The sequence below is a fragment of the Colwellia sp. MT41 genome (assembly GCF_001444365.1).
GTDB classification, from domain to species: Bacteria; Pseudomonadota; Gammaproteobacteria; order Enterobacterales; family Alteromonadaceae; genus Colwellia; species Colwellia marinimaniae.
In genome coordinates, this window is the sequence record NZ_CP013145.1 from 1,153,430 (window position 1) to 1,211,100 (window position 57,671).

43 protein-coding genes, 1 other RNA gene and 4 pseudogenes (2 of these 48 running past the window's edge) are annotated in these 57,671 nt (G+C 38.7%); 25 read left to right on the forward strand and 23 right to left on the reverse strand.

Annotated features, from left to right (window positions below):
* The 6 genes from CMT41_RS04905 to CMT41_RS04930 all read right to left on the reverse strand — a co-directional run.
* On the reverse strand, positions 1-1,025 hold the start of the coding sequence (locus CMT41_RS04905) for a penicillin acylase family protein (protein ID WP_058026514.1). The gene continues 1,420 nt to the left of window position 1, outside the view; 1,025 of the gene's 2,445 nt are visible here — the first part of the coding sequence; its start codon is at positions 1,023-1,025; its stop codon lies off the left edge, out of view.
* A 327-nt stretch (positions 1,026-1,352) separates the two neighbouring features.
* The gene (locus CMT41_RS04910) at positions 1,353-1,793 is read right to left on the reverse strand and encodes a hypothetical protein (protein ID WP_057180068.1); all 441 of its coding nucleotides are present in this window, start codon (positions 1,791-1,793) and stop codon (positions 1,353-1,355) included.
* A gap of 473 nt (positions 1,794-2,266) precedes the next feature.
* Entirely contained in the window at positions 2,267-4,435 is a 2,169-nt protein-coding gene (locus CMT41_RS04915) for a malate synthase G (RefSeq protein ID WP_058026515.1), read from the reverse strand.
* A 348-nt stretch (positions 4,436-4,783) separates the two neighbouring features.
* A complete protein-coding gene (locus CMT41_RS04920; protein ID WP_058026516.1) occupies positions 4,784-5,506 on the reverse strand; it encodes an LrgB family protein in 723 nt (240 codons plus the stop codon).
* Positions 5,499-5,885 (reverse strand): CidA/LrgA family protein, encoded by a 387-nt coding sequence (locus tag CMT41_RS04925; RefSeq protein WP_057180071.1) that lies wholly within the window; start codon positions 5,883-5,885, stop codon positions 5,499-5,501. The genes CMT41_RS04920 and CMT41_RS04925 overlap by 8 nt, the downstream gene beginning before the upstream one ends.
* Before the next feature lie 6 nt (positions 5,886-5,891).
* A complete protein-coding gene (locus CMT41_RS04930) occupies positions 5,892-6,839 on the reverse strand; it encodes a LysR family transcriptional regulator (protein ID WP_058026517.1) in 948 nt (315 codons plus the stop codon).
* Positions 6,840-7,172: 333 nt separating this feature from the next.
* Here CMT41_RS04930 and CMT41_RS04935 point away from each other — a divergent pair, with 333 nt between their 5' ends.
* Complete coding sequence (locus tag CMT41_RS04935; RefSeq protein WP_057180073.1) at positions 7,173-8,759, forward strand: isocitrate lyase; 1,587 nt, start codon at positions 7,173-7,175, stop codon at positions 8,757-8,759.
* A 203-nt stretch (positions 8,760-8,962) separates the two neighbouring features.
* Here the strand turns inward: CMT41_RS04935 and CMT41_RS04940 are convergent, their stop codons facing one another.
* The 3 genes from CMT41_RS04940 to CMT41_RS04950 form a co-directional block, all read right to left on the reverse strand.
* A complete protein-coding gene (locus tag CMT41_RS04940; protein WP_058026518.1) occupies positions 8,963-9,769 on the reverse strand; it encodes a DUF481 domain-containing protein in 807 nt (268 codons plus the stop codon).
* A 910-nt stretch (positions 9,770-10,679) separates the two neighbouring features.
* A complete protein-coding gene (gene lysA, locus CMT41_RS04945; protein ID WP_058026519.1) occupies positions 10,680-11,942 on the reverse strand; it encodes a diaminopimelate decarboxylase in 1,263 nt (420 codons plus the stop codon).
* Between the two features lie 279 nt (positions 11,943-12,221).
* Positions 12,222-12,746: an NADPH-dependent FMN reductase gene (locus CMT41_RS04950; protein ID WP_058026520.1), complete on the reverse strand. Its 525-nt coding sequence runs from the start codon at positions 12,744-12,746 to the stop codon at positions 12,222-12,224.
* 167 nt (positions 12,747-12,913) lie between these two features.
* Between CMT41_RS04950 and CMT41_RS04955 the strand changes: the two genes are divergently transcribed.
* Complete coding sequence (locus CMT41_RS04955; protein WP_058026521.1) at positions 12,914-13,831, forward strand: LysR family transcriptional regulator; 918 nt, start codon at positions 12,914-12,916, stop codon at positions 13,829-13,831.
* Between the two features lie 26 nt (positions 13,832-13,857).
* Here CMT41_RS04955 and CMT41_RS04960 read toward each other — a convergent pair whose 3' ends face one another.
* Together CMT41_RS04960 and CMT41_RS04965 are read right to left on the reverse strand one after the other, a co-directional pair.
* Positions 13,858-14,535 (reverse strand): DUF2982 domain-containing protein, encoded by a 678-nt coding sequence (locus CMT41_RS04960; RefSeq protein WP_058026522.1) that lies wholly within the window; start codon positions 14,533-14,535, stop codon positions 13,858-13,860.
* Between the two features lie 50 nt (positions 14,536-14,585).
* Positions 14,586-15,023 (reverse strand): DUF4124 domain-containing protein, encoded by a 438-nt coding sequence (locus tag CMT41_RS04965; protein WP_058026523.1) that lies wholly within the window; start codon positions 15,021-15,023, stop codon positions 14,586-14,588.
* Between the two features lie 146 nt (positions 15,024-15,169).
* Between CMT41_RS04965 and CMT41_RS04970 the strand changes: the two genes are divergently transcribed.
* Entirely contained in the window at positions 15,170-16,063 is an 894-nt protein-coding gene (locus CMT41_RS04970) for a peptidoglycan DD-metalloendopeptidase family protein (RefSeq protein WP_058026524.1), read from the forward strand.
* 14 nt (positions 16,064-16,077) lie between these two features.
* On the opposite strand, the gene ruvX is transcribed toward CMT41_RS04970, so the two are convergent.
* The 5 genes from ruvX to murI all read right to left on the reverse strand — a co-directional run bounded on the left by ruvX (position 16,078) and on the right by murI (position 21,310).
* Entirely contained in the window at positions 16,078-16,527 is a 450-nt protein-coding gene (gene ruvX / locus CMT41_RS04975) for a Holliday junction resolvase RuvX (RefSeq protein ID WP_057180081.1), read from the reverse strand.
* Positions 16,528-16,593: 66 nt separating this feature from the next.
* On the reverse strand, positions 16,594-17,214 hold the full coding sequence (locus CMT41_RS04980; RefSeq protein WP_057180346.1) for a YqgE/AlgH family protein: 621 nt from the start codon (positions 17,212-17,214) through the stop codon (positions 16,594-16,596).
* Positions 17,215-17,298: 84 nt separating this feature from the next.
* The gene (gene gshB / locus CMT41_RS04985) at positions 17,299-18,273 is read right to left on the reverse strand and encodes a glutathione synthase (RefSeq protein ID WP_057180082.1); all 975 of its coding nucleotides are present in this window, start codon (positions 18,271-18,273) and stop codon (positions 17,299-17,301) included.
* Positions 18,274-19,131: 858 nt separating this feature from the next.
* On the reverse strand, positions 19,132-20,319 hold the full coding sequence (gene metK / locus CMT41_RS04990; protein WP_058026525.1) for a methionine adenosyltransferase: 1,188 nt from the start codon (positions 20,317-20,319) through the stop codon (positions 19,132-19,134).
* A gap of 181 nt (positions 20,320-20,500) precedes the next feature.
* Positions 20,501-21,310: a glutamate racemase gene (gene murI / locus CMT41_RS04995; RefSeq protein ID WP_232300017.1), complete on the reverse strand. Its 810-nt coding sequence runs from the start codon at positions 21,308-21,310 to the stop codon at positions 20,501-20,503.
* A 243-nt stretch (positions 21,311-21,553) separates the two neighbouring features.
* On the opposite strand from murI, the pseudogene CMT41_RS05000 reads away from it, so the two are divergent.
* Positions 21,554-21,808, forward strand: a pseudogene (locus CMT41_RS05000) (MFS transporter); the annotation flags it as partial.
* A 112-nt stretch (positions 21,809-21,920) separates the two neighbouring features.
* On the opposite strand, the gene CMT41_RS05005 reads toward CMT41_RS05000, so the two are convergent.
* The 4 genes from CMT41_RS05005 to CMT41_RS05015 all read right to left on the reverse strand — a co-directional run bounded on the left by CMT41_RS05005 (position 21,921) and on the right by CMT41_RS05015 (position 25,529).
* The gene (locus tag CMT41_RS05005; RefSeq protein ID WP_058026527.1) at positions 21,921-23,516 is read right to left on the reverse strand and encodes a sensor domain-containing diguanylate cyclase; all 1,596 of its coding nucleotides are present in this window, start codon (positions 23,514-23,516) and stop codon (positions 21,921-21,923) included.
* A gap of 167 nt (positions 23,517-23,683) precedes the next feature.
* Positions 23,684-24,055, reverse strand: a complete 372-nt coding sequence (locus CMT41_RS05010; protein WP_058026528.1) for a thiol-disulfide oxidoreductase DCC family protein — start codon at positions 24,053-24,055, stop codon at positions 23,684-23,686.
* An 813-nt stretch (positions 24,056-24,868) separates the two neighbouring features.
* A non-coding RNA gene (ssrS, locus tag CMT41_RS18515) (6S RNA) lies at positions 24,869-25,050 on the reverse strand.
* A gap of 170 nt (positions 25,051-25,220) precedes the next feature.
* Complete coding sequence (locus CMT41_RS05015) at positions 25,221-25,529, reverse strand: cell division protein ZapA (RefSeq protein WP_058026529.1); 309 nt, start codon at positions 25,527-25,529, stop codon at positions 25,221-25,223.
* Positions 25,530-25,731: 202 nt separating this feature from the next.
* Between CMT41_RS05015 and CMT41_RS05020 the strand changes: the two genes are divergently transcribed.
* The 20 genes and pseudogenes from CMT41_RS05020 (at position 25,732) to CMT41_RS05100 (ending at position 52,177) form a co-directional block, all read left to right on the forward strand.
* On the forward strand, positions 25,732-26,334 hold the full coding sequence (locus CMT41_RS05020) for a UPF0149 family protein (RefSeq protein ID WP_058026530.1): 603 nt from the start codon (positions 25,732-25,734) through the stop codon (positions 26,332-26,334).
* 46 nt (positions 26,335-26,380) lie between these two features.
* Positions 26,381-27,739, forward strand: a complete 1,359-nt coding sequence (pepP, locus tag CMT41_RS05025) for a Xaa-Pro aminopeptidase (protein ID WP_058026531.1) — start codon at positions 26,381-26,383, stop codon at positions 27,737-27,739.
* Between the two features lie 260 nt (positions 27,740-27,999).
* Positions 28,000-29,307: a 2-octaprenyl-6-methoxyphenyl hydroxylase gene (gene ubiH / locus CMT41_RS05030; protein ID WP_058026532.1), complete on the forward strand. Its 1,308-nt coding sequence runs from the start codon at positions 28,000-28,002 to the stop codon at positions 29,305-29,307.
* 275 nt (positions 29,308-29,582) lie between these two features.
* The gene (locus CMT41_RS05035; protein ID WP_057180091.1) at positions 29,583-30,878 is read left to right on the forward strand and encodes a UbiH/UbiF/VisC/COQ6 family ubiquinone biosynthesis hydroxylase; all 1,296 of its coding nucleotides are present in this window, start codon (positions 29,583-29,585) and stop codon (positions 30,876-30,878) included.
* Positions 30,879-31,154: 276 nt separating this feature from the next.
* On the forward strand, positions 31,155-32,243 hold the full coding sequence (gcvT, locus tag CMT41_RS05040; protein WP_058026533.1) for a glycine cleavage system aminomethyltransferase GcvT: 1,089 nt from the start codon (positions 31,155-31,157) through the stop codon (positions 32,241-32,243).
* 257 nt (positions 32,244-32,500) lie between these two features.
* Positions 32,501-32,890, forward strand: a complete 390-nt coding sequence (gene gcvH / locus CMT41_RS05045) for a glycine cleavage system protein GcvH (protein ID WP_058026534.1) — start codon at positions 32,501-32,503, stop codon at positions 32,888-32,890.
* Between the two features lie 501 nt (positions 32,891-33,391).
* Positions 33,392-36,286, forward strand: a complete 2,895-nt coding sequence (gene gcvP / locus CMT41_RS05050; protein ID WP_058026535.1) for an aminomethyl-transferring glycine dehydrogenase — start codon at positions 33,392-33,394, stop codon at positions 36,284-36,286.
* Between the two features lie 115 nt (positions 36,287-36,401).
* Positions 36,402-37,640, forward strand: a complete 1,239-nt coding sequence (locus CMT41_RS05055) for a DUF3644 domain-containing protein (RefSeq protein ID WP_058026536.1) — start codon at positions 36,402-36,404, stop codon at positions 37,638-37,640.
* A 370-nt stretch (positions 37,641-38,010) separates the two neighbouring features.
* Positions 38,011-38,106 (forward strand): annotated as a pseudogene (locus CMT41_RS19880) (Mobile element protein); the annotation flags it as partial.
* Between the two features lie 84 nt (positions 38,107-38,190).
* Positions 38,191-38,331 (forward strand): annotated as a pseudogene (locus CMT41_RS19460) (transposase); the annotation flags it as partial.
* Positions 38,325-38,453 carry a helix-turn-helix domain-containing protein gene (locus CMT41_RS19885; protein WP_083494213.1) on the forward strand — a complete coding sequence of 43 codons (129 nt, stop codon included), beginning with the start codon at positions 38,325-38,327 and terminating at the stop codon, positions 38,451-38,453. The pseudogene CMT41_RS19460 and the gene CMT41_RS19885, both read left to right, overlap by 7 nt.
* A gap of 665 nt (positions 38,454-39,118) precedes the next feature.
* Positions 39,119-39,370, forward strand: coding sequence for a GIY-YIG nuclease family protein (locus CMT41_RS05060; protein WP_058028140.1), 252 nt, complete (start codon positions 39,119-39,121; stop codon positions 39,368-39,370).
* 292 nt (positions 39,371-39,662) lie between these two features.
* Entirely contained in the window at positions 39,663-40,643 is a 981-nt protein-coding gene (locus tag CMT41_RS05065; RefSeq protein ID WP_058026537.1) for a hypothetical protein, read from the forward strand.
* A gap of 500 nt (positions 40,644-41,143) precedes the next feature.
* On the forward strand, positions 41,144-44,062 hold the full coding sequence (locus CMT41_RS05070; RefSeq protein WP_058026538.1) for an insulinase family protein: 2,919 nt from the start codon (positions 41,144-41,146) through the stop codon (positions 44,060-44,062).
* Between the two features lie 423 nt (positions 44,063-44,485).
* The gene (locus CMT41_RS05075; protein WP_058026539.1) at positions 44,486-44,767 is read left to right on the forward strand and encodes a hypothetical protein; all 282 of its coding nucleotides are present in this window, start codon (positions 44,486-44,488) and stop codon (positions 44,765-44,767) included.
* A gap of 655 nt (positions 44,768-45,422) precedes the next feature.
* Positions 45,423-47,093: a methyl-accepting chemotaxis protein gene (locus tag CMT41_RS05080; RefSeq protein WP_058026540.1), complete on the forward strand. Its 1,671-nt coding sequence runs from the start codon at positions 45,423-45,425 to the stop codon at positions 47,091-47,093.
* Positions 47,094-47,618: 525 nt separating this feature from the next.
* Entirely contained in the window at positions 47,619-48,797 is a 1,179-nt protein-coding gene (locus tag CMT41_RS05085; protein ID WP_058026541.1) for a hypothetical protein, read from the forward strand.
* A gap of 13 nt (positions 48,798-48,810) precedes the next feature.
* Positions 48,811-49,227, forward strand: a complete 417-nt coding sequence (locus CMT41_RS05090; protein ID WP_157466278.1) for a phosphate ABC transporter substrate-binding protein — start codon at positions 48,811-48,813, stop codon at positions 49,225-49,227.
* Between the two features lie 112 nt (positions 49,228-49,339).
* Entirely contained in the window at positions 49,340-50,956 is a 1,617-nt protein-coding gene (locus CMT41_RS05095; protein ID WP_058026543.1) for a methyl-accepting chemotaxis protein, read from the forward strand.
* A 235-nt stretch (positions 50,957-51,191) separates the two neighbouring features.
* Positions 51,192-52,177, forward strand: a pseudogene (locus CMT41_RS05100) (transposase).
* 302 nt (positions 52,178-52,479) lie between these two features.
* Here the strand turns inward: CMT41_RS05100 and CMT41_RS05105 are convergent.
* Both CMT41_RS05105 and CMT41_RS18995 read right to left on the reverse strand, forming a co-directional pair.
* Positions 52,480-53,763, reverse strand: a complete 1,284-nt coding sequence (locus CMT41_RS05105) for a lytic murein transglycosylase (protein WP_058026544.1) — start codon at positions 53,761-53,763, stop codon at positions 52,480-52,482.
* Positions 53,764-54,154: 391 nt separating this feature from the next.
* On the reverse strand, positions 54,155-54,295 hold the full coding sequence (locus CMT41_RS18995) for a hypothetical protein (protein ID WP_157466280.1): 141 nt from the start codon (positions 54,293-54,295) through the stop codon (positions 54,155-54,157).
* A 405-nt stretch (positions 54,296-54,700) separates the two neighbouring features.
* On the opposite strand from CMT41_RS18995, the gene CMT41_RS05110 reads away from it, so the two are divergent.
* Positions 54,701-55,183 (forward strand): FKBP-type peptidyl-prolyl cis-trans isomerase, encoded by a 483-nt coding sequence (locus tag CMT41_RS05110; protein WP_198149789.1) that lies wholly within the window; start codon positions 54,701-54,703, stop codon positions 55,181-55,183.
* Positions 55,184-55,421: 238 nt separating this feature from the next.
* Here the strand turns inward: CMT41_RS05110 and CMT41_RS05115 are convergent, their stop codons facing one another.
* Positions 55,422-57,671: the 3' portion of a TonB-dependent receptor plug domain-containing protein gene (locus tag CMT41_RS05115; RefSeq protein WP_058028141.1), read on the reverse strand. Its footprint extends 402 nt past the window's final position; only the last 2,250 of its 2,652 coding nucleotides appear in the window; its start codon lies off the right edge, out of view; its stop codon occupies positions 55,422-55,424.

Here is a 57,671-nt window from a genome sequence, read left to right on the forward strand (position 1 = left end):
CCAATAACCATATTTGGAGTACCTGGCAAGGTGGCGCCAGTGACTTTAATTTGTTCAGTAACGGACTTTAAGCCAGAAATTGTGATATGTGGATATTCAAAAGAAGCGCGAAACCAAGTATTAGGTACACGAATGCCAAGGTGCATATCATTGGCTAAAATGGCGCTTCCGGTCGAGGTTAACGCGCCTGAAATTGCCCAGCTGTTAGAACCAGGGAAATGATCACCTTGATATCTATGGGCAATATTATTAGCTAGTTGTGTGTTATTAGCCCATGCAATGTCATTTTTACCGTCAAGGTTAACACTTGTAGCAGAAGGCCACGCCTCTTTAGGCATAGGCGCTGGAGATAATTGACTACCATCAATTGCCGCATCCCAGATACTGCCTTTAGGATCTAAAAATGCATACACATCACCCGATAACACTGCTTTCATTAAACCCAGGGTACGCTCACGTTTACCATCGTGGTATTGAAGATCTATATACATACTAAAAATAGTGAGGATTGAGTCTTCTTCACTCCATTGCACCGGCTCTTGTTGCAGCAGAAGGTATTCAAAAGGCGAAGAGGATAAATATTTTAACCCTTGGTTGACACCTCGAGTATAGGCTTTAACTAAATCAAGTTGCTCTTGGGGCAGCTGAGCGACTATTGCTCTGGCCCGATCGCGAAAGCGATGTTTACGGATCGATTTATCATAATCAAGAGCGACAACACCAAAAAGGCTGGCCAACTCACCTGCGGAGTTTCGTCTTAATAAGTCCATCTGAAAAAATCGCTCTTGTGCATGGACAAACCCTAAAGCAACAGCAATATCGGCTCTACTTTCGGCCTTTATCGTGGCAATACCCTGCTGGTCTCGCTCAATTATGGCAGTTTTTTTTAAGCCAAAAACGGTTTTTTTCCCGTCTAGTAGTGGTAGGGCGCTATCAACTTTACTGTAAAGCCAAGTTAATGCCGTTGCTAACACTAATAAACTGATAAGTAAGAAGCCAGTGAGTATTTTTTTTATTTTGTTCATGGATAAGGCAAGCTAGATAAATTGATATAGCAGAGTAACGCAAAATGCCCTGAGTGAATATTCTTAGTTACTTTTATTTAAACAATGGTATTAGCATACTTATGGCTATTAACTCAATAGACCTCAGAGTATTACTGTTTATTCTTGGCCTAGTAAATACTGGGCTGAACAATACTGAGTTGTTGGACGAGAGAGCTTGGCGATTTGCCCATATTTAGTTAACTAAGCTGAACCCTGGATCATGGGGGGGGATAATATCTAAGTTAAATTAATGGCACAATTTATTCAATTATGAAGGTAAAACGTTTATCAATAGCGGGTCATTAACTATACTTTGCTGTTACATTTTGCCTTTATCACTTTGCTCTTAGGTGTTGGCTCTAGCTGCTCAGTAATATTTCCTTTAACCGGGCTGGTAAAGTATGAAATAAATTGGTTTAGCTTGTCGCTAAAAGCCATGGCGCTGTTAAAAAACTCATTGGAATTATTGACAACATTCATTGTTAAGGGTGAATTTTCTAGCGTTAACATAGTCGGGTTTGACAAAATTAAGCCCGTGGAAAAATTATTACGGTATTGACTGGCTAGTGTGCTAGGTGTTTTTGCCACTACCTTGATAAAATTGTAGTTATTATAGCTCGAGCTATAGGCATTGCTCACATTTAAATACTGTATTTTAATAGCAGACTTGGCAAGTGCCGGGGATATATTGCTCAATATTACGAAGGTGATAGTAAAACTAACTAATAGTAATTTAACTGATTTCATTGCCTATATCCTTTAGCTTTGCCCATATACTGGTTAAGTGTGGTGTTGTTCGCAACCACTATGTCTTTTATTGCTTGAGTTGCAGCTATTATTTAAGATTACTCAATTGTAACAGTTGTTACTTTACTGGTTGTTTACTCATTATGCTAGCGAGTTGAGATAAGTTGCTTCTTTCACACGGTAGATGGTAAAAGTTGGTTAAAGAACATTGTTAAAGTAAAATGGCTAATAATTACCTATAAGCTGTCTATTTATTAGCACCATTTAAGGGCATAAATATTACCAAGTATTTCAAAAAAATCACATGAGTCACAAAAAACTCGAAGTAGTTGTTGAACCTAGCTTAACGCTTTGACTTCGCTTAGTTGAGCATGACAAGCAACACAGGCGCTATTATGCAATAGCGCCTGTGTTGGTTACTTTTTCCGTTTAGCGCTTGAGCGACTAAGTTTAAGTTTAACTTTAACTATTAGTTAGCGCTGTTGACGCTTCTTTGCTAAGCGATATTGATGCAGTAATGGCTCGGTATAACCATTTGGTTGTTCAGCACCGGAAAATATTAATGCGCAAGCGGCTTTAAAGGCAATGTTATTGCTAAAGTCATCACTCATTGCTTGATAGTTAACATCAGTCGCGTTTTGTTGATCAACAATACGGGCCATTTTCTCTAAACTTGCCTGTACTTGCGCGGTTGTACAAATGTTATGTGTTAGCCAGTTGGCAATGTGTTGACTGGAAATTCTTAAGGTCGCTTTATCTTCCATTAAGCCGACATCATTGATATCCGGTACCTTAGAACATCCGACACCTTGATCTATCCAGCGTACTACATAGCCTAGAATTCCTTGGCAATTATTGTCTAGCTCTTGGCTTATTTCTGTTGCACTCCAATCGGTATTTTTTGCCAGTGGAATGGTTAATATATCATCAATATCAGCGGCTTTACGTTGACTAAGCTGTGTTTGTACAGCAAATACGTTCACTTTATGGTAATGCAGGGCGTGCAATGTCGCTGCCGTAGGTGAAGGTACCCAAGCCGTATTTGCCCCAGCTTCCACATGATTTATCTTGGTTGCTAACATGTTTGACATTTGATCTGGAATTGGCCACATACCTTTACCAATTTGCGCCTTTTGGCTAAAACCGCAAGCCAGGCCGACATCAACATTGTTATCTTCATAAGCGCTAATCCAAGTCGTTAACTTGATATCGGCTTTTCTTGCCATAGCACCAGCCATCATAGAGGTATGAATTTCATCGCCTGTTCTGTCTAAAAATCCGGTGTTGATAAATACCACACGATCTTTGGCAGCAAAAATACAGTTCTTCAAATTGACACTGGTACGTCTTTCTTCATCCATAATACCCATTTTTATGGTGTTGCTTGGTAATGACAATGCCTTTTCTACCCGAGAGAATAAGGTATCGGCAAAAGCTACTTCTTCAGGGCCGTGCATTTTTGGCTTAACAATGTAAATTGAACCTTCACTACTGTTACGGTATTCACCATTACCTTTTAAGTCATGCAAGGCAACTAAAGAGGTGATCATTGCATCGAGAATGCCTTCAGGTACTTCGTTACCTTGGCTATCGATAATGGCATTATTTGTCATCAAGTGACCGACATTACGGACGAACATTAAACTTCGCCCCTTCAGGGTAACTGTGTCGCCATTCAGTGTCTGTACGCTAAAATCAGGGTTCATGGTACGAGTGATGGTTTGACCATTTTTATTTACCGTGGCAGATAACTTACCTGTCATTAACCCCAACCAATTTCGATAAGCTAATACCTTATCTTCGGCATCAACCGCTGCGACTGAGTCTTCAAAATCCATAATAGTGGTTAAAGCAGATTCAAGCATGATGTCACTTAACCCAGTAACATCTTGCTGACCACTATTACTTTCATCATTAAATAATAAATTTAAATGTAAGCCATGGTGAGAAAACATTAACGATTGTGGTTTATTGATACTGCCAGTAAAACCAATAAAAGCTGAGGGTACCTTTAAGGCGGTTTGTTGACCATTAGTCAAAGTTACCATCAATTGCTGCTCAGTTAAGTGGTAACTAATCGCTTGCTTATGGCTGCCAGACACAAGTGGCAGGGCTTGATCTAAACTATCCTTGGCAAAGGCGATAACCTTTTTACCCCGTACTGGGTTATAGGCTTTACTTGGCTTGGCACCATTTTCATCACTGATGACATCGCTACCATAAAGTGCATCATATAGACTTCCCCAGCGTGCATTTACCGCGTTTAAGGCAAAGCGAGCATTCATTATTGGTACCACAAGTTGCGGTCCTGCCATAAGCGCTAATTCACTATCAACATTACAGGTGTTAATACTAAAGTCTGCTACTTGCGGGACAAGGTAATTAATAGTCATTAAAAACTGCTTGTAGTGAGCAAAATCAAAGGGCTTATTGTCTTGATGGTATTTATCTATGCTTGCTTGTAAGGCCTCACGTTTTAATAACAGTTGTTGGTTTTTGGGGCTAAGTTCATTAATTATATTGGAAAATTGCTGCCAAAAGTGCTTTGAACTAATGGCCGTGCCAGGTAATGCTTCATATTCAATAAAGTCAAAAAGACATTGGCTAACTGTTAAGTTTTCTATGGTTACTGTTGCTGGCATTATAACTTGACCTTTTTTTCAAAAAAATTATATTAAAAGTGTTAAGAATGTTGGTGTGAAAGTTTCTCTACTAACGTCACTGCTAGTGCAGTTACGCTGAAATAGCGTTGTAAATAAATATTAATGATAATCCTATGGCTTATTATCACTGCTGGCAATAGTGCTTTAAGTTTATAAATTTATACTAGGCCAGACTATTATGGCTACGACTCCATTTAAGTTATTGTTAATTAATGTTATTTTGTTATTATTGTTATAGATTGTTTAGCTAGCATGATATTATTGTACTTTATGATAAACAGCATTCATATGGTGAATGATTCTTGCTGCTGAGTGCTGGTAGCCCTTTTAGTTAAATAATTGCTGCAGTAACGGTACTAACCAAGGGCTGATCAGTGCGGTAAGTAAGGCGGATAAAATCAAGGCAACTGAACTGTATGCGCCATGTTCAGCACTAACCCTAACTAACACCGCGGTACCAATAGCATGACTGGCACTACCTATGGCCAAACCCTGAGCTTTTGCGGAGTTTACCCCAATAAAGCTAAGCCAAGCAGGACCGAGTAAACCGCCAAATAGCCCGGCAAGCAAAATAGCAAAAGTGGTAATGGAGCTATCACCAGATAATTGCTCGGTTAACGTAATACCAATAGGTGTGGTTACTGATTTAAGTGCTAATGCTATGGCTATTTCAGGGGCTTTAATAAAGATCATCGCCATAATAAAGCTGACTGATATCACCACTATAATACCTAAGGCTAAGATAGACATGATCTCCCGCCAATGAAATTTTATCTGTCTGAGCTGTTGATAAAGTGGGAAACCTAGGGCAACAATCGCTGGTTCTAACATAAGATTAAGAAAGTAAGTTGCTTGGCTATATTGCTGATACGTTATATCAAGAAAAAGCAGTAGGGGTACTAATAAAATGATGGTAAGCAACATCGGGTTTAACCAAATTGATTGCCATTTTTGTTGAAGTTTTGCGGATAATTGATAGGTGGCAATCGTAGTCAAGGTGATGGCGATACTTGCTAAAATAGGCGTGTTAATTAGCACACTATCAAGCATTATTTTCACCTGCGGATGTACTGTCATCATCGGGTACAGGTGTAATAAGAAAGCGTTCACTGAGACAACCTATGACCGTCAGTAAAAGAAAAGTCGAGCTAAAGATAATGGTAATCAAGGCTATGCCGTGTTGTTGTATTAATTGAAAATGATTAATAACACCAACGCCGGCAGGAACAAAACAAACCCCCATATTTCTAATAAGCCACTGATTAGTAACGCTAACCTTATGCGGGCTAAACCAGTTTAGTTGTAAAAAAACAGCATAAATAACCATACCGTATAAGCTTGCTGGTAGGCCTGACAATAAATAGTTAACAAGCTTTCCTAGCAGTAAACTAATACTGATGGCAAAAAGGGTATAAAGCACATTTTTCATCGTCAGTTATTTATTATTCTCACAAGTTTGTGCCGCAGCAATGACTAATTTTCTAAACCAAATATGGCTGGCATCGTGATGTAATAAGGGACTCCAGATCATTTTTAACTCTATGTCGGGGATATCAAAGGGCGGTTTTAGAATAGTATAGTTACTGTCATTCTTGTGTAACATCGCCGCTTTGGTCGGTAAAGTAGCAATTAAATTATCTTCATAAGCAAATTGCATAGCAACATGGTAATTACGGGTAAAAACTTTAATGTCACGCTTCTTACCTAAGCGGGCTAGCGCTTCATCAACCCAACCGAGCTTTTGCACATCTTTAGGATCCATACCCACGCCAACACCAAAGCCAGTTTTTGAAACCCACACGTGTTTTGCGCTAAGGTAAGCGTTTAAATTAAATTTATTGACTAATGGGTTGTCAGCGCTTAATAAACAGGAAAAAGAGTCACGCCAAATTGTTTTTTGATGGAAAGATTGTGGCAATTCATCAAAACGGTTAATCGCCATATCAATTTTACCTGCCTCTACATCATGAAAGGTAACATCACTTGGCGTCATAATGTCTAAGGTGACATTAGGGGCTACTTCATTTAAAGACCTTAGTAGCGTAGAGAGCAGCGTTGAAGCAGCATAATCACTGGCCATGATCCTAAAAACACGTTGACTGTTAAATTCGTTAAATTCTTCTTCGCCTTGCAAAGCTTCTTCTAAATCAAGCAATATTTTACGAATACTTGGACCTAAAACGCGAGCACGTTCTGTCGGGACCATGCCATTAGAAGTACGTACTAAAATGGGATCGTTAAATAAAGTCCTGAGCCGTTTTAAGCCATTACTCATCGCCGGTTGGGTAATATTAAGCTGGCTTGCTGCCCGAGTAACATTCTTTTCTCGCAATAATACGTCTAAATAAATAAGTAGGTTTAAATCGATTTTAGAAATATTCATGTCGTTAATGGCTCTCTCGATAAATATAAGTCAGGTAGATATAAGCTAAATTAAGAGCTAATTCAATGTGTTTTTAGCAATATAGTGATAAAAAAGTGGTTGATAAGTGGCATAACGGCAAGTTTTATTCATTGTGTGAATGATGGTAATAGTAAATATATATTTTAAAAATACCCTAAACATAGGTTATTGTTTTTGTAGTCCGGTTTGAAAACTTACTTTTTAATATTCACCTTAAGGTTTGACCCTTTGATTTAAGGTCTCAATTAGCAAGTTAATCAGCCAATACTAATAACACCTATTTAATCTACAACAAGACTTTTGGAGAATGATATGTCTAACTATCAAAGTGCAATTGAAGCAGTTAAAGCCATTAAGGCACAAGCGGGTAGTTCATGGGCCGCTATTAGCCCTGAGTCTGCTGCTCGCATGCGTACCCAGAACAGATTCAAAACGGGTCTAGACATCGCTAAATATACCGCAGACATTATGCGCAGTGATATGGACGCTTATGATGCTGATAGCTCTAAGTACACTCAGTCTTTAGGTTGTTGGCACGGTTTTGTTGGTCAACAAAAAATGATTTCTATCAAGAAACATTTTGATGGTAAAACAGACCGTCGTTATTTATACCTTTCTGGTTGGATGGTGGCGGCACTTCGCAGTGAATTTGGACCTCTTCCTGATCAATCTATGCACGAAAAAACGTCGGTAGCCGCTCTGGTTAAAGAGCTTTATACCTTCCTACGTCAAGCTGATGCCCGAGAATTAGGTGGTCTTTTCCGCGAACTAGATGCGGCAAGCGATAGCGACAAAGCTGCCATCCAAGACAAAATCGATAATCACGTTACTCACGTAGTGCCAATTATTGCCGATATCGATGCGGGTTTTGGTAACGCGGAAGCCACTTATATCATGGCAAAACAAATGATCGAAGCCGGTGCTTGTGCCCTGCAAATTGAAAACCAAGTTGCAGATGAAAAGCAATGTGGTCATCAAGACGGTAAAGTAACGGTTCCTCACACTGATTTTCATTCCAAGATCCGCGCCTTGCGTTATGCTTTCCTAGAGCTAGGTGTCGACAACGGTATTATCGTTGCACGTACTGACTCTGAAGGTGCTGGCCTGACCAAAGAAATTGCGGTGGTTAAAGAGCCGGGCGATCAAGGTGATATATATAACTCATTCCTAGACGTTGAAGAAATTGACGTAGCTGATATGGCACAAGGCGATGTCTGCTTTAACCGTAACGGCAAGCTTGTTCGTCCTAAACGTTTGCCTTCTGGTTTATACCAATTCCGTCAAGGAACCGGTGAAGAGCGTTGCGTATTTGACAGCATCGAAGCAATTAAAGCGGGTGCTGACTTGCTTTGGATAGAAACAGCCACACCAAACGTTGCCGATATCACGGCAATGATGAACGAAGTTCGTAAAGAAATTCCGAATGCTAAACTGGTTTACAATAACAGCCCATCATTTAACTGGACGTTAAACTTCCGTCAACAAGCATATGACGCTATGATCGAGGCGGGTGAAGATACATCGGCTTATGTTCGTGCTGATTTAATGAATGTTGACTATGACGAAACTGAATTATCTAAACGTGCGGATGACAAGATTCGTAGTTTCCAAGCGGATACTGCACGTGAAGCCGGTATATTCCATCACTTGATCACTTTGCCTACTTACCATACCACAGCATTGTCTGTTGATAACTTGGCGAAAGAGTACTTTGGTGATGAGGCTATGCTGGGTTATGTTAAAGGTGTACAGCGTAAAGAAATTCGTCAAGGTATCGCCTGTGTTAAGCATCAAAATATGTCAGGCTCTGACATGGGTGATGATCACAAAGAATACTTTGCTGGTGAGAATGCCCTTAAAGCTGGCGGCGCGAACAATACGTCTAACCAGTTTAGCTAGATTCCTTACTAACTAGTTAACTAATAAAAAACCAGTCTTAACGACTGGTTTTTTATGTTTAATGAGCAGTGGTTTAAGTTTTCATAAGCAAGAAATAGACAATAAAAAAGGCTGCTTTCTAAAAGAAATAACAGCCTTTTTGACTATTAACTTAGCGATAAAACAACTAAGTTCTCAAGCTGTTCACCGTATACTGGTTGGTATTAGAAGCTATAAACTAAGGTCACTGATGTTTCAGTGTTAGTATTTTCAAAACCTTGTTCTACTTCAGTATCGTAATCAACACGAAAAGAAAACTTGAATTGTAAAGATTCCATTAGCTTGGTAGTCAATGAAGTCTCTGATTTATAGACACTGTTTTTACCAGACTCGAATGCTTGTTTGGCAACAAAGTATTGTTTGAATTCAACAAAGTCATTGATTTGTTTAGTGTATAACGCTTGGGCTTGCACAATGGCAGCAGTTTCACTGTATTCTTCCATCGCCTGCTTAGTATCAGTCGCATCAGAAGCGCGAATTACATCGTATTTTACACCCGGACCAATATCTGCAAAAAATGAACTAGTTTCAGTTTCCCACCAGTGACGACCCCAACCAAAAGAAGCTGACGTTTGGTATTGAAAACTACTGAACTTATTTTGTTCATAATAAGCGCTGCCGTAAAGGTAGTTTTTACCACCTTCTTCTAGCGAGTAGTTAGTCTGCCCTAGGATGTCCCATTTATTATCTGTGCTTTCAAAAGACTTTTCTTTTGTTATTTCATCTTCTGTTTCAAGCTTCTTAGCAAGGGCATTAAAAGACAATGAATTTAACCATTGTCCTGCTTCATGTTTAAGATTTATACCCGCTTTGATATCACCAGTTTTGGTATTACCCGTGGTAAATAAAAACCCTAATTCTGCCGAAATAGTTAATGATGATTTTTCTTCATCAACCGCTTCTTCAGCCAAGGCATATTGGCCAGTAAAAGGTAATAACAGCAGAGCTGCAGCAGCTATTTTAGATTTCATGTTCATCCTTAAAAAATGATAATTGATCAGTTAAAATGTTGGAGGGATTAATTTTTCGCGATCCTATCAAATTTTTAGATGACAGCCAACTTGTAAACTTATGTAAATGAAAAAATCGTAATAAGTTTTACCTTATTGCGATAACTCAGTTAATTAAACAATAAATATCATCATGTTAATTTATGGCTCTGTTGTTGTTGTTGTTGTTGTTGTTGTTGTTGTTGTTTAGTGTCGGCGAGTAAATAAGCGAGACGCATAAACCCATCCATGGGGCTCTGCACAAGCATCAGGACAGTGTGCTCAGGATAATAGCTCCTGCATTATCTCATAAGTCACATCCATGTGACGTCTGCACTGTCTAGTAAGGGTATATCCATATACCGTCATGCTTGTGACGCTCGCTTTTATCACACCACCAACACTCACTATAAAATCAATAACTTACTATATTACCAACACCTAACTACAACACAGCTTAATTTATTAATAGCATATAGCTGAGAAATATTTTACCGACTAACTAGGCTCAGCAATTAGTGTTTTAAACTCTGAGTGGTAACAAACTTAATTGATTTGGTATAATTAAATGAAAAATTAGCCAATAAAATTGAGCTAGGTTACCACTAGCTTGATGTTTTGGTGATGGCAGTAATAAAATTCCACAACCATGGGCTGAGCGCGGCGGCTATGCTGGTTCGAAAAACATGTTATCTACTCTGTAAGTGCTCTATGGCCATGTTGATTATCGCCTGCTGTTGGCAAATATTGCCCAGCCTTTAAAGCCGGCTAATGGCAGAAGCAAGGTGCTATTAAATTTTTCGGCCTGCGCTAGATAAGGTTGCTTGGGCCGCAGTGTTAAGGTGCAACGCTTGATAAAAAGATGAACATAAGCCTGTCCTTGGCACCTTTGCTAAAGCCAGCTTGGTATAATATCTTGATTGATGATTTCTTCATAACTAGGGCGCTTTTTCACTATTGCAAATTTACTGCCTTTAACCATTACTTCTGGCGCCAGCATACGGGTATTATAATTTGATGACATAACCGCGCCATAGGCCCCACAGCTCATAATGGCAATCAAATCGCCGGCATTTGACTCATGCACTTGCCGCGCTTTGGCAAAGGTATCGCCAGTTTCACAAACAGGCCCAACGACATCATAGGTTTTTAGTGATTTTTTAGCCTTATTGACGGCAAAAATTTGATGATATGCATCATACATACTGGGTCTGATTAAATCGTTCATACCAGCATCGAGCAGTAAAAATTGCCGTTCTTCACCCTCTTTTACAAAAACAACACTGGCTACCAGAATCCCCGCATTGCCCAATAGCGAGCGACCCGGCTCGATAATTATTTTGCAATTAAGTTGGTCAAGTTGGGCGTTGACTATATCGGCATAGGCTTGCTTGCTGGGAATAACTTCATCACGGTAGGTAATGCCTAAGCCACCACCAACATCAATTACACTAATGTCATGACCATCGGCTCGAAGCGCAGTAACCAGTTCGGCAATACGTTGGTAAGCTTCGGCAAAAGGAGCCAAACTGGTTAATTGCGAGCCAATGTGTACATCCACACCTTGAACTTTTATGCCGGGTAACGCTGCGGCTTTTTTATAGGCCAATTGTGCCTTGGAAATAGGAATACCAAACTTGTTTTCTGCCTTTCCGGTGGAAATTTTTTCATGAGTTTGCGCACAAACATCAGGGTTAATGCGAAAAGCAATCGCTGCTGTGGTATTAAGTGAGCTGGCAACTTTCGATATCAACTCTAGCTCAGGCTCCGACTCAACATTAAATTGTAAAATACCTAAGGATAACGCGTAGTGGATTTCATCTTGGGTTTTAGCCACCCCAGAATAAACAATTTTATTTGGGGGGATGCCAGCAGCAATGGCGCGACGAATTTCTCCCATAGATACCACATCAGCGCCTGAGCCCAATTTTGCTAAAGTGGCAAGTACCGCTTGGTTGCTATTCGCTTTTACTGCATAACAAATCAGAGTGTCTTGAGCGCTAAATGCCTGTTGATAATCTTGAAAACTTGCTTCAATGGCCGCGCTTGAATAGCAATAAAAAGGTGTTTTTACCTGCTTGGCAATATCACTAATAGCAATATCATCAACATACATTTCATCATTTTTGTGTGGGAAGTAGCTAACTGGTGTCATAGGGTAATCATGGGTCTTGAGCAAAGATAATGTAGCTCAATTTATGCTAACTGGTGGCACTATTCAAGGGCTAAGTGTAATAAGGTCTGGGTAAAAAGTTATAGCTCATAACTGGTATCGAATGGGCTAGGTGTTTACTTAACTGCATTTAATCGATTCAGCCGGGACTTAGACGGTTAACGTGGAGGTAAATATTATCTCTATTGCCACTTGAGGGCGTTACTTGAGCTAGCTAATTTAACTAAGCTCAAGTTGATTTTAGTGAATTTCCGCGGTTCTTTAGCTTAGCTGTGCCAGAGCCGACTGTAATTCATCAAGTAGGTCCGGATTAGTAATTTCTTGTTTGTCACTATCAAAATTATCAAAGAAACTTGGAATGGATAAACTCGCTTTTACATCCGCGGCAAAATAAGGCGCTGAGGCTGTTGCTGCGGTTAATACTGTTTTAGCGCCACCGGGGCCTGGAGAGGTAGCCAATAAAACCATAGGTTTATTTTGAAATAACTTCATGTCGATGCGTGAGGTCCAGTCAAATAAGTTTTTATAAGCTGCGGTATAAGAGCCATTGTGCTCAGCAAAAGAAATGATAATAGCATCGGCTTGGCCTAATTTAGCGTAAAAAGCTTTGGCAGCATCGGGTTGACCTAATTCATCTTCTTTATCTTGACTGAATAAAGGCATTTCATAATCGTTAATATCTAATATTTCTACCGTGGCATCAGGTACCAGAGAAGCGGCATACGTTGCTAATTGTTTGTTGATTGACTTTGAGCTACTGCTGGCTGCGAAGGCTAATAATTTCATAATGATGCGTCCTGTAATTATCTAAATAATTTAGATATATGATTAATTCAATGCTTAGTTCAATGGTAAATAAGTGACTAACCCTTTGGTTTAGTCTTAAGATGTGAGTAGTATACAGCTATAACCAAACGTAATTAATACCTTTAAATGATAAAAACTATTTCCATATGACTCATAATCACGATTCCAAGCTATTTGACGGCATGGTTATCTTTACCCAAGTCGTTGACTGTGGCAGTTTTTCTGGCGCAGCGATAGCGACCGGGCACTCAAACTCCTACATTAGTAAAACACTCAATAAACTTGAAACACGTGTGGGTGTACGGTTATTAAATCGCACTACTCGCTCTATCAGTTTGACCCCAGAAGGACAAGTTTACTATGAGCAATGTCAGCAGTTGGTCTTTGATGCTCATGATGCGGTGTCTTTATTAAAGCAAAGTCATATTGAACCTAAAGGTGTACTTAAAGTGAGTTGTCCAACTTCCTTTGCCCAAAGCCATTTACAAGAGGTGGTGTCAGCGTTTATGCACCAATACCCGCAAGTAAATCTGGAATTAGACTTAAATGATCGACATGTTGATCTAGTTCAAGATGGCTTTGACTTAGTCATTAGAGCAACAGAGCAGTTGGCTGAATCAAGTTTAGTTTGCCGTAAAATATATAGCTGTAAAGGCTATACCGTGGCATCACACGATTACCTTAAACGCTTTGGTGTGCCTACAACAGTAGCGCAACTCAGTGAACACCAGTGCATTTGTTATAGTAATTTAAAACAGGCTAATAAATGGAGCTATAGCCATAACAATGGCACACATAGCCAAGTTGAAGTGAAAGCTAAGTTATTATGCAACAGCGCTAGTATGGAGTTGGCCATGGTACTTGCAGGTCATGGTATTTGCCGCTTACCTGAATTTGTTATGGAAAAAGCCCTGCAACAGCAACAATTAGTTATCTTACTTAACGATTATATTCCTCCAACTATTGATGTTTATGCTATTTACCCCAGTAGAAAACACTTATCACCTAAAGTACGTTGTTTTATTGATTTACTGGTTGAAAAAATGCCTAAGGTTGCGCTTTAATTGATTAGCCATAAGTAAAGTATTGCTCAGCTATATTCAACTGATGATTGCATGCACTGTTTTAGTAAAGTACAAAACTCATTAAGCTCACGGTCAAGGGCTGTTTCAGGCAGAAATAAATGGTAACCAAAGGCCTGATGTAACACGGCACTGTGGTGAAGAAATGCGGCTAAGGGGCCGATCAGTGACTCTCCTGAAGATAATTGAAAAGGCTCGAAATTAAGCTGACTTTGCTCCAGGCTAATTAACTGTTGTTGAATAGCAAAGGCTAATAAGGGCCTTTGTTCATGAATCAGGCGATTGGCTAAGCGCGGCGAAATTTGCTTGGCCAGAGTCGATAAATGTTTTAGACGAATACCAATATAGGGTAATTGTACTTGTATAAAACCTAAGCTTTCATTCATTAAAGCAATGCGCTGTATCTGTTGCCAGTTAACTTGCCAGTGGCCATAGCTATGTTGATATCTTATGCCTTGAGGATTAAGGCATAAACTATATTTTGGTTGCAGGTACTTAGCTAATCCCGTGATAAAAATGACCAATGAGGTAAGGTAGATAAAAATCAATACCAGCTGATATTGTCGCCAATAGCCTTGGCTAAATACTAAGATCATAATAAATAGCATGAGCGCTGTTAACATTAAAAACATGGCATGGTGATTACTTTGCGCTTTAATCTTTATAACAGGTAATTTACTTGTCATTAGCCACACCTCTCACACCTAGGGGCTTACCTGAGAAAAATTATTTTAAGTTACCGACAGGTTTTCTTAATGGTCTTATTGAGTTTTTTCTTTTGAGCTGTTAGTTGCGCTTCACTTTTAAAGCTACGCTGACCATCAGGTGACATCATATAGATTCGACCGCCTTGATTAATGATTGCTAGCTGGCTTTTTAGTTGCTTGCAATAGCCTTTATTTTTTTTAGCTAACGTGGCCTCTTTTTGTGCTCGTTCAGCTTTCGCTTGCTTAGTCTTATTATAGTCTTGTTGCCACTGACTGTCTTTGCTGACTACATCAGCAATATTATGATTTTCTTTGGGCGTTACAGTGGTGACTTTTTCACCATCTATGGGCTTATCACTGAAGTGAACTTTGCCGTATTTATCGGTCCAAGTATAAATTTCAGCGCTTAAATTAAATGATAAAGTGCTGGCTGCTAGTAGTAAAATCGTGCCTAATAGTTTCAACATATTGATAAAATCCTTTTTAATGCTCTTTAAATCGTTATGTAAAAGCAGGAGTTCTCATTCAATATGAACCATAACATAGCTTAATCAGTATATGGCAGTTTGCAGTGAATAGTTTTATCACTTAAGGAAAACAAGGACGGTTAACAATGAAGATTTTATTGGTATTAATGTTACTTGTTGCTGGTCTTAATATGGGCCAAGCAGGGCAAATGTATAAATACCAAGATGCTAAAGGCAATTGGGTTTTCAGTGATAAGCCGCCAGAAAAAGAACAAAGCTTTGAAACGCTAAGCTATACTCAAGCCAAAAAACCAAGCAGTAAAATTGAGCTCTATTATGTGAAGAATAGTGAAGGTTTTACCCTCCATGGCAAAAATAATTTTTATAGCGCAATTGAAATCGGCTTTACCTCACCCGTGACCAAAAAAGAGATTCGAAAAGTGATCCCCGCACGCGATAGTATTGCTTTATGTCACAGTGATAAAAATACTAGCAAGGTACAGTATCGTTGGGCACTGGGTGACCCCAGCAGTGTGGCTGATAATTACCCATACCATGCGCCTTTTTTTTCACCTAAGGGGCATAGGATCAGCCAAGCCTTTAATGGCAACTTTTCTCATACCGATGATTATAATAAATATGCAGTAGATATCGTTATGGATGTGGGTACTTACTTAACTGCTGTGCGAGCAGGCACAGTCGTTTGGGTGAAAGATGATTATCATATGAGTGGCACTACTCGCTACTTCCGCGATAAAGCTAATGTCATTAAAGTGTTGCATGATGATGGTACTTTTTCATCGTATGCACATATCTTGATGGCTACTGCTTTGGTTAAGGAGGGAGATAAAGTGGCCGTTGGCGATAGGCTGGCACGTTCAGGGTCGTCAGGTTTTTCTACCGGCCCACATCTACATTTTTCTATTATTAAAAATTCTGGGTTAAAAAATATTGCCATACCCTTTAAATTTATTGATAAAAAGGGCAGAGCATTTACCCCCAAAAGAGCAATGATTATGGTCGGAGCCAGTAAACCCTAATGTGCTCTTTGCCATTAGTCGCCATATTGTTGTGCAAAATAACTTTCAATAATAAGTCGGGCCGACTCAGCATCAATATTATCCTTTTTAAGGTTCTTAAAGCCACCACGAGCAAATAGCTGCTCTTTAGCATCGGCGGTGGTTAAGCGCTCATCTTGAAATTCCACGTTTATACCAAAACGGCCCTGGATTCGCTTGCCGAATTTTTTAGCATCGAGAGTCAATTGCTGCTCACTACCATCCATATTAAGGGGTAAACCAACGACAATAACGTCAGGCTGCCACTCTGTCAGGTATTTAGCTAAATTGTGCCAATGTGGCATACCGTCGGTCGCTTTTATAGAGCCAAGAGGCGTGGCACTACCGGTCATTTCTTGGCCGACGGCAACGCCAATATATTTTTTACCAAAATCGAAGCCGATAACGGTACGTTGGCCAATAGGCGCTTTAGTTTTAGTCGACATTCTTTTCCTTGGTGCAATCAGTCATTAAGGGAGCCATAGTTCAGGTCAAAGTATTTATGCGAAGAATTAAGCGTGGCCAATATCTGAGGATAAGTGAGCGAGATCGATTCCCAGTATTTCAGTGGCTTTTTTCCAACGTTGCTCGATAGGGGTATTAAAAAGAATTTCGCTATCAGCAGGCGCGGTTAACCACGAGTTGGCTTGCAGCTCTTGTTCAAGTTGACCGGGTCCCCAACTAGCATAACCAAGTGTTACCATAAATTGCTCTGGTTCTTTTTCAGTGCCCAAAGCCATAAGGATATCTTTTGAGGTGGTGATCATTAACTCTTTACTCAAGGTCAATGAACTATTCCAACCCGTTTGTGAGCTATGTAAAACAAAACCACGGTGTTGAGCAAGGGGGCCACCTGAGAGTACTAATTGCTTTAAGCTATTCTTGCTATCAGTTACCGCCGTGGTCTCAGTACTATCACTGTTATCAGGCAAGTCACAACTGTCGTTTTTGGCCGCTTCTACTGGCTCTATTTGCTTAAGTAAATCCGCTACGGTGATATTTACCGGCAAGTTGATGATCAAGCCCATAGCACCAGCTTTATTGTGTTCACAAATGTAAGTTACAGTCTTCTGAAAATAGGGATCAGCAAGGGTGGGCATGGCAATCAATAATTGATTTTCTAAACTCATCATTGATGGCGACTCACCTTGCTCCTGCGAACGGGTTAATTTTATTTTTAATGCTGTTTTTTGTCGTTTTTCCATGCAGTTTAGCTCTTATTTATTGATGTTATCTTCAATGGCATCCATTAACTTGCCGCTAATATTTATTGGATAAGCCGCTTCAATTTCACGAATACACGTTGGGCTAGTCACATTAATTTCCGTGATTTTATCACCAATAACATCAAGGCCAACAAATAATAAACCACGTCTTTTCAATTCAGGGGCAATGGCATCAGCAATAGCCTTGTCGCTAACACTTAATGGTTGAGCAACGCCACGTCCGCCTACAGCCAAATTACCACGAGTTTCACCTTTAGCCGGTATACGCGCTAAACAATAAGGCATAGGCTCGCCATTAACAATAAGAATACGCTTATCACCGTCGGCAATGGCTGGCAAAAACTCTTGGACCATGGCATATTGCTCGCCATGGTTGGTTAAGGTTTCGATAATGACGCCAATATTCACGTCATCAGCTTTTATGCGGAATATTGACGCACCACCCATGCCATCAAGGGGTTTAATAATGATGTCTTTTTGTGTTTGGTGAAATTCGCGAATTTTTTTACTGCTACGCGTGACTAACGTTTTAGGGGTATAATCACTAAACCACGCGGTAAATAGTTTTTCATTACAGTCACGTAAACTTTGTGGTTTATTGACAATAAGTGTGCCTTCAACTTCAGCTCGTTCTAGCATGTAGGTTGCATAAATAAATTCAGTATCAAACGGTGGATCCTTTCGCATTAATACTACATCTAATTCACTTACCGCGATATCTTGAGGGTCAGACAATTCATACCAATGTTCACTATCATCAAAGACTTTTATTCTGTGTGTCGTCGCTCGACATTGACCTTGTTCAAGGTATAAATCTTTCATTTCCATGTAGTACAGTTCATAACCACGTTTTTGGGCTTCAAACATCATCGCCATGGTTGAATCTTTGGCCACTTTCACTTGTGATATAGGGTCCATAACCACGCCAAGTTTAATTGCTTGAGATTTTTTTTGTGTTGTTGTCATTATCTTTCCTGTTCAGTGTTAATGTTAACCTTGCCTTTATCCGTCATTATTGCAGTCTCTGCGCTAGAGTTTATGCTAAGCACTCATAGCGGTTAAAACTCATTGCTTTAAATATCAGTAGCCAATGAAAATATTTGGGCTATAACGGTAACAACGCTTCATACCCAAGCCAGCTGAATATGTGTCTTGCACAAGCCCGGTAGGGCTAATTTATAATTGCCTTTATATTACGTTATTGATTTCGATAAGGGAACAACCCTTATACCTCATCAACAATGACCACATGGATCCGACCGCTTTGCTCACCGGCACTAATGATAATTTTTTGCCATTGTTGATGCAATATAAAATATGGGCGCTTAGGTTAAAAAACAATGTAATATTGAATAAAATTACTTATCCTCTCGTTTTCATTTCATTTCATTTCATTTGATAGCAGCTAACTTGTAGCTAACTTGAACTCTGCTCTCTGACAAAAAAATACTGAAGTCAGCACAAAAGCTGCCAGTGAATTTCACTGGTTAGTTCAGTTCAGTTCAGCTACGTGACGGTAACATCATAAGTTTACTTGATATTTTTGCCGGCACACCAGCGATTGGCAATGACTACCAAGTAAATATTGCCAATCGCTGGGTGCTAAAGGTACTAAGGTGTTATTTAAAGCTGGGCTTAGGTAAAAATTAGGTGCTGCTAGCTAGTCTTTATGACTAAAACATAAACAAAAAAGCCGCTACACCTAAAGGTATACCGGCTTTTTTATGTACAGTAGCTAACGGAGACAGGATGTCTAGGGGTCAGCACAATACATAATTTCTATTTACTCACTCGCAGAAAATAGTATCTTGGAGCTAACTGACGTTATAAACCCGCAGCTTTGCGTAAATCGTCCGCTTTATCGGTTTTTTCCCAGCTAAAGGCGGTGAACGTATCATCACCGACAGTCATTTCATAGGGTTCACGACCAAAGTGACCGTATGCCGCCGTTTGCTGATACATAGGATGCAATAAATCTAACATCTTAGTAATGCCGTATGGACGTAAGTCAAAGTGCTCACGGACTAGCTCGACCAATTTTTCTTCAGATATTTTACCGGTACCAAAAGTATCGATTGAAATAGATGTCGGCTCGGCAACACCAATAGCATAAGAAATTTGAATCTCACAGCGTTCGGCAATGCCAGCGGCAACAATGTTTTTAGCGACATAACGACCTGCATAAGCAGCACTGCGATCAACTTTTGATGGATCTTTACCTGAGAAAGCGCCACCACCGTGACGTGCCATGCCGCCATAAGTATCAACAATAATCTTACGACCGGTTAAACCACAATCACCTACTGGGCCGCCAATAACAAAACGACCTGTTGGATTGATATGGTATTTGGTTTCAGGTGTAAGTAACTCAGCAGGTAATACGTGCTTGATGATATTTTCCATAACCGCACTTACTAAATCTTCTTGCTTAATGTCAGGATTATGCTGGGTAGAAAGTACCACGGTATCAATAGCGATTGGTTTATTATCTTCGTAGATAAACGTCACTTGAGATTTAGCGTCTGGACGTAACCAAGGTAAAATACCCGATTTACGTGCTTCAGCTTGGCGCTCAACTAAACGATGTGCATAGTATATGGGCGCAGGCATTAAGGTTGAGGTTTCATTGGTTGCATAACCAAACATTAAACCTTGGTCACCAGCACCTTGATCTTCTGGCTTACTACGATCAACACCTTGCGCTATTTCAGGTGATTGCTGACCAATCAAATTCATGATGCCACAGGTTGCGCCATCAAAACCAACATCTGACGAGGTATAGCCTATTTCACTAATGACATTACGGGTTATTTTTTCTAAATCAACCCAAGCATTAGTCGATACTTCACCCGATATAATAGCAACACCGGTTTTTACCATAGTCTCACACGCCACACGGGCATATTTATCTTTGGCAATAATGGCATCTAAAACCGCATCAGAGATTTGATCGGCAATTTTATCAGGATGGCCTTCAGAAACAGACTCGGAAGTAAAAAGGTGTCTAGACATAAGTCCTCAGAAAAATTTGAGTTATACAAAATAATGCGGCGATTCTACACCTGTTGAAAACAACTATCTAGCTTTTTTTACGCCTAGACGGCTAAACGGCTAAAATTATTTAAAATATTATTGCCCACTGTTAATTATTCTGTTTTTTTTGCTTATAGGTAAACCCTTATTCGGGTAATTTTTATTCCTTCAATGGCTGTAAAGTCAATGGTGCTTGCCATAGTTGGCTGAATATTTGTTCTTGCTCTTTAGTCGCCAGTGAGCTAAAAAATTGAGTCTGCCCTTGCTGTGTTTTACCGGCAGTTAAATTATTTTCAGCCAATTTCTTCATTAACTGCTGGGTAACAGGAGCGGCAGTTTCAATAATGTTAACTTGCTGACCGGCAATAACGCTTATTTGTTGTTGTATAAAAGGGTAGTGGGTACAACCCAAAACTAGGGTATCAATACCTTGCTTAACTAAGGGCTCAATATATTGTCTTAATAAGGCATTACAGGCGGGACTGTGCTGCTGGCCTTGCTCAATAAATTCGACCAATCCAGGGCAGGGTTGAATGAAAATTTGCGCACCATTATGGTGCCGGTCAATCAAGTCTTTAAAACGTTGGTTTTCACTGGTCGCTTGAGTCGCTAATATGGCAATTTTTTTACTGATACTTTGCTTTGCTGCCGGTTTAATTGCGGGCTCAACACCAATAATAGGGATATTTACTTGTGCTCTGAGTTGCTCAATGGCATTAACGGTAGCGGTATTACAGGCAATGACTAGGGCTTTAACGCCCTTAGCAAGGAGTAATTTTGCCATGGTATTAACGCGTTGGATAATAAAATCGACCGACTTCTCGCCATAAGGGGCATGGCGGCTATCGGCAATATAAATAATATTTTCATGGGGCAGTTGCTGAGCTATACACTTGGCAATGGAAAGTCCACCGACACCCGAATCAAATACGCCAATCGCGGCTGAGTTGTCAGTTGTTGTTTGCTTCATTTATTACTTGCTCTTACTGCTTGGCTATTTGAATTAGTTGCTTGATTACGTTTTTTGCCTAGTGATGCTCTGTACTCAACTACATAAATTAGCTTGTTCTAGGCAAATTGTATTGCTTTTATCAGCAAAAAAGCAATACAATTAATTATGTAAGGTTTTTTGTTTATATAATCAGTGGTAGTCTTTACTCAAAGCTTACTAATGTAGTTCTGAATTGAAAATTAATTTAATGGAATGGCTATTATGTCAAATATCGTCTCGGTAAAGCGCTTTAAACAATTCCCGAAACTAATGTGGATCTTGTTATTTGGTTCATTTATTACCCGTGGTAGTTATTACATGGTCTGGCCATTTCTAGCGGTCATTCTTTATGAAAAATTTACTTTATCTGCCACACACGTTGGTCTCATTCTCTCCAGTGCTGCAGTTATTGCTGTCTTGGTGAGTTTTGTTGGTAGTGCGTTAACTCTGATAGTGATGTATCTTTATAGCATTTTAGATAAAATGCCTCGACCAGATTTTGTTAAACTTGCTAAGCTGAATGAACAGGTTTTTTGAAGGAATATCCTACAACGAGAATTTCATACAAAATTTGCATGTTAAAGTAAGGTTAATCTGTGGTTATCGCTCTATTTCGCCCTTGCTCTTTCGCTTGATAGAGCGCTTGATCGGCCAGTTCAAACAGTGGCATATATTGCGTTTGCCCAGAAATAACAAAAGCATGAATACCTATGCTGATAGTGACAATATCAGTTATATCTGAATCCTGATGTGATATTTTTAAGTCTGCTATTATGTTGACTAAATTATTAGCAACTGCCTGTGCCGATTTTTTATCGGTGTTTTTTAACACCACAACGAATTCTTCCCCGCCGTAACGAGCAACAAAATCGGTGTCCTCATGTAAGTTTTTACGTAATGTTTGTGCAATGGCATAAAGGGTTTTATCGCCCTGAGCGTGGCCATAGCAGTCGTTGTACTTTTTGAAATAATCCACATCAACAACCAAGATTGCCACATCTAAACCTAAAGGGCTCACCTGCAATAGTTTTTTCATAGTAGTATCAAATGCTCGACGGTTAGGGATCTTGGTTAAACTATCGGTCTGACTGATATGTTGTAAACGGACATTATGAGAGATTAACTGCTGTTCATTAGATTCTACCCCATCTAAAAGTCGGTCAATTAAATTAAATAGGGTGCCTAGCTCATCCTTTCTTTTGCTGGCAAACCGTATTGAATGGTCATTGTCTTTGATAATAGCGGTGACCAAATTGTCAGCTTGTAATATAGGTCGAATGATAAAGTAATGAAAAAAGATAAATAACACCCCGAGTGTTAACAACAGAAGCGTTGAAGAAACAATTGTTGCATGATTTAACCAGCTGGTGGCAAACTGCCTTATCGGCGCTTGATAAGTAAACTTAATCGCGCCGTTATTTGTGATAAGCGGGATAATGTCAAATATTTCATCTTTTTTCGTTCGGTAAGAGTTCTTTATAAATGAATTTTTCGACGTTAATTTTACTGTGTTTTTTAGATTTGGTTGAATAACTTCAATAGTAAACTTAATGCCTGCTCTTTGTTGCAAGTCAGTTAAAACTTGCTCATCAAAAAACCGCCAAAATAGCATGGTGCCATTTGCATTACCGGTTAAGTTTGCCTTGAAAATACTGGTGGCGGCAAATAAAATGAGTTTATCGTCAAGCAAGGTAAAACCGACCCGAGAAACCGGTTTATTATTGTTTTTAATAATTAATTCTTCGGATATTAAAATGTGTTTTTTAACAAATGTCGAAGGTTGGTCAAAAGGGGGGAATGTTAGTGGACTCCAATCAGTGATATTCCATGCTTGCTGCCATATCGTTACTGTTTGCTTATCATAAATATGGATACCATTGATGCCTAAACTTTTATAGGTATCAAGCACAAAATTACTTTCTGTAAATTGGCTGTTCTTATTATCCACATAATGATAAGTATCATCCCAAACCGCATTATCATAATTTATCACCCCATACTCTCTACTCTTTGAAGTAAAAGCCATTTTAATACGGCTAATATCTTTTTCATCTGATAAAGCTTCTAATGCATAAAGTTGTGGTAGTTGAATAAGGTTAAGATCGCCCACTTTGATAAAAATGACAAAGATAATCAGAAATAAATAAAAGATGATAAGTTTAGTTTTTAATGAGTTTATGAACAAAACTATTACCTCATATTTAGCGGTTCAATACTCGCTGCCAGCAGAACTGTTACTATAAATAACCATAGTGGTAGTTTATAAAAATAGCTAAATTTAGCGGAATGAACTTAGTGTGCTGAGTTCAAAAAAGCGTAATTGAATAATTGCTTTCTATAGGGAGATTTTGATTACATTCTACCTTGTGATTTTAGTCGCTTTGTCACTCTTTGGTGATAAATTCTGGCGATAAAAGGCCTAATTATTGGCAAAGATATAAAAAAAGCTAAAGGCTTTAATAGCCATACTCGAGACATTAAAACAATGTAGGCATCTAGTTCTGATAACACTTCACCATTGGCAAGTTGGATATGCAGCTCGGTCAGTGCTTTAACTGGGACAATACCTAAGGTTTTTAAATACTCATCTTGGCCCGTGATATCTAGCCATTTTACCTGCTCACCACCTTGGCCAGCAAAGTGTTGATAAAAGCGTTGATCTCTAATGCATTGCGGGCAAGCACCATCGAAAAATACGGTAATACACTGTTGCTTATTAGTCATAACAAGCTCACTACTTTGGCGGTTCTAGGTACTATTATTGTAGCATTGTTGTTTGCTTGGCGTTAAAGGGAGAGGGAACCAACATACTGTTTTGATATCTTTAGAAATGGGATAGTCGCTAAGGTAATCGTTTAAGGGAAAGAGTAGAGACAGTACGGAAATATTGTTGATATTCTTTATTCGAAGGGCGATATATATAAATTGGGGATAAATCTGCAAGTAGATATAGTCGCTTCCAAGGTGCCGCAGGGAACTTAGTCTTGATTACCGTGTGCTCTTTTCTTTAGGTAAGAGTAGAGGGCGCGGAAATATGGTTGCTATATGATTGTTCTGACAAGAGAAGAGGGTGCTTCCAAGGTGCCGCAGGGAACTTAGTCTTGATTACCGTGTGCTCTTTTCTTTAGGTAAGAGTAGAGGGCGCGGAAATATGGTTGCTATATGATTGTTCTGACAAGAGAAGAGGGTGCTTCCAAGGTGCCGCAGCTAACTTAGTCTTGATTACCGTGTGCTCTTTTCTTTAGGTAAGAGTAGAGGGCGCGGAAATATTGTTGATATATGATTGTTCAAAAAAGAGAGGAGGGTGCTTCCAAGGTGCCGCAGGGAATTTAGTCCTGAACACAGTGTGATCTTTTCTTTAGGTAAGAGTAGAGGGTGCGGAAATATTGTTGATATATGATTGTTCTGAAAAGAGAAGAGGGTGCTTCCAAGGTGCCGCAGGGAATTTAGTCCTGAACACAGTGTGATCTTTTCTTTAGGTAAGAGTAGAGGGTGCGGAAATATTGTTGCTATATGATTGTTCTGAAAAGAGAGGAGGGTGCTTCCAAGGTGCCGCAGCTAACTTTAGTCCTGAACACCGTGTGTTCAGGGCGGAAGTATCATGCTAACCGTAGGCTTCCCGATACGAGCCGGGCTTGCACAATAGCTAATAGTCAATTTCCTAAGGTAAAACTTATCGGCTCAGGGACATAGTTCGCACACAAACACCCCAGAAGACAAAACCAGTATAGCGAAAAAGAAATCATCCAATAAGCTTTTTTTTATAATTTTTAGCTGAGTGTCGAGTAATTATTCGTTTTGTTTTATTTTTAGGCTTTAATTGTGGTAAAAGGAGTTACCGGTTTAAATAATAAAGGAATAGTGCTAAAAAAGAGTAAGTGATTAATTATCAAGCGATTTTTTTATTGTGTGGAGCAATGGCTTGTTCTATGGTTGCTTGCAATAAAGCGATTTTATTTTGATTTTCTTGTTGCTCTACCTTTAATTGCTGTTGAGTTTTCAATAAATCATTGGCTAAATTTAACGCGGTCATTAATAACTTCTGCTCAGGTGAGCAGATCGTTTTGAGCTCACCCGCTTTGATTAAACGGTTAGTTAATTCTTGCGCCGCAGATAATAAGGCGGTTTCTTGCCCTATTGGACAAGCGACTTTCAGCTTGCGCTCAACAATGTTGATTTCTACCGTTCGTTGCGCCATTTACAAGAAATTCCAAGAGTTATTAATAATATAGCCATAAGTGGACTGTTTTTAAGCTATTATTTTTATAATAACGATGCTAAGCCAGCTATGCAAGCATTTAGCGACTATTATCGGATTTTTCTGTTATTTTCCTTTTCTGTCATTTTCCCCAGTGATACCATTACTGACCATAACTCCCCGTAATTATAGAAAGTAAATCATGACCCAAGCAAACTCAAATAACGATGCCAACAATAACTTAATGGATTTTCCCAGTATACAAGCCATTTTAACTAGCGAAGATGTAAGATCACATGCCAGTGAAATTCATGGTGTATTAACTGGCTTAGTTTGTGCCGGTTTTGAATTTGAAAATCAAGGCTATATGGTTATGCTTAATGATTTATTTAATGACGGTGATAGTTTTCCAAAAGCCGTTAAAATAGCACTTAAGCAAATGTATAGTGAATTGTGGACTAGCATATTAGATGACACCTATAGCTTTAATTTATTATTACCTGATGACGATGATAGTATGGCCGAACGTGGTCATGCCTTGAGTATGTGGGTACAAGGCTTTAATTTAGGTTTTGGTTTAGAGCAAAAAGATACTCCGGTTGTTTCTGCTGAAGTTAAAGAAGTACTGACAGATTTTAGTGAAATTGCTAACTTATCTGATGAAATGGACGAAGATGAAGATACTGAACAAGCGTATTTTGAAATAAGTGAGTATGTACGAATTTCTGCCTTATTATGTTTTAGCGAGTTAGCGACACCACCAAATCAAGAAAGTAACGGCACTAAGAAAAAAATAATTCACTAATTTTTCATGACCGTTAGCACAACAATAAATAGGCGCGAGTAATTACATGAGCACTTCACCGTTAAGTAAACCAGCCCTTAGCCAGTTACCTTTGACTGACTTTGCTAAGCATCGTGCCGCATTGATGGCGAAAATGCCACATAACTCTATCGCTTTATTTCCTGCGGCCAGTGAACTTACGCGCAGTAACGATACCGAATATGCTTTTTGCCAAAATAAAAATTTTTTATACCTAAGCGGTTTTAATGAGCCCGATGGCTTATTAGTTTTGCTTAAAGATGAACAGGGTAAAGCCGAGTCTATTTTATTTTCATTAGCGAAAGACCCTTTACATGAAATTTGGCAAGGGCGAAGGATTGGCCAAGTCAAAGCGGTGCAAGACTATGGTGTTGATGAAAGTTTTGTCGTCGCTGAAATTGATAACCTATTACCTGATTATCTTGATGGCAAAAGCCAAGTGCTTTTTGGTTTTAGTGATCATAACTTTGCTGCGCAAGTGTTTACTTGGTTAAAGCAAGTAAAGAGCAGTATTCGTCAAGGGGCCAAAACGCCACAGCATTTAACCGATACTGACCCTATTATTGCTGAGCTACGTTTAATTAAAAGCGATAATGAATTGGCCTTAATGCGCCAAGCCAATCATATTTCAGGGTTAGCACATCAACGCGCCATGCAAAAATGCCAAGTGGGTAAGTTTGAATATCAACTTGAAGCGGAAATCCTCCATGAATTTGCTCGCCATGGTGCTAGGCATCCAGCCTATGCCTGTATTGTAGCGGGCGGTGATAACGCTAATATTCTTCATTACACCGATAACAACGCGGTATTAAAAAATAATGAGTTATTACTGATTGATGCTGGCGCCGAATTAGCCGGTTATGCTGCCGATATTACCCGAACTTTCCCGGTGAATGGTAAATTTACCACGGAGCAAAAAGCCATCTATCAACTGGTACTTGATGCCAAAAATCTGGCGATTAACGCCATTAAACCTGGTATGTCTTTTGCCAAGTTAAATGAATTAACCAACGCTTTTTTAACACAAGGCTTAGTCGACTTAGGCATACTTACCGGTGAATTAACCGAGCTTATTAGTGATAAGAAAGTAAAAGAGTACTTTATTCATGGCCTTGGTCATTGGTTAGGTTTAGATGTTCATGATGTTGGTGACTATCATATCAATAGCGATAGAGAGCAGCTGCGTTTATTTGAACCGGGTATGGTGATGACCATTGAACCGGGAATTTATATCCCCCTTAGTGATTTAGCTGTGGCAGAAAAGTGGCGTGGCATAGGTGTGCGTATTGAAGATAATATTGCCGTGACAGCACAGGGCTTTGAGAATTTAACGGCTAACTCACCACAAACCATTGAAGATATTGAAGACTTGATGATAAAAACGTGAAAGTAACGGCTTGATTGTTGAATTAACGCTAGCCTGCCTATAGCAAGCCAGTGCTAGCAGAAGTTAAGTAACTACATCTTGTATATTTTGTTCTTAACAACCGTAAGTTGTTGTTTTTACTTAACCATCAAGCACTCATTATCCAGAGTTCAGGTTAGTTAAGCTTAAACAGGCAGCTACTAAAACTGGTCATCTAACTTAAACAATGATGCGGGCAACAAAACATTAATACTCATTCTGATAAAACTAAGATTAACGCGATGGAACACAGTAACCAACATTTTGATGTCATTATCTCAGGCGGTGGCTTATCGGGTAGTTTAATGGCGTTAAGTTTAAGTAAATTAAGCAAAACTGATGGCAGTTTTTTAACCATTGCCATCGTTGAAACCCAGACTTTTAAACAAACTAGCTCAGCAGATGACCATGCCTTATTTGATGCCCGCGTATTAGCACTGTCTCACGGTAGCGCTAACTATCTCGCTAAGTTAGGCGTCTGGCAATACCTGAAAGATGATGCCTGTGCGATTACCGATATTGATATTTCTGACAGAGGGCACTTTGCTAAAGCAAGGTTAACCGCCAAGGACCATGGTGTAAATGCCTTAGGTTATGTCATAGATATGGCGCTTATTGGTAAAGCGCAATTAAAAGCCTTAAGTCAAAACACTAATATAAATAATAATATCCACTGGTTTAATCCAGACTCAATAGCGGATATCGACTGGCAAGGCCAAGGTCTAGACAAAGACCAATCACAACAGCAAAACGATAGCGACACTGATAAGACGAAAATCAAGGTTACCCTCAACTCAGGTAAAGTCTTATCCGCACAGCTATTACTGGGCTGTGACGGCGTACATTCACCAGTTAGAAAACTTGCCAATATCGAGGTTACTTGTGCTGATTATCAGCAAGTTGCTTTAATTGCCAATGTCTCAACCAGCAAAGCCCATCAGCAAAAAGCCTTTGAACGTTTTACTGAATTTGGCCCTATTGCCATGTTGCCGCTCAAGTCAGTAAACTCGAGCTCATCAACGGATGGCGAGTCACGTTGTTCGCTGGTTTGGACCATGACACCAGAGCAAGCCGAAGAAATTAACAAGCTCTCTGATGATGCTTTTAAAGTTGCCCTAGAGCGCGCTTTTGGTAGTTATCTTGGCGCGATCACGCATGTCGGAAAACGTGATACTTACCCCTTGGTATTATTGCAAGCACAGCAGCAAAGCTATCATCGTATGGCATTGGTGGGTAATTCGGCCCATACTATCCATCCTATTGCCGGCCAAGGCTTTAATTTAGGCTTGCGTGATGTTGAGGTTATGGCTGAATTAGTGACTAAGGCCGTGGCAGCAGGGCAAGATATTGGACGTTTTTCCTTATTATATAGTTATCAACTGAATAGGACGAAAGATCAACGCGAAGTGATTCAATTAACGGATTCACTGGTGACCTTATTTGCTAATGATCTACCACCACTGGTGCTTGGCCGCAATATCGGCTTACAGGCGCTTAATTTTATTGCACCGCTTAAAAATGCCTTAGTTAAGAAAACTATGGGTTATTAGATATAGGGTTATTAGGCCTGAGGAAATGAGTGTAGCCACATTAATTTGACCAGACATAGATAAAACACTGGCTCCGCGAACCGACACTTTGGGGATGACGGCTATGTATGATATTAGCTGTGGGTGTTGAGTACCGTAAATAAGATAAACAACTGGCTCCGCGATCAGACATTTCGGGGAGGACGGCTGATGAAATCTCACTAGTATTATTGTCACTCTCGTGGATACTTGGTGAAAGTCGATGTGCCATTACTTGAATTTAACCAGAGAAAAACATGCAAAAATTTGATGTACTAATTGTCGGTGCTGGCATGGTGGGTTTAACCCTAGCATTAGCGCTACGCCAAGCAAGCCAGTTAAAAATTGCTTTGGTAGATAGCTCAGCCGTAACTGAGCTTGATGAAAGTATCGATGTTAGAGTCAGCGCCATTAATGTTGCCAGCAAAAATATCTTTACTAACCTAGGCGTATGGTCTGCCATTGAACATAGCCGCGTGCAAGATTATCAACATATGCATATTTGGGATAAAGCCGGCCTAGGTAAGTTAGATTTTTCCGCAAAAGACAGTACCAGCTGGCCACCTGAAGATAACCTAGGTTGGATCATTGAAAATAAAGTTATTCGCCATGCGTTATGGCAACAAGCCGAGCTTGATGAAGGCATTCACTTTTTTACCGACAATACATTAGCTAGCATCAGTCATGGGGATAGTGAAGTTTTTGCTACTTTTGTTCATGACAATGCTGATGAAAGTGCTACTAAGCCAACGCCGCCTATTATTGCTAAATTGGTTGTTGGTGCGGATGGCGCCAATTCCTGGGTACGTCGACAAATGGCTATGGCGATGATCTTTAAAGATTACGACCACCACGCCATTATTGCCACAGTTGAATGTCCTCAAGGTCATCAAAACACCGCTTGGCAAGTATTTCTACCGACTGGGCCATTAGCCTTTTTACCGCTAAAGTCAGGGCAATCTTCAGCACCATTAGCTGGGAAGTTATGCTCTATTGTTTATTCTACCTCACCGGATGAAGCTAAACGTTTAACCGCGCTTGATGCCAGTGAGTTTGCTAAAGAATTAACGGCAGCCAGTGATGGTAAATTAGGTGATATTAAATTAGTCAGCGAGCGCTTCACTTACCCCTTAACCATGCGTTTAGCACAAGATTTTGTTAAAGACCGCGTAGTGCTTATTGGCGATGCGGCTCATACCATACATCCACTTGCTGGCCAGGGCGTTAATTTAGGTTTACTTGATGCTGCCGCTTTAGCACAAACCTTAACGGCCAAGCTTAGTGAGTATGATGAAAGTTATGCGGAATTTGTTAATGTCGCCGACCTTAAAGCATTTTCCCGCTGGCGTAAAAGTGAAGCAAGTGAAATGATTGCGGCCATGGCTGCCATTAAACAAGCCTTTGCCCCGCAGCCATCGCCAGTTAAATTACTGCGCGGTATCGCCATGAATATTCTTAATAACTTTGCGCCAGCTAAAAATCACTTGATTGCCCAAGCGTTAGGTATCAAGGCCGATCTGCCCGAGCTTGCCTATCAAAAAGACACACTGTAGTGCTACTAATCACCCGGCAATAGCCGCCGCTATAATAAATAGTAAATATAAGCAGTTAAAAATAAAAGCCAATAAATTTATTGGCTTTTATTTGTTCTGTGGCTAGAACATCAAGATAATGTTGCGATATATTCCATAATACGCTTAATTTTGAAATATAATTCCGATATTACATGGAACACGGGTTTATATTTTAAAACTGTAGCTTTTACTGTTGAATCAACGGTAAGTGCCAGCTATAATTAAGCAACTTTGTCAATTCTTAGAGTGGAACACATGACTAATAAAACAGTATTACATGCAAAGCATTTAGCTTCAGGCGCAAAAATGGTTGATTTTTATGGCTGGGAAATGCCAATTAACTATGGCTCTCAAATTGAAGAGCATCATGCGGTAAGAAAAAGTGCCGGTATGTTTGATGTTTCACACATGACCATTGTTGACGTGCAAGGCACAGATGCAAAAGCTTTTTTACGTCGTTTAGTGATTAACGATGTTGCTAAGTTAACAATCCCAGGAAAAGCGTTATACACAGGTATGTTAAATGAAGCTGGTGGTGTGATTGATGATTTGATCATTTACTTCTTCTCCGACACTAACTACCGCTTAGTTGTTAACTCGGCAACACGTGAAAAAGATCTTGCTTGGATGACTAAGCAAGCAACTGGTTTTGATATTACTATTACTGAGCGTCCTGAGTTTGGCATGATTGCCGTACAGGGCCCAGAAGCTATCGCTAAAGTCGGTACTTTACTTTCTGCTGAAGAAAGTGCTGCCGTTGAAGGCATGAAGCCATTTTTTGGTGTACAAGTAGGTGATTTATTTATCGCCACTACCGGTTATACCGGTGAACTTGGTTACGAAATTATCCTTCCGGAAAGTGCTACAGAAGATTTCTGGCAAAAATTATTAGACGCTGGCGTAGCGCCATGTGGCTTAGGTGCCCGTGATACTTTACGTTTAGAAGCCGGCATGAACCTTTACGGTTTAGATATGGACGAAAGCGTTTCGCCTATCGCAGCTAACATGGCCTGGACCATAAGCTGGGAACCAACAGACCGTGATTTTATCGGTCGTGAGGTATTAACTGCACAAAAAGCTGCCGGTGACCAACCTAAGTTGGTTGGTTTAGTATTGGAAGAGAAGGGCGTTTTGCGTACCGCGCAAAAGGTTATTACTGAAGCTGGCGAAGGCATCATCACTTCAGGTACTTTCTCACCGACACTAGGTCACAGTGTTGCTTTAGCGCGTGTACCTCGCAGCGTAAAAGTAGGTGATGTGGTTGAAGTTGAAATGCGTAAGAAATTAGTTAAAGTTACTGTGACAAAACCAAGCTTTGTTCGTAACGGCAAAAAAGTATTCTAATTCGTCCGTCATACTAGTAACCGCAGTTTTATTGTCGGCATTGACATAGCGCATAACTTAGTAAATTTAATTAAACTAGGCTCAGCGCTACGAAATTTGACAGCTTCACTGTGATTACTATTATTTAGGATGCGTTAACTAGTACATAAATATTATTATCTAGCGGTTTTTGTGCTATATAAATTACAGAAATTTAATCTACTTTCTAATTAAGTAGTGAATCAATTTACTAATAAAGTGAAATAGGAAAAATAAAAATGAGCAACATTCCTTCAGAATTAAAATATGCAACATCTCACGAGTGGGTTCGTCTTGAAAGTGACGGTACTGCTACTATCGGTATTACTGAACACGCACAAGACCTTTTAGGTGACATGGTATTTGTTGAATTACCAGATGTTGATGATTCAATTAGTGTTGGCGATGATGTTGCCGTAGCAGAATCAGTAAAAGCTGCTTCAGATATATACTCACCTGTTTCAGGCACCGTTATTGCAATCAACGAAGAACTAGAAGATGCTCCAGAGTTACTTAACTCGGATGCTTTTGGTGGCGGTTGGTTATTTAAAGTGAAACTTGACGATGCAAGTGAGTTAGACAACTTACTTGATGCGGAAGGCTACAAAAACTCTATCGACGAAGACTAGTTTTCGGTCACATTCAGCATTTATGCTGCGTTGCCTTTGTTATTCGTTGCCATCGCTTAGTGTACTAAGCTCAGTAAACTCATAACTTCAGCGCCTTGCCTAACAGCTGACTGTTTACGAAAAATTTTTAGCGTCGTTAATCAAGTTTAGTCGGCATTGTCTACACCGCTCACTCCAATCACTTAGTAAACTAAGCTCATGGAGTTCGCGGCTTGACGGCTTTGCTTAAACATTGATTATCTTAGCTAAAATAGATTGAAGCCTCTAACCTATGTTTGAGGCTTTCTTTTATGCTAAAAGCATAAAAGAAAATAGTATTGTTACACCAAGCGTTAATAACGTCATGCTCGAAGTGTTTAATAATGTCATCCTCGAAGTGTTTAATCGAGGAGCCAGTATTAATTTCTTTGGCTTCCCGCCTAAGTAAAATGGGAATGACCAAGTTAGCTTGCTAATATTTTTTAAATTTACGTAATTTACCTACATTTAAGTGAAACTGTTATGACCTCACAATCGCCTATTAACTCATTAGCTGAGTTAGAGCAAACTCAAGATTTTATTCGTCGCCATATTGGTCCTGATGAAGCACAAACCCAAGCCATGTTAAATGACATTGGCGCAGAATCTGTTGATGCGTTAATTGACGAAATCGTACCAAGTGACATCCGTCTTGCCGACTTGCCAAATATTGAAGAAAGCAAAACTGAAGTACAAGCACTGGCTGATTTAAAAGCGGTTGCTAGCTTAAACAAGATTAACGACACTTATATTGGTTTAGGTTATTACGGTACCTTAACGCCAAACGTTATTTTACGTAACGTATTAGAAAATCCAGGTTGGTATACTGCGTATACGCCGTATCAACCAGAAATTGCTCAAGGTCGTTTAGAGTCATTATTAAACTACCAACAAATGTGTATCGACTTGACTGGTTTAGACCTAGCGTCTGCTTCATTATTAGATGAAGGCACTGCCGCTGCCGAAGCCATGGCACTAGCCAAACGTGTTTCTAAAAACAAAAAATCAAACCTGTTCTTTATCTCTGAAGATATTTTCCCACAAACCATCGACGTTGTTAAACAACGGGCAGAAATGTTTGGTTTTGACATTATCATCGCTCCGGCCAATGAAGCTGCTGATCATGATATTTTTGGTGCCCTAATTCAATACCCAGGCGCTTCAGGTGAAGTAACTGATATTAGCGAGCTAATTGCTAAAATTCATCAGAAAAAAGCCATTGTTGCGGTTGCTGCCGATATCATGAGCTTGGTACTGTTGAAGTCACCAGGTGAGTTAGGCGCTGATGCCGTTATTGGTTCAAGCCAACGTTTTGGTGTGCCAATGGGTTACGGTGGTCCTCACGCGGCATTCTTCACTACCAGTGAAAAATACAAACGTTCTTTACCAGGCAGAATTATTGGTGTATCAAGAGATACCCGTGGTAATCCAGCACTGCGTATGGCAATGCAAACGCGCGAGCAACATATTCGCCGTGAAAAAGCCAACTCAAACATTTGTACCGCACAAGTATTGTTAGCCAACATGGCAGCGTTCTACGCGGTTTATCACGGACCTCAAGGTTTAAAAACCATTGCTAACCGTATTCACCGTTTAACCGATATTTTATCTTTAGGTACTGCGTCTAAAGGGCTAACAGCAGTTCACGCGAACTACTTTGATACCCTTACTTTTAATGTAGACAATAAAACTGAAATCATCGCTCGTGCTGTTGCGGCAGACTTAAACTTACGTACTGATGTTGATGGCCAAATTGCTGTTTCTTTAGATGAAACCACTACCCGTGACAAGGTAGCGACATTATTTGATGTCTTATTAGGTGCAGGTCATGGTTTAGACGTTGCGGCTCTTGATGAGAAAATCGTTGCCAGTGGTCATTCTTCTATTCCTGCATCACTAGTACGTGAGTCTAAAATATTAACGCACCCAGTATTTAACTCGTACCACAGCGAAACAGAAATGCTTCGTTATATTAAAAGATTAGAGAATAAAGATTTAGCCTTGAACCACTCAATGATCTCTTTAGGTTCTTGTACGATGAAGTTAAATGCCACCGCACAGATGATCCCAGTATCATGGCCTGAATTTGCTAACATGCATCCGTTTGCACCAGCTGATCAAGTGGTTGGTTACAAGAAAATGATCGACCAACTAGGTGACTGGTTAGTTGAGTTAACGGGTTACGACAACATTTCAATGCAACCGAACTCAGGTGCTCAAGGTGAGTACGCTGGTTTAATCGCTATTGTTAAATACCACGAAAGCCGTGGTGATGCACATCGTAACATCTGTTTAATTCCTTCATCAGCACACGGTACTAACCCAGCGTCAGCGCAAATGGTTGGTATGAAAGTTGTGGTGGTAAATTGTGATAAAGAAGGCAACGTTGATATGGCCGACTTAACCGCAAAAGCTGAAGAGTTACGCGATAACCTTTCTTGTATCATGATCACCTATCCGTCGACTCATGGTATTTACGAAACAACGATTGCTGAAATCTGTAACATCATTCATGATAACGGCGGTCAAGTTTACCTTGATGGCGCGAACATGAACGCACAAGTAGGCTTAACATCACCGGGTTCAATCGGCGCTGATGTTTCACATCTTAACTTACACAAAACTTTCGCTATTCCACACGGCGGCGGTGGTCCAGGTATGGGTCCTATCGGTGTTAAGTCACACCTAGCACCATTCCTTCCTGATCATGCCTTAGTGAATATCACCGAAGGCAATAAAGGCAATGGCGCGGTATCAGCAGCACCCTTTGGTAGTGCCGGTATCTTATGTATTACTTACCTATACATTGCCATGTTAGGTAAAAAAGGTGTTACTGACGCCACTAAATACGCTATCACTAACGCTAACTACTTAGCGACTAAACTTAGCCAACATTACCCAATTTTATACACTGGGCCTAATGGCCGCGTAGCGCACGAATGTATTATCGACTTACGCCCTATTAAAGCAGAGTGTGGTATTACTGAAGTAGATATCGCCAAGCGCTTAATGGATTACGGTTTCCATGCACCCACCATGTCGTTCCCAGTAGCGGGTACGTTTATGATTGAGCCTACGGAGTCTGAGTCTAAAGTTGAGCTGGACCGTTTCATCGAAGCCATGGTGTGTATTCGTGATGAAGTACGTAAAGTTGCCTCAGGTGAGTGGAGCAGCGACGATAACCCACTACACAATGCACCGCATACATTAGCGGATATTACCGATACTTGGGATCGTGCTTACACCATTAAAGAAGCGGTATTCCCAGTACCAGCGGCAGCGAAAGATAAGTTCTGGCCAACAGTTAACAGAATTGATGATGTTTATGGTGACAGAAACTTAATATGTTCATGTCCTCCGGTAGAAAGTTATAAATAGTAATAACTAGTTGATATAGAATAATATAAAGCGAGCTTCGGCTCGCTTTTTTTGTTTTATAAGGTTATGTTGGTTCTACTATATCTAAACAGCGCAATCAATAAGGGGCAATGGAATGGTCAGGAAAAACAATCAAATAGAATTAGCGGAAGTTTTAAGAGAATTTGAAACGAACGGTATAATATTTTCAACCGATATGGTTTCTGATCGAACTAGTTATCCTAAGAATACTATAAGTAAATATTTTAATGAAAAGCTTATAGGTAAGTGCGTTTTTCAAAGTACAGGAAGAAATAAATATACAGCTGAAGGCGTACTTGAATTATCAAATGAACAATTTCTAGATGTTTTAAGGCAATCGGCAAAGCCCAAGTTAATTACTCTAGAAAAAAGGTTACATGATAAGTTAATCGAACGAAGTCTTGATGGATTTACTTTAGCTTTAGAGGTATATAACCGACCAAGCCTCAAGAATCGAGTTGAAGCTTTTACTATTATGATGGTTAATGCTTGGGAGCTGCTATTAAAAGCTGAGTTGCTTATAAGTGATGGATATTCGACCATTTTTTATAGTAAAGAGCGAAGTATCTCTTTAAGTGATGCTCTAAAGAAGCGAATAGAAGAAAATGATCCAGTTAGAAAGAATATAGAGAAGTTAATTGAGCTTCGAGACCAAGCTATTCATCTTCTTATACCTGAACTTCAACCTCAGTTATCGCGGTTATTTCAAGCTACAGTGCTAAATTATCAAACACGTTACCGAAATGAAATGGGGAATGCACCTCTTTCCGGACAAAGTGTAGGTATGCTTAGTTTAGTGATTGATGGTCCTGAAACTGAGATAGCTGTAATTCAAAAGCAATACGGTGAACTTACCGCTGAAGTAGTAGACAGGTTTATGAAATCGTTCACCTCATCATCAAAAGAATGTGACTCAAATGAATTTTCAATTCCTATAGATTATAGGCTTGCATTAGTTAAACGAAAAGACAAAAGTGATGTATCACTGACAGTTGGAGAAGAAGGAAATAAGGCAGTTATTATTCATAAAACTGTAGATTTAGACATATCCCACCCTTTTCACACTAAGGAAGCTATTATTTTAATAAACGAAAATCAAAATTTAGTTAACATTAAAACGGGCGCGTTTCAGGCTGTACTACATAAGCATAAGGTGAAAGTGAGAAAGAAGTCTGACTTACACTATGATATAGATGGCAGACCTCGATACTCTCAAAAATTTATAGATTGGTTTGTTAAAAGCCTTAGCCAACCAAATTGGTTAAAACTTTCCAAAGCTAGTTATCAGTATTTTTTAATAAATAATCGTAACAATAAAAAGGCTACTGGTTAGTTCATCGCTATTTTGTCGCGGTGGCGACGGCACCCAAGGCTTAACTTAATCTGCCACCCATAATAACTTGTACATATTTCCATCAATAAAATAGGCTTAATTTACCTTCATTAAGTCTGGTGATTATTATGCCTAAGCCTCGCTCGCAACAGATCAGTTTGTTAGATACACCGCAAAACTTAATCTGCCACCCATAATAACTTGTACATATTTTCATCAACAAACTAGGCTTAATTTACCTTCATTAAGTCTGGTGATTATTATGCCTAAGCCTCGCTCGGAAAAACTTAATCTGCCACCCATAATAACTTGTACATATTTCCACCAATAAACTAGGCTTAATTTATCTTCATTAAGTCTGGTGATTATTATGCCTAAGCCTCGCTCGCAACAGATCAGTTTGTTAGATACACCGTATTATCATATTTGCAGCCGTACGGTACGAAAGGCTTTTTTGTGTGGGGAATTTAATCTGCCACCCATAATAACTTGTATATATTTCCATCAATAAAATAGGCTTAATTTACCTTCATTAAGTCTGGTGATTATTATGCCTAAGCCTCCCTCGCAACAGATCAGTTTGTTAGATACACCGTATTATCATATTTGCAGTCGCACGGTGAGAAAAGCGTTTTTGTGCGGTGTTGATAAAGAGTCAGGCATTAGTTATGAGCACTATTTATTATGGCTGGCAGAGTGAAATCCACCAGAAGTACATTGGCAAAGATAGAGTCCAATTGTCGGCAAGTTACAGATATAGAGTTGAAGAAGATAGCCGCAGTATTGAACGTATCTGTTGCTGATTTATTTTAAGGAAGTGCATGGTTATATAAATTAATATTAATTTATATAACTCCCTTGTGGATAAAATAACGAAAATAATCGTTGCTTTTAGTAAATTCCAAAATGGAAATAGTCTTGCTAGGTTAGTCAACACTAACCCTAGTTTTTTGAAAATAAAAATGGCAAAGAACAACGTGTTTTATCACTTGCAAAACAGGTTAAACCCCATTATCTTGTGTTTTATCTTATTGGAAATTCTACATATAGTGGTTTGGAAGAAAAGGTGAGGCGAGAGAAAACATGCGAATCTTGGCGGAGTAACATGTTATCTCTCTAATTTGAAATATCGGCTATTTCAAATTTTGAAGCAACAATATATGCATTATTCTATAAAATTGAAAGTAACTTTTTGGAATAAGACTTTTGAGATAGCCATTTAAGCCTTCTAATTGAAGGTAAGGTATAGATAATGGCTAGATATATTATTAACAGAAATGCTCAATCTGAAGGGTACCATGAAGTGCATAACGAGAATACATGCAATCATTTACCTGATCTACAAAATCGTGTTGCGGTTGGCGAACACAGTAGCTGTTCTGGAGCTGTAGCGGCAACAAGACAAGTTAACCCTCAACTAAATATTGATGGTTGTTATTATTGCAGCACAGCATGTCATACACGATAAGGAGCATATTATGAGTAATCGAGATACTGTAACTTACGAGTTAAAGCAAGGGAATAAGGTTGTTTACGTTGGGACTACTAATAATCCAGACCGTAGGCAGCAAGAGCATGAAAATTCGGGGAAGAATTTTTCTAAAATGAATATTACTTCAAGGAAAATGACCGAAGATGGAGCTATGAAAAAAGAGTCCTCTAGGTTAGATACTTACCGAAAGAATCATAGCGGTTCAAACCCTAGGTATAATAAAACAACAGATGGTTAAATATTAATACCAAAGCCCTTTTAATCGAGGGCTTTTTATTATAACTTAATCTGAATAACTTAATCTGCAACTTAATCTGCTGCAACTTAATCTGCCACCCATAATAACTTGTACATATTTTCATCAACAAACTAGGCTTAATTTACCTTCATTAAGTCTGGTGATTATTATGCCTAAGCCTCGCTCGCAACAGATCAGTTTGTGATAACTTAATCTGCCACCCATAATAACTTGTACATATTTCCACCAATAAACTAGGCTTAATTTATCTTCATTAAGTCTGGTGATTATTATGCCTAAGCCTCGCTCGCAACAGATCAGTTTGTTAGATACACCGTATTATCATATTTGCAGTCGCACGGTACGAAAAGCGTTTTTGTGCGGTGTTGATAAAGAGTCAGGCATTAGTTATGAGCACAGACGTATCTGGATTGAAAAACGGATTTTTAAATTAGCTCAAGTCTTTGCTATTGATATTTGTGCGCATGCCGTAATGCATAACCACTTACATATAGTTTTGCATGTTGATAGTGAACGCGCGAAATTCTGGTCAATGGCTGAAGTACTTGAACGTTGGCATCAATTATTTAAAGGCACATTACTCACCCAAAAATATCAAAATAAACAGTTTCTTGATAAATTCGAACTTGCCATGGTTGAGACTACTGCGAATATTTACCAACAACGTTTGATGGATATCAGTTGGTTTATGCGCTCTTTAAATGAGCCTATCGCCCGACAAGCTAATCGAGAAGATAAATGCACCGGCCACTTTTGGGAAGGGCGCTTTAAATCCCAAGCATTGCTTGATGAGGGCGCAATATTGTCGTGTATGGCTTATGTTGATTTAAACCCCGTGCGTGCAGGTATTGCTGCCACGCCCGAGAAGTCTGATTTTACTAGTATTCAACTACGTATAAAATCAGCGATAAAAGGTGAGCAACCCAAAGCTTTACTACCATTCACAGGTAATGAACACCAACAAAAAAATAAGGGTATTCGATTTAGTTTACAAGACTACTTAACCCTAGTGGATGAGACCGGACGTATTATTCGTGCTGATAAAAGAGGCGCAATTAGCCAGAAATCTGAACGTATTTTAGCAAGGTTACATATTAACGAAGAAAGCTGGTTAAAGCTGACCACAGACTTTGAATGTATGTTCACTGGCGCGGTAGGTACAGCAGAGCACTTGAGTGAATTTACCGAGCATGTTGGCTTGCAGCGAACCCATGGTATCGTTAATGCTCAAGCCTGCTTGAATAGCGCGTAACTTCCAACACAATCACGAATAAATAGACCTTTTTTGTTATTTTTAAATGGCGGCTTTAACTCGTCTAAATTTTAAATTTTGACTGTTTTTAGTGTGTTAAGCGTACATTTGATAACTATCTCTTAAAAAATACCCACTTTATCTGTGACAAATTTCATACCTAGTCTGTTTTTATTATCTGTATTTATAGTTATTTATTATGGCTGGCAGAGTGGAAATCACCCGCTTTTAGCCGTGAAAGATTTCAACCTAGTCTGTTTTTATTATCTGTATTTATAGTTATTTATTATGGCTGGCATAGTGAAATCGAAATCGGCAGAGTGGAAATCGCAGAGTGAAATCCTTAGCTATTTTAGCTGTCTTTATACCTAGGCGATAATTGCGTTAATATTATGTTACATGTTGTGGCTTTAATACGTTCACTAAGCCAATGTTAAGGTGTATATTACTGCAAAATATTGATTAATAATGATCTTCAAGTGTGTATCACAAGGATAATAATGAGAAAGAACAACGTTACTTTAATCGCGACTTTAGTTGCCGCAGCATTCGGTGTTAGTACACTTAGCGGTTGTAATACCACAGAGTCTACTGCTAACACTCAATCAGTATTAGCTAACTCGCTATTAGCCAACCAAACGGTGGTTAAAAGTCAAAATGATCAACGTCTTTACCGTTATGTAGAGCTCGATAATGGCTTAAAAGTAATACTCGTTTCTGACAGTAGTGCTGATAAATCTGCTGCATCAATGGATGTACATATAGGTCACATGGCTGATCCTGAAGATCGTGAAGGTCTTGCCCATTTCTTAGAACATATGTTGTTTTTAGGTACTGATAAATACCCTAAAGTGGGTGAATACAATGAATATTTAAAAGCGAATGGCGGTTGGTCAAATGCAGGAACAGGCCAAGAGCATACCAATTATTTTTTCCAAGTAAATCAAGACTCCTTAAAAGAAGCCACCGACCGTTTTGCGCAATTTTTTATCTCGCCTAGTTTAGACAAGCAATACGTAGACCGTGAAAAAAATGCAGTTCACTCTGAATACAGCATGAAGATTAAAGATGATGCTCGCCGTATCAGAGAAGTATTAAAAGATACGCGCAACCCAGCACATCCATCAAGCCAATTCTCGGTAGGTAATTTAGATACCTTAGCGGATCGCGAAAATGATCTACTTATTGATGACTTAAAAGCACTTTATAAAGAAAATTATACTGCCAGTCGTATGTCACTTTCATTAGTGGGCCGTGAAGATCTCGATACCTTAGAAAAATGGGCGCGTGAAATGTTTTCAGCCATTCCAAATAATGGTTCAAAGTCTACTCCGGTAACAATGAAGCCCTACTTACCTGAGCAGTTAGGCGTACAAATTAATATAGAACCAATGAAAGATATACGAAAGTTAACTTTGGCATTTCCTGTTACTAAGTCAACTCAGTATTTTGAAGAGAAGCCTCTGAGTCTTATCTCGTCTTTACTGGGTCAAGAAGGTAAAGGCAGTTTATATAGCTATCTAAAAAACCAAGGGTTAATCGAATCTTTAGGTACTGGCGCTTATGGTCCTGATGATTTTGACCGCGTTAGCATAAGTATTACACTGACACCTAAAGGTCTAGCTGATTATAAACAAGTTACTGAAGCGGTATTTTCTTATTTAGCACTGTTATCAAATGAGAAATACAACCAAGAGTACTTTAAAGAGCAAGCCGCTATTTCAAAAAACAGCTTTGATTTTTTAGAAAAACAGGGTGCTGCAGATACGGCTAGTAACCTTTCGCGACAGTTACAATACTTTTCACCAAAAAATATTTTAAATGAAGGGTATTTGTATAATGACTATTCTCATCTATTAGTTACTGAATATTTGGCGCAGTTAACACCTGAGAATATGCGCTTAGTATTAGTTGCTAAAGGTTTAACAACGGATAAAGTTCAGCCTGAATATAATACGCCTTATTCAATGACTAAAATCAGTGCACAAGACATTAGTCGTTATCAATCACCTAAAACGATTGATGCCTTTTCGTTACCAGCGCCTAACCCGTTTATTGCTACTAACCTAACAATGAAAAAAATAGAGTCAGATGTAAATAACCCAGTGGTTGTTTTTGAAAAATCAGGTTTTACCTTGTGGCACAAGCAAGACACTGAATTTAGAGTACCTAAAGCCTCTGTTAACGTACAGATATATTCTGACCAAGCAGGAAAAGATGCTTTATCTCGTGCTCAAAACTATCTTTACAGTGCGTTATTAACAGACAGTTTAAATGAGTTTGGTTATCCGGCTAAAGAAGCTGGATTATACTATAACGTTTGGTCTACCAGTGCCGGAATGGGCTTTGGCGTAAATGGCTATGATGAAAAACAAGCCATGCTGTTAAGTACTATTAATAAACGTGTTCGACATTTGGCTATTGACGACGCGGCTTTTAATTTACACAAAGCTCGCTTAGTACGACAATGGAATAATGCTAAATTTGATCGCCCATATAGCCAAGCACGTTCAGCGTTAAGACAAATACAGCATACTAAAACCTATTCAGCTACAGCATTAGCCAGTGCACTTGCAACGGTAACACCAAAACAACTCGCGCAATATATTAACGATTTCCATAAGGCGATTGAAGTTGAAGTATTGGTACACGGTAATATGCTAAAAGCAGAGTCTGTTCAATTGGGCAAAACGCTTTATGCGCTTAATATGACAAACTCTACCGCTAAAGAACGTGCTAATAAAGTTGTTAAGTTAAACAATACCAGTCATGAATTGATTCAAGAATTAATAGTAGACCATAACGATTCAACCATAGTTGAAAGCTACATTAGTAATGATGATTCATTTGAAAATCGCGCTAAATATGGTTTAATTGGTAGCATGATTAGCGCTCCTTTCTTTAAATCTCTGCGTACCGATCAGCAACTTGGTTATATTGTCAGTGGTCGAAATACCAAGTTACAAAATCTACCGGGTTTGTCCTTTTTAGTTCAGTCACCTAAAGCGGGTCCGGTTGAATTAAAACGCCGTATAGATCAATTCATGACTGATTTCAAAGGGTCATTAAATGAGATGACCGCTGAAAAATTTGATGAATACAAACAAGGGCTGATTAAAGATTTACGAGCCAAAGATAAAAACTTAAATGAGCGCACACGACATTACTGGTCAGAAATTAATGACAAAATGTTTGATTTTAATAGCAAAGAAAAAATTGTTGCTGAAGTTGAAAAATTAACCCATAGCGATATGGAAGAGTTTTTCTCTTCAGTAATTGAGAAAATTCAACCTATTATTGTGCGAAGCTTTGGTACTGCCCATCAAGATGATGAAGATTACCAGCAAGCTTTAAAAGACAAGAGCATTTGTCGCACTGAACCGTGTTTTACTCATGAACTGAATAAGGTGGTGAGATAATTATTATTGTCTCATTAATTGCAGGTTGAAATATTTAATACTTTGCTTAAATAAGTTGAATAACAAAGAAACTCACTTGTTTACTTGATCAAAAAGGTCTCATTGAATGAGGCCTTTTTTTGTTCTTAACCGTATCCTTAAATATGCAAAAATATAACAGACACCCACTCAAATGGGAATAATACGTGGTGTCTACTATGCTCAAATAACCATCGATCAATATCTTTGAGAGTTATTATGGCTACGGCAAAAAAACAGCAAATAAGCTTAGTTGATACGTCTTATTATCATTGTGTTTAGAACTAAGGGAGTAAAACCCCAGAAACATCGAACTACACCAGCATTCAACGACGAATAAAAGCAGCGATTAAAGGGCAACAAGCCCAACAATTACTGCCATTTATCGGTAACCCAAGAAAGAACATGCCTACAGGCTTACCGTTTGAATTAATTGACTATATCCAATTTCTTGATGTAACCGGCCGCTGTATTCGAGCCGATAAACGCGGTTATATTGACAAAGCCCAAGCTGAAATATTAACCCGCTTAGGCATTAGTGCCCAAAACTGGTTGGTGTTAACTACACAATTTAGGCAGTGTTTCCATGGCGCAGTGGGTAGAGCGCAAGCAATCACGGATTTTTGTCAGCATCAGCACTTAAAAAAACGAGCAACGGTGTCAATTTACCAAAAATTGATTACTTAATTACTAGCAATTATTAATCTTATAAATAAGTTAGTTAACAAATAATTGTGCCTTAATTTTAGCCCCCCAATATTAATCAGAACGTTATTTTTTGATATTTAGTGTTAATTATTTTGAGTGGGTGTCTGGTGTTTTCAGTGTTTTTTTTGTATTTTTATCTGGTGCTTTTATTTAGTATATTTACAAAACAACACCTTAACAAATACGATTATATTGTAAAAATCATTACAGCCTCACCACCAGTTGGTTAAAAAAAATCTGAGCAATGGTTAGAAAATTGTCATGTAATAGTACTAGAGTACAAACATATTGATTGTAGAACTGAATTATATTAACCTGAATTATTGAGAAAATTATAATATGAAATACTTCACCAAATTATATTCAAGTAATTACTCCTAGGAAGAAGCTGAAAAATAACTCAGTTTTATTGTTTATTTAAAGTTACTGTTATTCCCCCACTATAAAACACTCATTTAATGTAAGCGCTTCCAACTTAGTTGCTCTGGCGTTGGTGGACAAAAAATAGAGGGGCATAAGAGCGAAAAGACACAATTAAAAATTAAAAGGTAATAAGTAATAATGTCAGAGCATTACAATCACATAATTTACCAAAATTCGTTTTCGTGTCGAACTAGTTTGTAAGGTAAAATTAATGAAAAAACTAACACTGCCACAAACCATTATGTTAATTGCTATAGCAATGTTTGCTTTGCAATTAATTAATGGGATTATTAATATGACGCGTATTAATTCAATGGGTCATCATATCGAAATGATTGAAACTCAATATATGCCTATCACAGAGCATATTACGGTGATCGCGGAATATCAACTTAAGCAAGAAGTAGAGTTTGAACGGGCTTTTCGTTATGCCCATGAAAAAACAAATAATAGTGCAGCAACGGATCACTTTAAGCATGCAATTGAAAATTTCAATGCCCTTTCAAGTAAATTCAATGAAGAAATAAAATCAACAGAAAAACGAATTTTACATGCTATTGAGATAATCGAAGATAACAAAGAAAGTAAAATGTTAGCTAAATTAGAATATGATCTAGAGACTATTGATGAGCAACATCAAAAATGGATTCAGCATGTTCAAGCGGTTTTTACATTGCTTGATGAAAATCAATTTAATGATGCAATCGAAAAATCAGCAGTGGTGGAAGACGAGTCGTTAGTGCTTACAAAAAATGTCACCAAAATTCTAAGTTCAATAGCACACCTTACCGAACAGATAATTCATAAACTAAAGCTAGAAGAAGAAAGTATTTTGAATATTGGGATGGTGCTACTGGCTATTTCGTTAGTAGTAGCGGTTGTTTTAACTAAGGGGGTTATCCGTAATCTTAATAAAGATTTGTCTGAACTTAGTACCGCTATTTCTCGAATTTCAAATGGAGATTTAGTGACTAAAGTATCTTCTAAATTAGGGAAAGAATTTGGACTGGATATTATGAGACAGCATTTAAATGAAACATTACTGATTGTAGAAAACACTGCAAACGAAGTGCTTGGTGCAAGTAATGAGCTTGCACAAATAAGTGCAGCAGTCAATCAAACAGCAGAACTTCAAGTCCAAGAGATTGAACAAATATCAACAGCAATGTCACAAATGGAAGCGACATCATTAGACGTTGCTAGACATGCTGAGAGTACTCAGAGTTCGACAAAAAAGGTAACTTCTACAACTAATGAAACAAAAAAATTCACCAATGATGCGATGACATCAATATCACAACTAACAGCGAGCCTTGAACTGAGCAGCAAAAATATTTATGACCTAGAAAAGCACAGTGCAAATATAGCCTCAGTGTTAAATGTAATTAAAGGCATAGCGGATCAAACAAACTTACTGGCATTAAATGCGGCCATTGAAGCGGCTCGAGCAGGAGAACAAGGAAGAGGCTTTGCCGTTGTTGCTGATGAAGTGAGAAATCTAGCTAAACGTACACAAGACTCAACAGTTGAAATTGAAAATATGATCGCGTTATTTTCTCAAGGTACTTCTGATGCCGTACAATCGATGACGAATAGTATAAGCCATGGACGAAAAAGTAATCAGGCAGCAACGGCATCTAATAATAAACTTAATGAAATTCGAACGGCGATTGAAGAAATCCATATAATGAATAACCATATTGCGACTGCCGCGGAAGAACAGTCTTGTACTTCTCAAGAATTATCGTTAAATACACTGAAAGTGAGCCAACTTACAAATGATAATATAACGTCAATCTCTCGAATATCTACCGCTTCAGAAGAGCTAGCGCAAATTTCCTTATCATTACAAGAACGCTTATCACAATTTTCTCTTGCTTAAGATAATAGCACTTTCTTTTTTAAACGAATTAAATATTAAGCGCGACAACTAGCCTGACAGAGAGGGTATTGATTATCATTTATTCTGATGATATTTATAATTTTTTTTGAGTTGATGTCTGTTATATTTACCCTCAATCGGTCGAGCGTATACCATAATATCATTGACATCTTAAGGTTGAGTATTAATAAAGTTTAAGGTTAATTCTGCCGATTTAACCTTAAACACAACTAATATTATCGTAGTGATTAAGCATAAATATTTCAATTTCCCCTTTTACATTAAATGATTTCCCACCTACTCTTACCCCCTATGACTTAAGCAGGTCTATGTAACACGACAAAGGCCACTGTCGCCATACCAACTATTTATCTAATAAATGGGCTTCTCAGAGATTGCGATTGTACAATTAAGTAACAAAGTAAGTGAATATTTATAAGTCAATTCGTGTATTGTGCGCGACGTTTACTAAAAGTAACAATATAATTGTATTTGGTTACATAGCTTGATTCCTTTGGAGGATATATGAAAAAGACTAGCCTTGCCTTAATAATAGGTTCGTTGATGCTCTGTAATGCTGCACAAGCAGCAGATGTTAATTTCAGTGGCTATGGTTCTATTCGCGCAGGACTTGTTTTAGGTGACGACCATTTTCCGCGTAATTTTAATTATGATGATAATATCGATTTTAAAGAAGAGTCATTATTCGCCTTGCAAGTAAAAACCCAAATAAATGATGATTGGAGTGCGACTATTATTCTCCAAGCAAAAGGGCAAGATGATTTTGAACTCGAAGCGCGTTGGGCTTATCTAAATTACGAGTTGACAGATGAAACTACGTTAACCTTGGGTCGTTTTGCATTGCCTTATTTTAGAAACTCAGATACACAAGATATTGGCTACGCTCACAATTACTCTGTTATGCCGCGTTCAGTTTATCGAGGACAAGCTTTTGATGTTATCGAGGGCATTCGTTTGATGCACTCAACATTCATCGGCGATGGCGACATTACCATTAAGGGCTCTTATGGCAGTTTTTCAGGCTCAACCCTTACTGCGTTAGGTGAAGTAGAATCTGACATAAACAATATAATGCAACTGTCTGTTGAATATAGCTACGATTGGTTTTCAATATACTTTGGCGCATTGAATGCGGAGCTAGATTTAGATATTAATAGCCAACTTGATGCGGCATTAATGAAGAGTTTACCTGGTTATAAAGTTAATGATGGCACGGTTTATAATCCTGGAAAATTAGCTGTTTATGATATGTCTGCTACCTACGTTAACGAAGATAGTGCGACATATCTATCAACGGGTTTTACTATCGATTATCAACAATGGCTGTTTAATGCTGAGTATGTCACTTATAAAATTGATGATTCGTTTAGTGAGCAGAACAAATCAATGTATGTATCTTTAGGCTACCGTTTTGATAAAACAGTAGTTACTTTAGTGCATGAAGATGTTAGTTATAACTTCGATTATGATAATGTTTCTTCAGCAGACCCTTATGTAAATGCTTTTTTAACTGCTACCAATAACACTTTTTTAAAGCCTAATGAATATGACGCTCAAGGAATTCATATCAGATATGACGCCTCTGAAGGAATTGCTTATAAGTTTGAATATACCTATGCAACAGATAAAGTAGAAGGCGAAGGTGCTAGTGTTGTTACTTTCGGTATTGACTATGTTTTTTAAGGGAAAAACCAACATGAAATTTTTAAAGAAAATATGCATCATCAGTTTTTCCATGATTAGTTTTATTAGCTTTGCTGAAGTGTCGGTTATAGTAAATAAAGGAAATACTGACGTTATCAATACTAAATTAATTAAACGAATTTACTTAGGAAAGGTGAAATCTTTTCCAAACGGTACTAAAGTCAATGTATTAACTTTAAAAGATGATGCTTCAGCAACGACTGTTTTTCGTCAAAGTGCACTGAAAAAATCCAATAGCCAATTTAAGTCTTATTGGTCTAAAATGGCATTTACTGGTAAAGGAACGCCGCCTAAAAAAATGGCAAATGATGCCGATATGATTAATGCCATAAAATCAGACGTCACAGCTATAGGTTTTGTTGATAGTACAGTCGTGACCACTGATGTGAAAGTGGTTGCTAGGTATTAAGTTTTTTGAGCCTGTAATGCCACATATCTGATATCTGGCATTATATTTTTGTGATTTATTAAATAACTGATTAGCTTGTTAGCTTATGTTATTTACATGACAGAGGTTATTGATGTTTTTTTTTAGAAAGTTAAAAATATTTCATAAAATTATTGCCATATTAGCAATTGCGATATTAAGTTTTGTGGTTAATTTAGTAATAAATATTTCAGCAATTTCAAAAAATCAAATTTTATTAGAGTCGCTACAACACACTGCAATTCATTTAGTCACTTTAACCAGCGAAAATGCGACTTCTTGGCAACGTGTCGACGAACTTTATACTCAAAGTGTGTCTTTTGGGGATGAAGATTTAATAGAAGACGCAGGTGATTCTTTCATTAGCCTGGTTGACAGTTTAGCAAAAATTAGCGCACTCGATGCGTCATTCTCGCCAGTTGAATTGATCACCAAACAAGCTCAACATTATAATCGCCTTGCCAATGAAATTTCTGTTGCCTTTATCAATGAAGAGATTGATTTTCAAGCCGCAAAGGGAAAAATTGACATTAAGGCCGAGTTGTTTGAAACCGTTAAAAATGCCCTTCAAAAAGATAAGAAAAAAGCACTTTTACATTTCAATAACTTAATCGATCAAACAGTAGTAAATTCGAATGAATCTAGAGATTTAAGCATTTTTTTAGGTGTCTTCTTATTAGGGATAATGTCATTTCTCAGTGTGGTGATAGCCAAATCTATTAGTAAATCCGTGGTTTCAATTGATTCTTCACTGCGTGAATTAGCAGAAGGCGAAGGGGATTTAACCAATCAACTTGAAGTGGTTAGCCAAGATGAGCTCGGTAGTGTTGTTAAGCATTTTAATATATTCACTCAATTAATTAGAGGTATAGTAAAGGAAGTGGTGGATGTTGTTGCACCATTAACGCAAAGTGCAGAACAGCTTACTGATAAAGTTAATCAAGTTAACGCAAATATAAACAGCCAAACTGAAATAGCTGAAGTGACCAAGCAATCTATGATTGAAATGCAATTTAGTGTCACTGATATCGCTAAATCTGCTGCCGAAGCGGCGAATGCCGCTGATTCTGCAGAAAGTGAAGTTAACCAAGGAATGGAGAACGTTCAACGTTCACTTCATGTGTCAGCTGAATTATCGGAAGAAATAGTTAAAGCTTCTGATGTTATTAATCAGTTGGCAAAAGACTCTCAAAACATGAATCAAATTCTTGATGCTATAAGCGGTATAGCGGATCAAACTAATTTACTCGCTCTTAATGCTGCAATTGAAGCCGCACGTGCTGGGGAACATGGCCGAGGGTTTGCGGTGGTTGCTGATGAAGTTAGAAATTTAGCGTCAAGAACGGCTCTATCGACAACAGAAATTAGAGAATTACTCGAAAAATTAGTTAGTGCGGCAAATTTGTCAGTTAACTCTATGAAAATTGCCAAGGATAAAGCTAATAGTAATGAAGAAATTTCTCGTGAAGTCGATCAATCCTTGAATACAATTAAAGAACAAATAGGCCATATAAGTTCAATGAATAGCCAAATTGCTACCGCGACAGAAGAGCAATCGAGTGTTGCTGAAATAGTCGTCAACAATATTGAAGAAATGTATAATAGCTTTGGTTCAATGAGCATTTCTGTTCAAGAAATAGGCGAAGTGGCGCAGAAGCTTGATGGCAATGCGTTGCAATTAGGCAAAGCCACCTCTAAGTTTATTGTATAGACATTAATATTCACGTTGCAGTGAATAGAGCTACGTTAGAAAAACCTATTCATTTTGAATAGGTTTTTTTATATGAGAAAATATAGAAGACACCCACTCAAATGGAAATAATGAGTGACTCTACTATGCTTAAATAATAATCAATAAAAATATAGAAGACACCCACTCAAATGGAAATAATGAGTGACTCGACTATGCTTAAATAATGATCAATAAATTTCCATTGAGGGTTATTATGGCCACGGCAAGAAAACAACAAATAAGCTTAGTTGACACGCCTTATTATCATTGTGTATCTCGTTGTGTTCGGCGGGCATATCTGTGTGGTGAAGATAAACACACCGGGCAAAGTTATGAGCATAGACGTGCTTGGGTCGCCGATAAACTACAGGCGTTAAGTGAGGTGTTTGCTATCGATGTCTGTGCTTATGCCCTGTTTAGGTGAGAGGAAGTAATCACACCCATTTGGTATTATTTATTGATGAGCAGCAAGCTAAGTCATGGTCAATGCATGAAGTGATTAGCCGTTGGCATCGGTTATTTAAAGGTACCTTGCTAACCCAGCAATATTTACGGGGTGAGCCACTCATTGACACGCTACAACAGGTTGTAAACGAAACTGCCAAGGTTTATCGTCAGCGCTTGATGGATATCAGTTGGTTTATGCGTATTTTAAATGAAACTATCGCTAAACAAGCCAATCTTGAAGATGGGTGTACTGGCAGGTTTTGGGAAGGACGTTTTAAATCTCAAGCCTTGCTTGATGAAGCCGCGTTAATCGCTTGTATGGCTTATGTCGATTTAAACCCGATTAGAGCTAAGAGTGCTAAAACCCCAGAAACATCGAACTACACCAGTATTCAGCGACGAATAAAAGCAGCGATTAAAGGGCAACAAGCCCAACAACTACTGCCCTTTATCGGTAACCCAAGAAATAACATGCTAACAGGTTTACCGTTTGAATTAAGTGACTATATCCAATTGCTTGATTTAACCGGCCGTTGTATTCGAGCCGATAAACGCGGTTATATTGACAAAGCCCAACCTGAAATATTAACCCGCTTAGGTATAAGTCACGAAAACTGGTTGGTGTTAACTACACAATTTAGGCAGTGTTTCCATGGCGCAGTGGGTAGAGCGCAAGCGCTGACAGATTTTTGTGAACATCAACACTTAAAGAAACGCGCTACGGTGTCAATTTGCCAAAAGTTGCTTGCTTAATAATCCATATAACTCATCTAGATACATTACTCACTTAAGGCTAGTTGTGCCTTAAAATGGATGAAAACTCTGTTTTTGTGAATTAATTTTCATACCATCTTCGTCACCATAATAATCAAAGTTAAATTCTGCTCAATTTAAATCAGAAACGATGATTTATTGATCTTATGTATTAATTATTTTAAGTGGGTGTCTGGTGTTTTTCTTTTTGTTTTTTTTTGTGTTTTTTCGCGGTGAGCCACTCATTGAAACCTTACAACAAGCCTTGGCGTTACTTGTGCAGGCATCAATCAAGGTTCCTATTAACTCTCTTGATTGGTACTGGGCGTAGTAGGCTCAATTTTACTCATCACTAACTTAATTGTTAAAAAAACTTCTTTATTTGGATATCCATCGGCAATAAGTTGATGTTGTAACTGAAATAAGCGAATGGCATGTCTGCTTTTAGGCCCCCAAATGCCATCGGGCTCACCTGGTTCAAATGCTAACGAATTAAGCTGGCTTTGTAGATTTTTCATTTCAGCAATACTATAAGGTTTCACTTTAGTTTGCTCTTTTTGAACAAACTCAATGTCTTTAGCGCCAACTAATTTATTGGCCAATATGCCTACTGATAGTGCATAGCTTTTCGACAGATTCCACGTCATGATCACATTGAAATTAGGGTAAAGTAAAAATGCTGGCCCTTGATGGCCTGAAGGTAGATAAAGCTCAGCTTGAATATCATAAACAGGTAATGGTTGATGGTTAGTTTTTTGAACGCCTAACCGCTGAAAATAATTAAGTGGGTAATATTGATCAAAAACCACTTTATTAAAGGTAAAGTTTTCTGGCAATTTTACTTCTCTGCCCCAGCGTTCTTTAGCTTGCCAACCGATTTTACTTAAGTAATTAGCCGCCGTTGTTAATGCATCTACCTCGCTGTTCCAAACATCCACTTTGCCATCATTATCACCATCAACTGCATATTTTAATAACGCTGAAGGCATAAATTGCATATGTCCCATTGCACCGGCCCAAGAGCCCTTTAGTTGCTCAACAGAAACTTGTTCTGTGTCAATTAAGGTGAACAAGTTTAATAATTCTTTGGTAAAAAACTCACTACGGCGTTGATCACAGGCTAACGTTGCTAGGGCATCAAGTACCGACAGTTTGCCTTTATGTTTGCCAAAAACCGTTTCTAAGCCCCAAAAAGACACTAAATATTGGCGGGGAATCCCGTATTTTTTTTCTAATGAGTCAAATAGCTTTTTGTGTTGTTTTAATTTTTCCTTACCTACTCGAACATGGTAAACCGTCACCCTTGCCTTAATATATTGCTCAAAAGTTTGGGTAAATTCTGGTTGTTTTTTATCTAAAGTAATCACTTGCTCAATAGGGGAAATATTATTAATAACCGTTTGAGTTATATAGGAAGAAAACCCTGTGTGTGCAGCGCGTTTAACTAAATTAACTTTGCACTGGAGAAAATTTTGATCGGCAATTGTTGCATTAGCAAGTATAGGAAAAAATAAGCAGATGATGATTAATTTTCTGCTATTAAAAAAATGAAGTATCTGCTTAAAAAATTGCTTTGACGAGTGCATAAATGAGTATTCCTTGGCTAGAACTGAAATTGAAAATACAAGTAGTAATACCATGGCTAAATTGTACATTGATGACAATGATTTAATCATCGTTTTAATTTAAAAATAACATGTTTTACTTAGTTCAGCCAACCTTTAACTTTCATTTTAGCAGCTTGAGTGACATGGGAATTCCAAAACTGAGCTTCATATAAGTGGCGTGTAACGCCACTACGACTGCCAAGCAGGGATACTAACTGCAGTCTACTAAGTTTATCGATAAAATTGTGGGCTACACTAGATGACATTGGCAGGTGAATGTTCTGCGGAGTAGGGCGATCTGGGGGATTTAAAAGGGGAGTAGTTGTTCCCCTTCATCCCAATAACTAAACGGTTTTACCCGTACTTTAAGCTATGATTGCTCTAGTACTTCACGTTGTTCAGCAACTTCAATACGGATATCAAAGTCACGAGGGAAGTTCTCATTGCTATAATCAAACGCTGTCACTTCAGTTATATTATCAGTGCTTAAATGTGTTTGTTGATTTTCCATATTTTAATAACCTCTATTATTAACACTTACTTAATATGTAGTATTTTTACGTAATAATCAACTCAAAACAGTATATTTAGTAATATATTCTGACTAAATGTAGTTAGTTTACTATATTTTAAGGGGTATGGTCGCCCCGCGACGCCAAGCTATTGAGTTTATTGCAAGCAATCTTAATAAATGGGGCATGGTTATCCAATTAAAACAATAGTGTACTGGAGAAAATGAATTGCTTACTTTAAAGTCATAACTTTAAAGTCATAATTTTAATGTCATGACTTTCATATAATTTAGCGATAAAATCAGTTGCTCTATTCGTCATACAAGGTAAAAACAGGTTCTCCTAAAGCCATGCTTAATTCAATAAATTATAAAACAGCCTACTTATTAGTCGAGAGTAAAAAGATGTTAATACGCACTCTATTCGTCAGTTTTGCTTGTACCTCGATATTTGCTTGCACCAATTCAAACAACTCTAGTAGCGTGTATAGTCCCGAAGAAATCAATGCACACTGGTTCACCATGAATCTTAAACGAGAGGGGGTGCTAGCCACTGACTCGGGGTTGCAGTACAAAGTTTTAGAGCAAAGTACTGGTTGTAAACCTGATCCTGATTTTAAAGTGACTGTGCACTATAAAATGTTGTCAGCTAAATCGAAACGAATTATCGACAGTAGTTATCAACGCGGTAACCCCGATAAGTTTTTGCTATCTAAAATGATTAAAGGATGGCGTGAAGGCGTACCTATGATGAAGGTTGGTGAAACCTGGGAGCTTTATATACCGCCCCATTTAGCGTATGGCAGTAGAGGTTCACCAGGTTCAGTTGCGCCCAATAGCGTGCTTATTTCGGAAATCACCCTTGTTGATGCACGTTGTCAGGACTAGTCACTTAATTATAGAAAATATTAATAAACGGGGTCAGAGGAAATTATATGGTTTGCCGCGGCAAAATATAACAGACACCCACTCAAGTAAATATAACAGACACCCACTCAAGGGGAATTAACCCGAATTTGATAAAAATAACGATCATAAAAAGCCGCATCATAAAATAGGATGCGGCTTTATGTGTTACCCATTAACTAATAAATACAGTATTAACTTTTATTAGTATTGGTCAAGGCTAGAACTTGTAGCTTGCCTTAAGGTAGGCAAAACGACCTTGGCCACTATGAGCATTTACCGCAAAGCCCATAAAATCATGATAGGCAAAGGGGGGCTTTTCATTGAACAAGTTGGTTGCCCCTAAGGTGATGGTGGTATTTTCAATGCCGTAATAATTAACAGAGGCATCCACAGTTACCATAGCATCCAAGGGGGCTAATATGGTGCCATCGCCTTGCACTCTCACCGATTGATCTTGCTCAAACTCAGCAATATAGTTAATCGCGACATTGGCGGTTATATCGTCAAGTGACCAGTCAACAGCCGTGGTCCAGCGAAATTGTGGTTGTTCAAAATCACCTTCTTTTACATTAATACGTTGGCCGCCATCGACATCAGGGCGTTTATCTTCATATTTTAATACATAGTTAAGAATATATGAGAATCTAAAGTCACCCATACCCGTTTCTAAGGCATATCTTATATCTAAATCAATGCCCGTGGTGGTTAAGTCACCGATATTTTGGAAGGAGTCGAAAATGGTTACTACTTCACCGGGATCATTGGCAATATTGGTTGGCAGACGAATAACTACATTAGGATCATCACCAAAATTACTGAAAACAAATTGAGTATCAGAGTCAATGATGTTCTCAATATCATAGCTATAATAATCAAGAGAAAGCTCTAATGATTCAGTAATGTTATACATTAGACCAAAATTATAACTGGTAGACTCTTCCGGGCCTAAGTCTGGATTACCTTCAAATACCGCGGTGTATTCTTGAGGTTCACAGGCTTTGTTAACATTACCCACCGCATCACAACGAATAGTATCTACTAAGTTAGGCGACTCATCGGTGCGGCCTAAACCAAGTTGTGAAAGTGATGGCGCTCTAAATGCAGTGCCCCATGAACCACGAATGGCGATGTCATCCGTTGCGCTCCATATAAATGAAACTTTAGGATTGGTGGTGGTGCCAAAGTCGCTGTAATCTTCATAACGTGCCGCTAGTTGTAGTTCAAGGCTATCTATAACAGGAATCGCTAATTCTAAAAACATAGCGGTATTATCGCGAGAGCCGCTGGCAGCAGTGGATTCTGTGCCAAAAATTTCACCACGCAAGAATTGATCATCCGGATTATCGTTGATGGTTTCTTCACGATATTCGGCGCCTACGGCGATGAATAATTCACCCGCCGGCAATTCCATAACCGGTCCTGAAATTTTTGCATCATAGGTGCGGTTGGTCGATTTACCCACACGTGTGGTGGTGGTTTCAATATAATCTAAAGCGGCTTGGCTATTTTGTGAGGGTTCAAACGGGTTCCATGAGGCATTATCAATGGATTCTTGTACACGACGTGAGTTAGGGAAACCATCAACACCACGTTCAACCGAGGTGCTCTTGATGTAACTATAGGCCATTTCCCAGTCCCACTCACCCAGTTCACCTTTTAAACCCAGAACAGTCCGATAGTAATTGCTATCCACTTTTTTTATGCGATTACCAATATCTACCATACGGCGACGCATGGTTAAGTCTTGCTGATAAAATTCATGGTCAGGCATGTCGGCCATGGGATGATTAGGGTTATCACCCGCCATAAAGAGTTCATTAAAGCTTGGACTCCCAGCACCTTTAATTGTGGTCTTGGCATTTTGCCCGTTTAATTCCACAAAAGCGCGCATATTATCGTTAATTTCATACTTGCCCATGTAGGTGAAGCTGAAACGTTCTGATGCCGGAATCATGGTCATGTGTGGTGCATAATCATAGCGACATAAATTATAACCAGTTAAATCGCCATTTTCATCGGTATCTTGGGTGATACTTTCGCTAGGACATTTATCATTACCCCATATATCCGCTAATCTTTTTGTTGGATCAGAGTTTAAGGCTATGGTACCAGGAATACCCGATGAACTTCTAAAGTCGGTGGCATAAGGGTCGTTAGGTCGCCGCTCTGCTTGGTTAGCGGTACTTGAGTAGCTGCGATCGGCATAAAGGACACCTTCACGATTAAAATAATCTAAAATAAAGGTATTGCTGGTCTTGTCAGTATGATTACCAAATACTAGGCTGATACTTTGTTCTTTACCACCACCATCGGCGGTATCGCCAATTTTAGCAGATATTTCCATGCCATCAATGTCATCACGCAGGATAATATTGATAACACCGGCGATGGCATCGGAGCCGTAGGTTGCCGAGGCGCCATCTTTTAATATATCAACACGCTTAATTGCCGACAAAGGAATATTATT

Excerpts from the sequence above, each read along its gene's own strand:
- CMT41_RS05105 (WP_058026544.1), bottom strand. The coding sequence starts at position 53,763 with ATGCACTCGTCAAAGCAATTTTTTAAGCAGATACTTCATTTTTTTAAT.
- CMT41_RS05080 (WP_058026540.1), top strand. The coding sequence starts at position 45,423 with ATGAAAAAACTAACACTGCCACAAACCATTATGTTAATTGCTATAGCA.
- CMT41_RS05060 (WP_058028140.1), top strand. The coding sequence starts at position 39,119 with ATGAGTAATCGAGATACTGTAACTTACGAGTTAAAGCAAGGGAATAAG.
- CMT41_RS04930 (WP_058026517.1), bottom strand. The coding sequence starts at position 6,839 with ATGAATATTTCTAAAATCGATTTAAACCTACTTATTTATTTAGACGTA.
- CMT41_RS05065 (WP_058026537.1), top strand. The coding sequence starts at position 39,663 with ATGCCTAAGCCTCGCTCGCAACAGATCAGTTTGTTAGATACACCGTAT.
- gcvT (WP_058026533.1), top strand. The coding sequence starts at position 31,155 with ATGACTAATAAAACAGTATTACATGCAAAGCATTTAGCTTCAGGCGCA.
- CMT41_RS05070 (WP_058026538.1), top strand. The coding sequence starts at position 41,144 with ATGAGAAAGAACAACGTTACTTTAATCGCGACTTTAGTTGCCGCAGCA.
- ubiH (WP_058026532.1), top strand. The coding sequence starts at position 28,000 with ATGGAACACAGTAACCAACATTTTGATGTCATTATCTCAGGCGGTGGC.
- CMT41_RS04920 (WP_058026516.1), bottom strand. The coding sequence starts at position 5,506 with ATGCTTGATAGTGTGCTAATTAACACGCCTATTTTAGCAAGTATCGCC.
- gcvH (WP_058026534.1), top strand. The coding sequence starts at position 32,501 with ATGAGCAACATTCCTTCAGAATTAAAATATGCAACATCTCACGAGTGG.
- CMT41_RS04910 (WP_057180068.1), bottom strand. The coding sequence starts at position 1,793 with ATGAAATCAGTTAAATTACTATTAGTTAGTTTTACTATCACCTTCGTA.
- CMT41_RS04955 (WP_058026521.1), top strand. The coding sequence starts at position 12,914 with ATGACTCATAATCACGATTCCAAGCTATTTGACGGCATGGTTATCTTT.
- metK (WP_058026525.1), bottom strand. The coding sequence starts at position 20,319 with ATGTCTAGACACCTTTTTACTTCCGAGTCTGTTTCTGAAGGCCATCCT.
- CMT41_RS05035 (WP_057180091.1), top strand. The coding sequence starts at position 29,583 with ATGCAAAAATTTGATGTACTAATTGTCGGTGCTGGCATGGTGGGTTTA.
- CMT41_RS04960 (WP_058026522.1), bottom strand. The coding sequence starts at position 14,535 with ATGACAAGTAAATTACCTGTTATAAAGATTAAAGCGCAAAGTAATCAC.
- CMT41_RS05020 (WP_058026530.1), top strand. The coding sequence starts at position 25,732 with ATGACCCAAGCAAACTCAAATAACGATGCCAACAATAACTTAATGGAT.
- CMT41_RS19885 (WP_083494213.1), top strand. The coding sequence starts at position 38,325 with ATGGCTGGCAGAGTGAAATCCACCAGAAGTACATTGGCAAAGATAGAG.
- CMT41_RS05075 (WP_058026539.1), top strand. The coding sequence starts at position 44,486 with ATGCCTACAGGCTTACCGTTTGAATTAATTGACTATATCCAATTTCTT.
- lysA (WP_058026519.1), bottom strand. The coding sequence starts at position 11,942 with ATGACACCAGTTAGCTACTTCCCACACAAAAATGATGAAATGTATGTT.
- CMT41_RS04965 (WP_058026523.1), bottom strand. The coding sequence starts at position 15,023 with ATGTTGAAACTATTAGGCACGATTTTACTACTAGCAGCCAGCACTTTA.
- CMT41_RS04980 (WP_057180346.1), bottom strand. The coding sequence starts at position 17,214 with ATGATGAGTTTAGAAAATCAATTATTGATTGCCATGCCCACCCTTGCT.
- CMT41_RS18995 (WP_157466280.1), bottom strand. The coding sequence starts at position 54,295 with ATGGAAAATCAACAAACACATTTAAGCACTGATAATATAACTGAAGTG.
- CMT41_RS05015 (WP_058026529.1), bottom strand. The coding sequence starts at position 25,529 with ATGGCGCAACGAACGGTAGAAATCAACATTGTTGAGCGCAAGCTGAAA.
- murI (WP_232300017.1), bottom strand. The coding sequence starts at position 21,310 with ATGAAGCAAACAACAACTGACAACTCAGCCGCGATTGGCGTATTTGAT.
- CMT41_RS04970 (WP_058026524.1), top strand. The coding sequence starts at position 15,170 with ATGAAGATTTTATTGGTATTAATGTTACTTGTTGCTGGTCTTAATATG.
- CMT41_RS05095 (WP_058026543.1), top strand. The coding sequence starts at position 49,340 with ATGTTTTTTTTTAGAAAGTTAAAAATATTTCATAAAATTATTGCCATA.
- CMT41_RS05110 (WP_198149789.1), top strand. The coding sequence starts at position 54,701 with ATGTTAATACGCACTCTATTCGTCAGTTTTGCTTGTACCTCGATATTT.
- CMT41_RS04915 (WP_058026515.1), bottom strand. The coding sequence starts at position 4,435 with ATGCCAGCAACAGTAACCATAGAAAACTTAACAGTTAGCCAATGTCTT.
- ruvX (WP_057180081.1), bottom strand. The coding sequence starts at position 16,527 with ATGTCGACTAAAACTAAAGCGCCTATTGGCCAACGTACCGTTATCGGC.
- CMT41_RS05085 (WP_058026541.1), top strand. The coding sequence starts at position 47,619 with ATGAAAAAGACTAGCCTTGCCTTAATAATAGGTTCGTTGATGCTCTGT.
- CMT41_RS05055 (WP_058026536.1), top strand. The coding sequence starts at position 36,402 with ATGGTCAGGAAAAACAATCAAATAGAATTAGCGGAAGTTTTAAGAGAA.
- gcvP (WP_058026535.1), top strand. The coding sequence starts at position 33,392 with ATGACCTCACAATCGCCTATTAACTCATTAGCTGAGTTAGAGCAAACT.
- CMT41_RS05090 (WP_157466278.1), top strand. The coding sequence starts at position 48,811 with ATGAAATTTTTAAAGAAAATATGCATCATCAGTTTTTCCATGATTAGT.
- gshB (WP_057180082.1), bottom strand. The coding sequence starts at position 18,273 with ATGACAACAACACAAAAAAAATCTCAAGCAATTAAACTTGGCGTGGTT.
- CMT41_RS05010 (WP_058026528.1), bottom strand. The coding sequence starts at position 24,055 with ATGACTAATAAGCAACAGTGTATTACCGTATTTTTCGATGGTGCTTGC.
- CMT41_RS04935 (WP_057180073.1), top strand. The coding sequence starts at position 7,173 with ATGTCTAACTATCAAAGTGCAATTGAAGCAGTTAAAGCCATTAAGGCA.
- CMT41_RS04950 (WP_058026520.1), bottom strand. The coding sequence starts at position 12,746 with ATGAAATTATTAGCCTTCGCAGCCAGCAGTAGCTCAAAGTCAATCAAC.
- pepP (WP_058026531.1), top strand. The coding sequence starts at position 26,381 with ATGAGCACTTCACCGTTAAGTAAACCAGCCCTTAGCCAGTTACCTTTG.
- CMT41_RS04925 (WP_057180071.1), bottom strand. The coding sequence starts at position 5,885 with ATGAAAAATGTGCTTTATACCCTTTTTGCCATCAGTATTAGTTTACTG.
- CMT41_RS04940 (WP_058026518.1), bottom strand. The coding sequence starts at position 9,769 with ATGAAATCTAAAATAGCTGCTGCAGCTCTGCTGTTATTACCTTTTACT.